The sequence below is a fragment of the Kitasatospora sp. NPDC048286 genome, assembly GCF_043201735.1.
Taxonomy (GTDB): Bacteria; Actinomycetota; Actinomycetes; order Streptomycetales; family Streptomycetaceae; genus Kitasatospora.
In genome coordinates, this window is sequence record NZ_JBICZE010000006.1 from 380,869 (window position 1) to 437,324 (window position 56,456).

At 73.6% G+C, this 56,456-nt stretch carries 54 protein-coding genes (1 of these 54 running past the window's edge); 37 read left to right on the forward strand and 17 right to left on the reverse strand.

The window, feature by feature from the left end; genetic code table 11:
• Positions 1–140 precede the first annotated feature (140 nt).
• Together ACGF13_RS17215 and ACGF13_RS17220 are read right to left on the reverse strand one after the other, a co-directional pair.
• Positions 141–1,280 (reverse strand): polysaccharide deacetylase family protein, encoded by a 1,140-nt coding sequence (locus tag ACGF13_RS17215; RefSeq protein ID WP_392875788.1) that lies wholly within the window; start codon positions 1,278–1,280, stop codon positions 141–143.
• Positions 1,281–1,511: 231 nt separating this feature from the next.
• On the reverse strand, positions 1,512–3,338 hold the full coding sequence (locus ACGF13_RS17220) for an AMP-dependent synthetase/ligase (protein WP_392875205.1): 1,827 nt from the start codon (positions 3,336–3,338) through the stop codon (positions 1,512–1,514).
• A 435-nt stretch (positions 3,339–3,773) separates the two neighbouring features.
• On the opposite strand from ACGF13_RS17220, the gene ACGF13_RS17225 reads away from it, so the two are divergent.
• The 6 genes from ACGF13_RS17225 (at position 3,774) to ACGF13_RS17250 (ending at position 10,623) form a co-directional block, all read left to right on the forward strand.
• Positions 3,774–6,857, forward strand: coding sequence for a nitrate- and nitrite sensing domain-containing protein (locus tag ACGF13_RS17225; RefSeq protein ID WP_392875208.1), 3,084 nt, complete (start codon positions 3,774–3,776; stop codon positions 6,855–6,857).
• Positions 6,854–7,273 (forward strand): roadblock/LC7 domain-containing protein, encoded by a 420-nt coding sequence (locus tag ACGF13_RS17230; protein ID WP_392875211.1) that lies wholly within the window; start codon positions 6,854–6,856, stop codon positions 7,271–7,273. Before ACGF13_RS17225 ends, ACGF13_RS17230 begins: the two co-directional genes overlap by 4 nt.
• Before the next feature lie 203 nt (positions 7,274–7,476).
• The gene (locus ACGF13_RS17235) at positions 7,477–7,926 is read left to right on the forward strand and encodes a DUF742 domain-containing protein (protein ID WP_392875214.1); all 450 of its coding nucleotides are present in this window, start codon (positions 7,477–7,479) and stop codon (positions 7,924–7,926) included.
• 103 nt (positions 7,927–8,029) lie between these two features.
• Positions 8,030–8,578 carry an ATP/GTP-binding protein gene (locus tag ACGF13_RS17240; RefSeq protein WP_392875791.1) on the forward strand — a complete coding sequence of 183 codons (549 nt, stop codon included), beginning with the start codon at positions 8,030–8,032 and terminating at the stop codon, positions 8,576–8,578.
• Between the two features lie 479 nt (positions 8,579–9,057).
• On the forward strand, positions 9,058–9,246 hold the full coding sequence (locus tag ACGF13_RS17245) for a hypothetical protein (protein WP_392875217.1): 189 nt from the start codon (positions 9,058–9,060) through the stop codon (positions 9,244–9,246).
• Positions 9,247–9,732: 486 nt separating this feature from the next.
• Complete coding sequence (locus ACGF13_RS17250) at positions 9,733–10,623, forward strand: winged helix-turn-helix domain-containing protein (RefSeq protein ID WP_392875220.1); 891 nt, start codon at positions 9,733–9,735, stop codon at positions 10,621–10,623.
• A gap of 165 nt (positions 10,624–10,788) precedes the next feature.
• On the opposite strand, the gene ACGF13_RS17255 is transcribed toward ACGF13_RS17250, so the two are convergent.
• Complete coding sequence (locus ACGF13_RS17255; protein ID WP_392875223.1) at positions 10,789–11,571, reverse strand: IclR family transcriptional regulator; 783 nt, start codon at positions 11,569–11,571, stop codon at positions 10,789–10,791.
• A gap of 426 nt (positions 11,572–11,997) precedes the next feature.
• On the opposite strand from ACGF13_RS17255, the gene ACGF13_RS17260 reads away from it, so the two are divergent.
• From ACGF13_RS17260 to ACGF13_RS17285, 6 genes are all read left to right on the forward strand, one after another.
• On the forward strand, positions 11,998–13,107 hold the full coding sequence (locus tag ACGF13_RS17260; protein ID WP_392875226.1) for an ABC transporter substrate-binding protein: 1,110 nt from the start codon (positions 11,998–12,000) through the stop codon (positions 13,105–13,107).
• A 79-nt stretch (positions 13,108–13,186) separates the two neighbouring features.
• A complete protein-coding gene (locus tag ACGF13_RS17265; protein WP_392875228.1) occupies positions 13,187–14,215 on the forward strand; it encodes an ABC transporter substrate-binding protein in 1,029 nt (342 codons plus the stop codon).
• A complete protein-coding gene (locus ACGF13_RS17270; protein ID WP_392875230.1) occupies positions 14,212–15,078 on the forward strand; it encodes an ABC transporter permease in 867 nt (288 codons plus the stop codon). Before ACGF13_RS17265 ends, ACGF13_RS17270 begins: the two co-directional genes overlap by 4 nt.
• Positions 15,075–15,845 (forward strand): ABC transporter ATP-binding protein, encoded by a 771-nt coding sequence (locus ACGF13_RS17275; RefSeq protein WP_392875233.1) that lies wholly within the window; start codon positions 15,075–15,077, stop codon positions 15,843–15,845. Before ACGF13_RS17270 ends, ACGF13_RS17275 begins: the two co-directional genes overlap by 4 nt.
• 136 nt (positions 15,846–15,981) lie before the next feature.
• A complete protein-coding gene (locus ACGF13_RS17280) occupies positions 15,982–16,887 on the forward strand; it encodes an ABC transporter substrate-binding protein (RefSeq protein ID WP_392875235.1) in 906 nt (301 codons plus the stop codon).
• Between the two features lie 3 nt (positions 16,888–16,890).
• The gene (locus ACGF13_RS17285) at positions 16,891–17,979 is read left to right on the forward strand and encodes an LLM class flavin-dependent oxidoreductase (protein ID WP_392875238.1); all 1,089 of its coding nucleotides are present in this window, start codon (positions 16,891–16,893) and stop codon (positions 17,977–17,979) included.
• Between the two features lie 134 nt (positions 17,980–18,113).
• On the opposite strand, the gene ACGF13_RS17290 is transcribed toward ACGF13_RS17285, so the two are convergent.
• Complete coding sequence (locus tag ACGF13_RS17290; RefSeq protein WP_392875240.1) at positions 18,114–19,106, reverse strand: aldo/keto reductase; 993 nt, start codon at positions 19,104–19,106, stop codon at positions 18,114–18,116.
• Positions 19,107–19,537: 431 nt separating this feature from the next.
• Between ACGF13_RS17290 and ACGF13_RS17295 the strand changes: the two genes are divergently transcribed.
• From ACGF13_RS17295 to ACGF13_RS17320, 6 genes are all read left to right on the forward strand, one after another.
• A complete protein-coding gene (locus ACGF13_RS17295; protein WP_392875243.1) occupies positions 19,538–20,557 on the forward strand; it encodes an LLM class flavin-dependent oxidoreductase in 1,020 nt (339 codons plus the stop codon).
• A 321-nt stretch (positions 20,558–20,878) separates the two neighbouring features.
• Positions 20,879–21,445: a TetR/AcrR family transcriptional regulator gene (locus ACGF13_RS17300; RefSeq protein ID WP_392875246.1), complete on the forward strand. Its 567-nt coding sequence runs from the start codon at positions 20,879–20,881 to the stop codon at positions 21,443–21,445.
• Positions 21,446–21,499: 54 nt separating this feature from the next.
• The gene (locus tag ACGF13_RS17305; RefSeq protein WP_392875249.1) at positions 21,500–22,147 is read left to right on the forward strand and encodes a DUF4865 family protein; all 648 of its coding nucleotides are present in this window, start codon (positions 21,500–21,502) and stop codon (positions 22,145–22,147) included.
• Positions 22,148–22,164: 17 nt separating this feature from the next.
• Complete coding sequence (locus ACGF13_RS17310) at positions 22,165–22,734, forward strand: carboxymuconolactone decarboxylase family protein (protein WP_392875252.1); 570 nt, start codon at positions 22,165–22,167, stop codon at positions 22,732–22,734.
• Positions 22,731–23,684, forward strand: coding sequence for a phosphotriesterase (locus tag ACGF13_RS17315; RefSeq protein WP_392875255.1), 954 nt, complete (start codon positions 22,731–22,733; stop codon positions 23,682–23,684). Before ACGF13_RS17310 ends, ACGF13_RS17315 begins: the two co-directional genes overlap by 4 nt.
• A 66-nt stretch (positions 23,685–23,750) precedes the next feature.
• The gene (locus ACGF13_RS17320; protein WP_392875258.1) at positions 23,751–24,242 is read left to right on the forward strand and encodes a GNAT family N-acetyltransferase; all 492 of its coding nucleotides are present in this window, start codon (positions 23,751–23,753) and stop codon (positions 24,240–24,242) included.
• Between the two features lie 120 nt (positions 24,243–24,362).
• On the opposite strand, the gene ACGF13_RS17325 is transcribed toward ACGF13_RS17320, so the two are convergent.
• Positions 24,363–25,127: an SDR family NAD(P)-dependent oxidoreductase gene (locus ACGF13_RS17325; RefSeq protein WP_392875260.1), complete on the reverse strand. Its 765-nt coding sequence runs from the start codon at positions 25,125–25,127 to the stop codon at positions 24,363–24,365.
• A gap of 154 nt (positions 25,128–25,281) precedes the next feature.
• Here ACGF13_RS17325 and ACGF13_RS17330 point away from each other — a divergent pair, with 154 nt between their 5' ends.
• Positions 25,282–25,917 carry a TetR family transcriptional regulator gene (locus tag ACGF13_RS17330; protein ID WP_392875263.1) on the forward strand — a complete coding sequence of 212 codons (636 nt, stop codon included), beginning with the start codon at positions 25,282–25,284 and terminating at the stop codon, positions 25,915–25,917.
• A 280-nt stretch (positions 25,918–26,197) separates the two neighbouring features.
• Entirely contained in the window at positions 26,198–27,340 is a 1,143-nt protein-coding gene (locus ACGF13_RS17335; protein WP_392875266.1) for an alpha/beta hydrolase, read from the forward strand.
• A gap of 134 nt (positions 27,341–27,474) precedes the next feature.
• Here ACGF13_RS17335 and ACGF13_RS17340 read toward each other — a convergent pair whose 3' ends face one another.
• Positions 27,475–27,804, reverse strand: a complete 330-nt coding sequence (locus ACGF13_RS17340) for a MoaF N-terminal domain-containing protein (protein ID WP_224275159.1) — start codon at positions 27,802–27,804, stop codon at positions 27,475–27,477.
• 210 nt (positions 27,805–28,014) lie between these two features.
• Between ACGF13_RS17340 and ACGF13_RS17345 the strand changes: the two genes are divergently transcribed.
• Complete coding sequence (locus tag ACGF13_RS17345) at positions 28,015–29,328, forward strand: esterase/lipase family protein (protein ID WP_392875269.1); 1,314 nt, start codon at positions 28,015–28,017, stop codon at positions 29,326–29,328.
• Between the two features lie 133 nt (positions 29,329–29,461).
• On the opposite strand, the gene ACGF13_RS17350 is transcribed toward ACGF13_RS17345, so the two are convergent.
• On the reverse strand, positions 29,462–30,442 hold the full coding sequence (locus tag ACGF13_RS17350) for a hypothetical protein (RefSeq protein WP_392875272.1): 981 nt from the start codon (positions 30,440–30,442) through the stop codon (positions 29,462–29,464).
• Positions 30,443–30,616: 174 nt separating this feature from the next.
• On the reverse strand, positions 30,617–31,414 hold the full coding sequence (locus ACGF13_RS17355; RefSeq protein WP_392875275.1) for an IclR family transcriptional regulator: 798 nt from the start codon (positions 31,412–31,414) through the stop codon (positions 30,617–30,619).
• A gap of 202 nt (positions 31,415–31,616) precedes the next feature.
• Between ACGF13_RS17355 and aceB the strand changes: the two genes are divergently transcribed.
• Both aceB and ACGF13_RS17365 read left to right on the forward strand, forming a co-directional pair.
• Positions 31,617–33,269 carry a malate synthase A gene (gene aceB / locus ACGF13_RS17360; protein ID WP_392875278.1) on the forward strand — a complete coding sequence of 551 codons (1,653 nt, stop codon included), beginning with the start codon at positions 31,617–31,619 and terminating at the stop codon, positions 33,267–33,269.
• Positions 33,270–33,348: 79 nt separating this feature from the next.
• The gene (locus tag ACGF13_RS17365; RefSeq protein WP_392875281.1) at positions 33,349–33,735 is read left to right on the forward strand and encodes a gamma-glutamylcyclotransferase; all 387 of its coding nucleotides are present in this window, start codon (positions 33,349–33,351) and stop codon (positions 33,733–33,735) included.
• Positions 33,736–33,807: 72 nt separating this feature from the next.
• Here the strand turns inward: ACGF13_RS17365 and ACGF13_RS17370 are convergent, their stop codons facing one another.
• A complete protein-coding gene (locus ACGF13_RS17370; RefSeq protein ID WP_392875284.1) occupies positions 33,808–34,596 on the reverse strand; it encodes an ArsR/SmtB family transcription factor in 789 nt (262 codons plus the stop codon).
• Between the two features lie 55 nt (positions 34,597–34,651).
• Between ACGF13_RS17370 and ACGF13_RS17375 the strand changes: the two genes are divergently transcribed.
• On the forward strand, positions 34,652–35,914 hold the full coding sequence (locus ACGF13_RS17375) for an MFS transporter (RefSeq protein WP_392875287.1): 1,263 nt from the start codon (positions 34,652–34,654) through the stop codon (positions 35,912–35,914).
• Between the two features lie 186 nt (positions 35,915–36,100).
• Here ACGF13_RS17375 and ACGF13_RS17380 read toward each other — a convergent pair whose 3' ends face one another.
• The 7 genes from ACGF13_RS17380 to ACGF13_RS17410 form a co-directional block, all read right to left on the reverse strand.
• Positions 36,101–37,486 (reverse strand): 8-oxoguanine deaminase, encoded by a 1,386-nt coding sequence (locus ACGF13_RS17380; protein WP_392875290.1) that lies wholly within the window; start codon positions 37,484–37,486, stop codon positions 36,101–36,103.
• A 66-nt stretch (positions 37,487–37,552) separates the two neighbouring features.
• Positions 37,553–39,034 (reverse strand): nucleobase:cation symporter-2 family protein, encoded by a 1,482-nt coding sequence (locus tag ACGF13_RS17385; protein ID WP_392875293.1) that lies wholly within the window; start codon positions 39,032–39,034, stop codon positions 37,553–37,555.
• 331 nt (positions 39,035–39,365) lie between these two features.
• Complete coding sequence (pucL, locus tag ACGF13_RS17390; protein WP_392875295.1) at positions 39,366–40,301, reverse strand: factor-independent urate hydroxylase; 936 nt, start codon at positions 40,299–40,301, stop codon at positions 39,366–39,368.
• A gap of 32 nt (positions 40,302–40,333) precedes the next feature.
• Complete coding sequence (uraH, locus tag ACGF13_RS17395; RefSeq protein ID WP_392875298.1) at positions 40,334–40,669, reverse strand: hydroxyisourate hydrolase; 336 nt, start codon at positions 40,667–40,669, stop codon at positions 40,334–40,336.
• Positions 40,670–40,798: 129 nt separating this feature from the next.
• Entirely contained in the window at positions 40,799–41,302 is a 504-nt protein-coding gene (gene uraD, locus ACGF13_RS17400) for a 2-oxo-4-hydroxy-4-carboxy-5-ureidoimidazoline decarboxylase (protein ID WP_392875301.1), read from the reverse strand.
• 245 nt (positions 41,303–41,547) lie between these two features.
• Positions 41,548–41,928: a helix-turn-helix domain-containing protein gene (locus tag ACGF13_RS17405; protein ID WP_392875304.1), complete on the reverse strand. Its 381-nt coding sequence runs from the start codon at positions 41,926–41,928 to the stop codon at positions 41,548–41,550.
• Positions 41,925–42,170, reverse strand: a complete 246-nt coding sequence (locus ACGF13_RS17410; RefSeq protein ID WP_392875794.1) for a thiamine-binding protein — start codon at positions 42,168–42,170, stop codon at positions 41,925–41,927. The genes ACGF13_RS17405 and ACGF13_RS17410 overlap by 4 nt, the downstream gene beginning before the upstream one ends.
• 254 nt (positions 42,171–42,424) lie before the next feature.
• On the opposite strand from ACGF13_RS17410, the gene ACGF13_RS17415 reads away from it, so the two are divergent.
• The 13 genes from ACGF13_RS17415 (at position 42,425) to ACGF13_RS17475 (ending at position 56,347) form a co-directional block, all read left to right on the forward strand.
• A complete protein-coding gene (locus ACGF13_RS17415) occupies positions 42,425–43,264 on the forward strand; it encodes a TIM barrel protein (protein ID WP_392875307.1) in 840 nt (279 codons plus the stop codon).
• A 201-nt stretch (positions 43,265–43,465) separates the two neighbouring features.
• Positions 43,466–44,353, forward strand: coding sequence for a 2-hydroxy-3-oxopropionate reductase (locus ACGF13_RS17420; protein WP_392875310.1), 888 nt, complete (start codon positions 43,466–43,468; stop codon positions 44,351–44,353).
• A 406-nt stretch (positions 44,354–44,759) separates the two neighbouring features.
• Positions 44,760–45,974 (forward strand): glycerate kinase, encoded by a 1,215-nt coding sequence (locus tag ACGF13_RS17425; protein WP_392875313.1) that lies wholly within the window; start codon positions 44,760–44,762, stop codon positions 45,972–45,974.
• Between the two features lie 146 nt (positions 45,975–46,120).
• Complete coding sequence (allB, locus tag ACGF13_RS17430; RefSeq protein ID WP_392875316.1) at positions 46,121–47,548, forward strand: allantoinase AllB; 1,428 nt, start codon at positions 46,121–46,123, stop codon at positions 47,546–47,548.
• Complete coding sequence (gene alc / locus ACGF13_RS17435) at positions 47,545–48,738, forward strand: allantoicase (RefSeq protein WP_392875319.1); 1,194 nt, start codon at positions 47,545–47,547, stop codon at positions 48,736–48,738. The genes allB and alc overlap by 4 nt, the downstream gene beginning before the upstream one ends.
• 336 nt (positions 48,739–49,074) lie before the next feature.
• Positions 49,075–49,854 (forward strand): IclR family transcriptional regulator, encoded by a 780-nt coding sequence (locus ACGF13_RS17440; protein ID WP_392875322.1) that lies wholly within the window; start codon positions 49,075–49,077, stop codon positions 49,852–49,854.
• A gap of 207 nt (positions 49,855–50,061) precedes the next feature.
• A complete protein-coding gene (locus tag ACGF13_RS17445; RefSeq protein WP_392875325.1) occupies positions 50,062–50,979 on the forward strand; it encodes a metal-dependent hydrolase in 918 nt (305 codons plus the stop codon).
• Between the two features lie 150 nt (positions 50,980–51,129).
• Complete coding sequence (locus ACGF13_RS17450) at positions 51,130–52,218, forward strand: PDR/VanB family oxidoreductase (RefSeq protein WP_392875328.1); 1,089 nt, start codon at positions 51,130–51,132, stop codon at positions 52,216–52,218.
• A gap of 15 nt (positions 52,219–52,233) precedes the next feature.
• Complete coding sequence (locus tag ACGF13_RS17455; protein WP_392875331.1) at positions 52,234–53,175, forward strand: M24 family metallopeptidase; 942 nt, start codon at positions 52,234–52,236, stop codon at positions 53,173–53,175.
• Complete coding sequence (locus tag ACGF13_RS17460) at positions 53,172–54,959, forward strand: SDR family oxidoreductase (protein WP_392875333.1); 1,788 nt, start codon at positions 53,172–53,174, stop codon at positions 54,957–54,959. Before ACGF13_RS17455 ends, ACGF13_RS17460 begins: the two co-directional genes overlap by 4 nt.
• A gap of 97 nt (positions 54,960–55,056) precedes the next feature.
• Positions 55,057–55,254, forward strand: coding sequence for a type II toxin-antitoxin system VapB family antitoxin (locus tag ACGF13_RS17465; RefSeq protein ID WP_392875336.1), 198 nt, complete (start codon positions 55,057–55,059; stop codon positions 55,252–55,254).
• Complete coding sequence (locus ACGF13_RS17470; RefSeq protein WP_392875339.1) at positions 55,247–55,663, forward strand: PIN domain nuclease; 417 nt, start codon at positions 55,247–55,249, stop codon at positions 55,661–55,663. The genes ACGF13_RS17465 and ACGF13_RS17470 overlap by 8 nt, the downstream gene beginning before the upstream one ends.
• A gap of 63 nt (positions 55,664–55,726) precedes the next feature.
• Positions 55,727–56,347 carry a LysE family translocator gene (locus ACGF13_RS17475; protein ID WP_392875341.1) on the forward strand — a complete coding sequence of 207 codons (621 nt, stop codon included), beginning with the start codon at positions 55,727–55,729 and terminating at the stop codon, positions 56,345–56,347.
• Positions 56,348–56,393: 46 nt separating this feature from the next.
• Here ACGF13_RS17475 and ACGF13_RS17480 read toward each other — a convergent pair whose 3' ends face one another.
• Positions 56,394–56,456, reverse strand: partial view of an XdhC family protein gene (locus ACGF13_RS17480; RefSeq protein WP_392875344.1) — the 3' portion only. Its footprint extends 1,179 nt past the window's final position; the window shows 63 of its 1,242 coding nt (coding positions 1,180–1,242); the start codon falls outside the window, past its right edge; its stop codon occupies positions 56,394–56,396.

Below are 56,456 nucleotides of genomic sequence, written 5' to 3' on the forward strand. Positions count from 1 at the left end.
CGCCGGGCGCCCCCCGGCCGCGCGCCCCCCCCCCCCGCCCCCCCCCCCGCCCCGGGGGGCCCCCGGGGGGGGGCCCCCCCGGCCCCCCCCCCCCCCCGGGCCCCGCCGCCGGGGGGGGCCCCCCCCCACGGCGGTGCCGGTCAGCGCAGGTAGTCGACCAGGCCGGCCGGCTTGAGCCCGGCGGCGTCGGCGGCGGCGAGGGCGCGCTGGAGGTCGACGGCGAGGGTGTCGGTCCAGTGCATCAGGACGACGTCGCCCGGCTGCAGCAGGCCAGGGTGCCAGATGTTGGACGCGCCCCAGCTGAAGTCCGCGTCGGCGGTGAGCACGGTGCGGATGCCGCAGTTGGCGGCGGCCTGGAGGGTGTCGGCGTTCCAGGCGAAGAACGGCGGGCGGAAGAACGTCGGCGCGGTGCCGAAGAGGCGGGTCATGGCGTCCCGGGCGTCGCAGATCTCGACCTGCTGCTGTTCCAGCGGGAGTTTGCCGAGGTCGGCGTGGGAGACGCTGTGGTCCTGGACCGAGGAGCCGGGCACGGCGGTGACCCGCCGGAAGAAGGCCGGGTCGGCGGCGGCCGGCATCGGTAGCGGGAAGGCGGTGATCGGCAGCCGGTGGTCGGCGATGAACCGCTCCGCCTCGGGGGTGCGCTGCCAGCCGTCGTCCACGGTGAAGAAGACGACCTTGTCGTCGGTGGGGACGGAGCCCGCGGCGACGGCCGGGGCGGGCGCGGGGCCGTCCACCCGGACGTCGTCCACCGAGAACGGGCCCTGCTGGTACCAGCCGTGCACGTACAGTCGGACGCTGTGCGCGTTCGGGCCGGTGGTGAACCGGGTGCTCAGCCGCTGCCAGCCGCCGCCGGTGCTCTCCGTCCAGGCGGGCGCGACGTCCTTGCCGGTGCCGGTGGCGCCCAGGTAGACGAAGTCGCCGCGCACCCACGCGGAGGCGGTGTAGGTGGTGCCGGGCTGGACCGCGACGGTCTGCGCGCACTCGCCGGTGGAGTCGGCGTTCGCCGGGGTGACGGTCAGCGCCGAGGCACCGGTGTGCGGGGCGGTGGCGGTGACGGCCGCCTCGGCCGGTCCGCCGGTGCAGGTCCAGCCGGGGATGCTGCCCCAGTCGGCGAGGTCGGGGGAGGGTGCCTCGAAGCCGGGGTTGGTGGCGAGGTTGACGGTCTGTGCGGCCTGGGTGGTCTGCGCGGTTGGTGCGGCCTGCGTGCTCGGCGCGGTGAGGCCGGTGAGGCCGGTGAGCAGCGCGGCCGAGGCGGCCAGCGCGGACAGGCGCATGGACATCGACACGTGGGGACTCCAGCAGGTGGGGGCACGCCCGTGGGGAGGGCGTGAGCGGAATCGGACCGTGGAACTCGGGAACGTGTCGCAACAATGGACTAGACCAATAGGGTCGTCAAGGGAACGGCGGATGAACCCGGTGGTCGTCGCTCGGCCACCGCGCCCGCGACACAAGGGGCAAGACGGTACGTCAGGGACCGCACGGACAGGTCGGGTTCGGGCGGGCAGGCCGGTTCAGGACAGGTACAGCTCCTCGATGTCCGCCGCGTAGTGCTCGGCGATCGCCGCCCGCCGCAGTTTGAGTGAAGGGGTCAGCAGCCCCTGCTCCTCACTGAACTCCCGTGGCAGCAGCCGGAACGCGCGGATCGATTCGGCCCGTGAGACCGCCGTGTTCGCGGCCGCCACCGCACGCTGCACCTCCACGTGCAGGTCCTCGTCCGCGAGCACCGTCCAGGGGTCCCGCTGCTCCCACCCGCGCGACTTCAGCCAGTGCGCCAGCGCCGCCGGGTCGAGCGTGATCAGCGCCGCCACGTACGGCCGGTCGTCGCCCACCACCAGACACTGGGAGACCAGCGGGTGCGCCTCGACCCGCTCCTCCAGGGCCGCCGGGGCCAGGTTCTTGCCACTGCTGGTGACGATGAGGTCCTTCTTGCGGCCGGTGATGCTGAGGTAGCCGTCCTCGTCCAGTCGGCCCAGGTCGCCGGTCGCGAACCAGCCGTCGACCAGGGACTCGGCCGTGCAGCGCGGATGGTTGAGGTAGCCGCCGAAGACCGAGCCGCCGCGCACCCACACCTCGCCGTCGTCGGCGATCGCCACCGAGGCGCCCGGCACCGGCTGCCCGACCGTGCCGAGCTTCTGCCGGCCGACCGGGTTGCCGGTGATCGCGGCGGTGGTCTCGGTCAGCCCGTAGCCCTCGTACAACTGGAGGCCGGCGCCGGTGAAGAACAGACCCAGTTCGCGCCGGAGCGTGGAGCCCCCGCACATCACGCTGCGCACCCGGCCGCCGAGCACCGCCCGCAGTTTTGGGTAGACCGTCCGCTCGTACGCGAGGTGACGCAGCCGCAGGGCCGCGCCCGGGCCGGGGCCGCGGCCGAACGCCTTCTGCTCCCGGGCGGAGGCCCAGTCGACGGCCACCTGTCGCGCCTGTTCGAAGAGTTCGCCGCGTCCGGCGTCCTCGGCGGCCCGCCGGGCCTGCCGGAAGATCTTCTCGAAGACGTACGGGACGGCGTGCAGGAAGGTCGGGCGGAAGGTCTCCAGCGCGGGCAGCAGCGCGTCGGTGGAGACCTCGGGGACGTGCCCGATCCGGAAGCCGCCGCGGATCGCCGCGATCTGCACGGCCCGTCCGTAGACGTGCGCGAGCGGCAGGAACAGCAGGGTGGCGGGACGGCCGCCGCCGGTGTCGCGCAGGACGTCCCCCCAGCCGGCGAGCAGGGCGTCGGCCTCGGCGGCCAGGTTGGCGTGGGTGATCAGGCAGCCCTTGGGGCGGCCGGTGGTGCCCGAGGTGTAGACGACCGTGGCGATGTTCTCGGCGGCGACGCCGAGGCGCTGGCGGTGCACCAGGGCGTCGGGCACGCCGCGGCCGTCCTCGGTGATCGCGGCGACGCAGTCGCGGTCCAGCTGCCAGATTCCGGTGAGGTCGGGCAGCGCGTCGCAGACCGCGCCGACCGTCATCGCGGCGTCCTCGTCCTCGACCAGGCAGGCCACCGCCTGGGTCTCGGCGAGGATCCAGCGCACCTGCTCGGCGGCGGCGGTGGGGTAGACGGGGACGGTGATCGCGCCGATCGACCAGAGTGCGTAGTCGAACAGTGTCCACTCGTAGCGGGTGCGGGACATCAGGGCGACCCGGTCGCCGTAGCGCACGCCATGGGTGAGCAGGCCCTTGGCCAGGGCGAGCACCTGGGCCCGGAACTCCCGGGCGGTGACGTCCCGCCACTGGCCGTCCTCGGCCCGCCGGGACAGCTGGACCAGGTCGGGGGTGCGCTCGGCGGTGTCGTAGAGGGAGTCGGCGAGTCCTCCGGTGGCCTCGGACGCGGCCGGGGCGGGAGTGGTGAACTCGCGCACGGTCCTCCCCAGTTCGGTGCCGGTGGTACGGGGTGGGCCGAAACTATCGGATCGTCCCGGCACTGCCCAGGGTTGTGACGGTGACGCGACGAGATCGGCACGGGTCGCCTCGGGTGGTGCCGCCCACGGGGAGGCGCGGGGGAGGAATCGCGGAGGACGCGGGGGAGGAACCGGGGAGGACGCGGAGGAGGAACCGGGGAGGAACCGGGGAGGACACGGGGCCCGCTGTCAACCCCGCCGTCCGGGCACCGGCGGGCGTCACCGCCTCTCGAAGGAGTGGTGACGGCGTAGTAGAGTCTCGCAGACCTGTGGCCGGGAACCCTCCTCCGACCTTTCCCTCAGCACCTCCACGCCGCCCCACGCCGCTGTCCGGCCCGGCCCCACGCCACCCCACCGCTCCCCGTCCACGCCTGGCCATCCCCGACCGAGGACTCCATGCGTCTGCGCAGCAGCTCGATCCGCGCGAAGATCATCGCGCTGCTCCTGGTGCCCATCGTCGCGCTCGCCGCCCTGTGGGCGTACGCGACGATCGCCACCACCGGGGACGTCTGGAGCCAGCTCGGCATCAGCCGTACGTACAAGGAGTTCGCGGGCCCGGTCGACCAGTACACCGGCGACCTGCAGAACGAGCGCCGCGCCGCCGTCCAGCGGCTGGCGGACCCGCGCTCGCCGGTCGCCAGGGAGGCCTACGAACAGGCCAAGGCCGCCACCGACCGCAGCCTGGAGGTGCTGCGGCAGAAGAAGGACGGCTCCGCGGGCAAGCTCTCCGCCCCCCAGCGCGGCCGCTTCGTGCAGATCATCGCGGCCGCCGACCAGCTCGGACCGCTGCGCGCCCAGGTCGGCCGCTCCGCGCTGAACTGGGAGTTCGCGCTGGGCCAGTACAGCGACCTGGTCAAGCCGGTGTTCGGCTTCCGGTCCGCCTACGTCGCCCGGCAGAGCGGCCAGCTCCCCCGCCAGGGCACCATCCTGATCGAGCTGGTGCGCGCCCGCGAGTACCTGTCGCAGGAGGACGCGGCGATGGAGGGCCTGCGCACCGGCGTCGCCAAGCCCACCGCCGAGCAGTACCAGGCCGCGCTGGACGCCCTGCACAACCAGCAGGCGCTGTTCACCGTCTACGTCGCCGAGCTGGACCCCGCCGACCAGTCCGACTACATCGCGCTGCGCGGCGGCGAGGCCTGGGGCGCGCTCGCCCGCGCCGAGGCGGACTTCGTCGGCGCCGGCGGCCCCGACCGGGTGGTGCAGGCGCTCAACAGCGACTCCTGGCGGGAGACCGCCGACCGGGCGCTCGGCGACCTCGCCTCGATCAACAGCCGGATCTCCGCCGGGCTGGACGAGCGCGCGCGGTCCACCTCGATGGGACTGCTGTGGCGCGGCGGCATCGCCGGTGCCATCGGCCTGGTCGCCGTGGTGCTGTCGATCATGATCTCGTTCCGGATCGGCCGGGGCCTGGCCCGGCAGCTGATCGGCCTGCGCAACGCGGCCGACGAGCTGGCCGGCACCCGGCTGCCGTCCGTCATGCTGCGGCTGCGCCGCGGCGAGCCGGTGGACGTGGCCACCGAGGCCCCCGAGCTGCACTTCGGGGACTCCGAGATCGGCCAGGTCGGCCAGGCCTTCAACGCGGTGCAGCGGGCCGCCGTCGAGGCCGCCGTCGAACAGGCCGAACTGCGGCGCGGGGTCTCGGCGGTCTTCGTCAACCTGGCCCGGCGCAGCCAGGTGCTGCTGCACCGCCAGCTCACCCTGCTCGACACCATGGAGCGTCGCACCGAGAACCCGGCGGAGCTGGAGGACCTCTTCAAGGTCGACCACCTCACCACCCGCATGCGCCGGCACGCCGAGGGCCTGATCATCCTGGCCGGCGGTTCGCCCGGGCGTGCCTGGCGCAAGCCGGTCCGGATGGTGGACGTGGTCCGGGCGGCGGTCGGCGAGGTCGAGGACTACGCCCGGGTGATCGTCCGGCCGTTCCCCGGCACCGGCCTGCTCGGCAGCGCCGTCGCGGACGTCACCCACCTGGTCGCCGAACTCGTCGAGAACGCCGCGGTGTTCTCCCCGCCGAGCACCCAGGTCACCGTCCAGGGCGAGGTGGTGGCGCACGGCTTCGCGCTGGAGATCGACGACCGCGGCCTCGGGCTGAGCGAGCAGCTGCTCGCCGAGATCAACGAACGCCTCGCCGTGGAGCAGGAGTTCGACCTCGCCGACACCGACCGGCTGGGCCTGTTCGTGGTCAGCCGGCTGGCCCGCCGGCACGGCATCCGGGTGCACCTGCGGCCGTCCCCGTACGGCGGGACGACGGCGGTGGTGCTGATCCCGCGCGAGCTGCTCGCGGAGGCTCCGGACGGGACGCCGGAGCCGGGCGCGGCCGGGCAGCGGCCCGCGGCGGGCGGCCGGCGCGGGCAGCGGGACCTGGTCGCGGTGCCGGGGTCGGGGGGAGCCACCCCGTCGGCGGCCACGCTCGGGTCCGGCGGTGCCGGGGCCGGTACGGCTACCCGAGGTCGCACGGGAGCCGGCGCCGACGGCGGCGCGGGTGGCCTGGCCGGCAAGCACCGCGGGACGACGGGCGGGCCGAGGCCCTCCACGCCCGACGCGGGCCGTACGCCGGGCGGGCTGCCGCGCCGGGCCTCCCGGAGCAGGGGCGGGCCGGTGCTGGTCCCCGCTCCCGCGGCGGACACCGAGGACGCGCCGGGGACGGGCCGTCACCGGCGGGAGGACGCCGTGGTGGCCGCGGCCGAGGCGGCCGTCGCGGCTGCAGGTGCGGTTGCCGGTCCGGCCGGGGCCGGTCCGGCGGTGGCGGACGGCGACGACGCCACCGGCGCCGTCGGGTGGGCCGACGCTGCTCCTGCTCCCGCTCCCGTCGTGGACGCCGCGCCGCTCCGGACGGCGGGCGGCCTGCCCCGGCGGGTCCGGCAGGCGAACCTGGCGCCGCAGCTCAGGGACCAGCTCACGGAACAGCTGAAGGAACGGTTCCGCAACGGGTCCGAAACCGACGGCGGGGAGACCCGCGAGGTCAGGGAGCGCTCGCCCGAGGAGGCCCGGGCCACCTTCGCCTCGTTCCAGCGCGGCTTCACCAAGGGGCGGGGCGCCACGGCTCCGGCGGACCGCACGGGTGCGTCCACCGGCGCGTCCACGGGTCGCACCGGTGCGCCGGCGGACCGCCCCGGTGCTCCGTTGACGGATCGTCCCGGCACGCCCGACGATCGTCCCGGACGGACGGAGGGACGGTCCACCGCCGTACCGGTCTGGCAGCCGCCGGACCGGTCCCGGCGGGCGATCGGCCCGGCGCCCGCCCCGGCGGCGCTGCCCGCGCCGCAGGACACCGGCCGGGCGCCGCTCGCGCGTCGGGTGCCGCCCGGGCAGCCGGTCCGCCGGAGCCCGGACACCGGTGCGCCCGCGCCACCCGCCGTACTCGCGCCACCTGCCGTACCTGCTCCACCCGTCGTACCCGCGCCACCTGTCGTACCTGCTCCACACGCACCACCCGCTCCACACGCACCACCCGCTCCAGCGGAAGGAACTGATTCATGACCACGTCGATGCAGTCGCCCGGGGACCTCAACTGGCTCCTGGACGACCTGGTGGGGCGCGTCGCGGCCCTGCGGCACGCGGTGATCCTCTCCAACGACGGCCTGGCCACCGGTGCCTCCCGCGACCTCGACCGCGAGGACGCCGAGCACCTGGCCGCCGTCGCCGCCGGGTTCCACAGCCTGGCGAAGGGCGCCGGGGGGCACTTCAAGGTCGGTGGCGTCCGGCAGACCATGATCGAGCTGGACGAGGCCTTCCTCTTCATCACGGCCGCCGGCGACGGCAGCTGCCTGGCCGTGCTGAGCGAGGCCGAGGCGGACATCGGCCAGATCGCGTACGAGATGGCGCTGCTGGTCAAGCGGGTCGGCGAGCACATGGCCGCCGAACCGCGCACCGAAACCGCCCCGCCGGTGAGATGAGCGGTCCGATGGCGGATCCGAAGGCGGATGTGCCGGACGGTCCCGAGACGCCGGACGGCCCCCAGGTGCCGGTGGGCACGGCCGGGCCGTCCGGCGTCGGCGGTTCTGCCGGTGCCGACGGTCCGGGGGGCCCGGGCGGCTCGGGCGGCTCGGGTGGTCCGGGGGATCCGGGGGATCCGGGCAGTCCTGGCGGTCCGGAGGCCGTGGCGGGGGACGGGAAGGCGGACCCGGACGGGCCCGACGTCGACCTGTTCCGGCCGCGCACCCCGGTCGACGACCGCTGGTTCGACGACGAGGCGGGCCCGGTGGTGCGGCTCTACTCGATGACCCGCGGCCGCACCCGGCCGGTCGAGGAGGGGCTGTTCGACCTGATCTCACTGGTCACCGCCGTCGATCCCGGGCCGGTCGCGGGGGCCGTGCCCGCGCACGTCCTCGACCCGGAGCACCAGACGCTGCTCACCCTGTGCCGCCGCGAGCCGCTCTCCGTCGCCGAGCTCGGCTCCTACACCGACCTGCCGGTCAGCGTGGTGCGGGTACTGCTCGGCGACCTCTACGACGCCGAACTGATCAGCGTCACCCGACCCGTTCCGCTCGCCGAGCTGCCGGACGAGCGCCTGCTGCGAGACGTGATCAATGGACTCCGTGCGCTCTGACCCCCACCCCCACCCGGTCGCCACCGGGCCGCACCGGGACGACACCGCGCCCCGTCCGGCGAACGTCAACGACCCGCGCTGGCGCGGCGGTCCGGCCGTCGCGGTGAAGATCCTCGTCGCGGGCGGCTTCGGCGCCGGCAAGACCACCCTGGTCGGCTCGGTCAGCGAGATCCGGCCGCTGCGCACCGAGGAGGAGCTCAGCGAGCTGGGCCGCCCGGTGGACGACACCTCGGGGGTGGAGGCGAAGCGCACCACCACCGTGGCGATGGACTTCGGCCGGATCGACCTGCGGCCGGGGCTCGCGCTCTACCTGTTCGGCACGCCCGGGCAGGACCGGTTCTGGTTCGTCTGGGACGAGTTGGCCCGCGGCGCGCTCGGTGCCCTGGTGCTCGCGGACACCCGGCGGCTGGCCGACTGTTTTCCCTCGGTGGACTTCTTCGAGCAGCGCGGCATCCCGTTCCTGGTCGCGGTGAACTGCTTCGAGGGCACCGAACGGTTCGCGCCGGACGAGGTCCGCGAGGCGCTCGACCTCGACCGGGACATTCCGGTGCTGCTCTGCGACGCGCGGGTGCGGCAGGACGGCAAGGACCTCCTCGTCGCGCTGGTCGAGCACGTCGCGTCCCTCAGACGCCGCGCCACGGTCGGCGCCTGAGGGCGGCTCGGCCCCGGTCCGGATCCTGACCCGCCCGGCCCAGCCCGGCTCCGGTATGGCCCGCCCGGCCCGGCTCGGCCCGGCTCCGGTATGGCCCGCCCGGCCCGGCTCGGCCCGGCTCCGGTATGGCCCGGCCCGGCGCGGTTCGGTACCGATCCGACGAAGGCCGTGAGCCGACCGTTGTTCCGCCGTGCGACGACTCGGCAGGTGGACGCGCCGACCTGCGCGTTCCGCCGGCCGTCTCATTCGACTGTCCACATCCCGGACGATCACTGTGCGGAAGGTTGCCTAGACCGCCCCGGCCGTGGAAGGCTCTGTGGTCGAAGGCCGCCCGGCCGTGCTGTCGGGAGCGCCGGAAACGCCACGTTCACACGGGCGTTGCGACCGGCGGACGGCCTTCGACGAACCGGCGAGGCATCATCGGCGGGCACCGGCAGCGGTGCGCCGCCGGGTGGAGAACGAAGGGGGAGGGCAGCAGAATGACCGTCGGCCGACGACGCATCATCACCGCCGCGCCCGTCTCCCCGACCTCCGGCGCCCTCATGCCCGGCTTCCTCGTGCCCGGCGCCTCCATGTCCGGCGCCGCCGTGCCCGGTCCCGCCGATCCGGCGCTCACCGTCCGCCGTTACATCGACCACGCGCTGATCTGCAGCGCGTGTTGTCGCTGACCGGCCTGACCTTCCCGGTACGTCCCCGGCGCTGACGGCCCACCCGGCCCACCGCCCGACGCGCCGCCGATACCCGTCGACCAGGCCGTAGCGGACCGCCCGTCCGGCGTGCCCGCGGCCGACCAACCGGACCCGCCCAGCGGAGAGAGCACCAGTGAACATCGTCTGCCCCAGCACCGCCCCCGGCCTCGTCGGCCGTACCCGAACGACCGGGTCGGCCCCCGCGATGCGCGCGGGTGGACGGACCGGGCGGTGGAACCGGTGCGGGAGCCGTGCCGCGGACAGCCGACGGGGTCGCCCCGACCTCGAGCCGTTCTGGCCGTCCCGGCAGCCGCACCTGTTCGATCAGACGTGTCCCGGCTCGCCCAGCGCGTCCCGGCCCGCCGCCCGCTGACCCGGTCCGACCCGGTCCAGCCCAGGCAGTACGCCCGGTCGACGCGCAGACGACTCCACCCCGTCCGTCACGCGCGAAATGAGCGGCACACCATGTCTTCTTCCTCCACGGCCACCCTGCCCCTGCCCGCCGCGACCCCGCACCTGCGCGCGGTCCGCTCCGTCCCTCCGGTCTCCTCCGTTCCCGTCACCGTTCCCGTCACCGTGCCGGTCGGTCCCGGCGTGCCCGGGGCCGCCGGGCCGTCCGTCCCCTCGGCGCCGACGTCCGCCCGCTGGCCCGGGGCGGCGGCCCGTGCGCCCCATGTCGGTCCGGCCCGTGCGCCCCACGCCGGGCCGACCCACGCCGGTCCGGTTCGTCCGGCGGCCGTCCCGGCCCCCGCCGTCGCCCAGCCGGGCGCGGTGGCCCCGCAGGTGCCCCAGGCGCTGCTCGCCGCGCTGCCGGAGGGGGCGGCCGTCGTCGCCACCCTGCCGCAGGGCGTGCTGCCGCAGGGACTGCTGGCGCAGTACGGCACGCAGACCGGCGGCGCGAACGGCGGCCCGCTGGTCGGGTACCTGGTGCTGGTGCCGGCCGAGAGCCTGGCGGCGGGGACCGCGGGCCCGGGGGCGGCCGGCCTGTCGGGCGGTCCTGCCGCTGCCGGGATCGCCGGCTCCGGGGGGCACGCCGCCTCGGGGGTCCGTCCGGTCCGCCCGGCGGGACGCGGCATCGCCGTCGACACCGAGCGGCGCAACGCCTACGTCGACGGGCGGCTGCTCGACCTCACGTACCTGGAGTTCGAGCTGTTGGCCCACCTCACCGAGCACCCGCAGCGGGTGCACACCCGGGACCACCTGGTCTCCGCGGTCTGGGGCTACGGCCACGTCGGGGACGGGCGAACGGTCGACGTGCACGTCGCCCGGCTGCGCCGCAAGCTCGGACCGGCCTACCGGGACACCATCGTGACGGTCCGCCGGGTCGGCTACAAGTACACCCCGGCCGCGGTCTGACGGCGGGCCGTCGCCGTTCGGTCCGGCAGCGGACCGCTCGTCCCGGATGTGGACGGGCGGTCCGCTGCTTCATCGCGCTTCGGTTTGTCGTGCTTCGGTTCGTCGCGCTTCGGTTTGTCGTGCTTCGGCTCGTGGTGTTCCGGCTCGTGGTGTTCCGCCGGACCGTCAGGGGCGCTGGTCCGGCGGCAGGAGGAGGACGGCGAGGGCGTCGGCGCAGCTGCGGGCGTGGCTGAGGAACCAGTCCAGCCGGTCGTCGGTGAGGTGCGCGGGCGTCGAGCGGACCGCCAGGGCGAACCGCGCCTGCCCGGCGCCGTCCAGGACGGGTACGGCCACGGTCCGCACCCCGGCCGCCGACTCGCCGTCGTTGAGCGCGTGACCGGCCGTCCGCACCTTCGCCAACTCCTGGCTCAGCGCGGCGGGTTCGGTGATCGTGCGGTCGGTGAAGGAGGGCAGCGGGCCGAGTGTCGACGGTGCCGTCTCATTCGGGCGGGGCCAGGCCAGCAGGACCTTGCCGAGCGCCGTGGAGTGCAGCGGGCGGCGCAGGCCCAGTCCGGTGTCCGGGCGGACCGAGCCGCCGACCAGGATCACCGCGTGGGCGCCGCTGCGGATGGCCAGGTCGGCCGTCGCCTTGGTGCGCCTGGACAGCAGCTCCAGCTCGGGTCCGGCGAGGTGCAGCCCGCGCTGGTGGAAGGTGAGCTGGCCGAGCTCGGCGACCGCCGGACCGAGCCGGTAGCGGACGGTCTGCTCGTCCTGCTCCAGGAACCCGGCGCTGACCAGCGTGCGGGCCAGCCGGTGCGCGGTGGAGACCGACAGGCCCATCCGGCGGGCCAGGTCCGAGGCGCTCAGGTCGGGGCCGTTGTCGTGGAAGCAGTGCAGCAGTCCGAGCGCGCGCTGGACGGCCTGCGCACCGGCCGGCGGACTCTGGACGGCGGTGGCGGCCTCGGCCATGGCACCTCGCGTTTCGGTAGGAACTCCGGACGGGCGGCCGGAGGCGGGGTCTCAGCGTAGGGCAGCCAGTGCTGCGGGAATGTGTCGATGACGTTGCAATGGAATGGCGTTGATGAACAACTGATCCCACCATGTGGCAAAAGCTTGCTTCCGGCTCGCCCGCCGTGGAACGCTCCTCGTGTCGCGCCGGACGGCCACTCGGCCCGGGCGGCGCCCGCCCCGACTCCACGGAAGGAGAAGCACCGTGACGTCCCACCGGTGTCTCCCCTTCCGCGCGTGTTGTCGCTGACCGACCCCTCCACGCCCGTCCCGTCCTGCATCGTGGCGTACAACTCCCTTGTGCACTAGGCCTCCTGGGCCATCGTGCGGTGATCGCTCCCGACCTCCTCCGGCCGTCGCCGGAGCCCCCGTAGAGGACCAACTCCGTTGTCCAGTCGCATCCAGAACCCCTCCGCGCTTCCCGACACCCTCTGGTTCACCCGCTGCCCGGTGCCCACCGCGACCGGGATCGCCGCCGACCAGGGCCGGCTCGCCCGCGAGTTCGCCGCCGACGGCATCGCCGTCCGCTCGCTGCAGGACGCTCCGCCCGAGGTGGCCGCAGACCACCACTACACCCACGCGCTGACCGGCCTGTTCCGGGAGGGCGGCAACGTCCCCGCCCTGTGGGCCCGTTCGCGCGGCGAGGCGACCAGGCTGATCGGCCTCACCTGGATCGAGGAGCGCCAGGTGGTGCTGGTCCGGGCCGGTAGCGGCGTCACCGGGCCGGAGCAGCTGCGCGGGCTGCGGCTGGCGGTCCCACATCATGACATCGGCATCGACTTCTGGCGGGCCATGGCGCTGGCCGGCTTCCGCGGCGCCCTCGGGCTCGCGGGCCTCACCCTGGCGGACGCCGAACCGGTGGACGTACCCGGGATCCCCGGCGGCGGGCAGTGGTCCGCCGAACTGGCCGCACTGCGGGACGGCACGGTGGACGCCGTGTACGTGAAGGGGGCGCTCGCCGTCGAGGCGGCCCGCCGGATCGGTGCGGAGGTGGCCGTGGAACTGGACGCGGCGCCCGACCGCCGGAGCCGGGTCAACAACGGCACACCCCGGCCGATCACCGTCCACCAGCGGCTGCTGGACGAGCATCCCGAACTGGTCGCCCGTTTCCTCGCGGTGCTGCTGGAGTCCGCCGACTGGGCGGCGGAGCACCCGGAGGAGGTGGGCCGGATCCTGCGGGTCGAGACCGGCGCGGGGGCCGAGGGCGTCGCCGGAGCCTATGCGCCGGGCAGCCACCGGACCCTGCACCTGGACCTGTCGGGGGAGCGGCTGGACCTGCTGGCGCTGCAGGAACGATTCCTCAGGGAGCAGGGCTTCCTCGCCGCGCCGGTGGACGTGCAGGCGTGGGTCGACCCGGAGCCGCTCCACGCGGCCCGCGAACTGCTGCGGGTGCGGCGTTCGGGCGGGGGCGGGGGCGGGGGCGCGGGCACGGGCGGGGGCGCCGGGGCGGGTGTCGGTGCCGGTGCCGGCGGCGTTCAGATCACAGACTTCAGCTGACGGCGTTCAGCTAACAGATTTCGAAAGTTGTCAGCTGTCATCTGTCCGCTGCCATCTGTCACCCACCTGGAGAATCCCCGTGAAGACCTCCCGTCTCGTCCTCGCCGCCACCGCGCTGCTCGCCTCCACCGCCCTGGCCGCCTGCGGCTCGTCCGCCGACGGGGCCAAGGCCTCCGCCGGGGGCGGGACCGACGGCAGGGCCGACGTCGTGCTCCGCCTGCCCGACCCCGGCAACAACGGCTTCCTCGCCCGAGGCAAGAAGGACGGCTCGCTGGACCAGGCCCTGGCCGCCGTCCACGCCAAGGTCGCCTGGACCGGCAGCGCCGGCCCCTTCGCCCCCGCCGCCCAGGCCCTCTCCGCCGACCAACTGGACGTCGCCCAGGGCTCGATCACCTCGGCCGTCGCCGCACTCGCCCAGAAGCCAGGCTTCAAGCTGTTCGCCCAGACCGCGCCCGACGGCGTCGGCGAGGGGATCCTGGTGAAGAACGACTCACCCGTCAAGACCGTCCAGGACCTGGTCGGCAGGAAGGTCGCCGTCTCCCAGGGCGGCACCAGCGAATACCTGCTCCTCAAGGCGCTCGCGAAGAACGGCGTCCCGGCTGACAAGGTGGAACGGGTCTACCTGCGCGCCGACCAGACCTCCGGCGTCTTCAACTCCGGCCAGGTGGACGCCTGGGCGACCTGGAACACCTTCTCGACACCCGCCATCGCCAACACCGGAGCGCACTTCCTGGTCAACGGCCAGGAGGTCGGCTCCGACAACTACGCCGTCTGGGCGGTGCGCAACGGCTTCGCCGACAAGCACCCCGAGGTGGTGAAGGCCTTCTACGGCTACCTGCGCGAGAACGGCGAGAAGGAGAATGCCGACCCGGCCGGCTACCTCAACGTGTTCACCGACGCCGGTCCGACCGCCGTCACCCCCGCCGAGAAGGATGTCGCCGTGAACGTCAGCCGGCAGGGCACCCCGGCCGACGCCATCTCCGACGCCGACACCGCCCGCTTCGCCACCGTCGCCCGGTTCTTCGCCGACCAGAAGGTCACCAAGCAACTGGTGGACGTCAAGCCGTACCTGATCGACGTCAACAAGCTCGGGGACGGACCCAAGTGACCACCACAACCGAGGAGTTCCCACCGGCGGAAACCCGGGTGGCACTGGCCGCCGGCCTGGTCGCCCCACAGAGCCGGCGCCCCCGCCCCCGCCCCCGCGCGCTCGCCGTGACCCTGCGCACCATCGGTCCGCTCGCCCTGCTCGGTGGCTGGGCGCTCGCCTCCGCCACCGGCGCGCTGACCCAGGACGTGCTCGCCTCACCCGCCCAGGTCGCCCAGGCCGTAGGGGAGTTGTGGGGCAACGGTCAGCTGACCGACGCCCTGTCCGTCTCCCTCACCCGCGCCGGGCTGGGCCTGTTCTTCGGTGCGACCACCGGACTGGTGCTCGGTGTGGTCACCGGATTCACCCGCCTCGGCGAGGAGTTGCTCGACTCCGCGATCCAGGTCCTGCGCACCGTCCCGTTCCTGGCCCTCGTCCCGCTGTTCATGGTGTGGTTCGGCATCACCGAGACCGCGAAGGTGGCCCTGATCGCGGTCGCCACCAGCTTCCCGATGTACGTGTCCGCCTCGGGCGGAGTCCGCAGCACCGACCGCAAGCTGGTCGAGGCGATGCGCAGCTTCGGCCTCGGCCGTTGGGCGATCGTGCGCACGGTCGTGCTGCCCGGCGCGCTGCCCTCGCTGCTGTCCGGACTGCGCCTGTCGATGACGCTCAGCGTGATCGCCCTGATCGCCGCCGAGGAGATCAACTCCACCGAAGGCATCGGATACCTGATGGCCCAGGCGCAGAACTACTCGCGCACCGACGTCCTCGCCGTCTGCATCCTGATCTACGGGCTGCTCGGCCTCGCCGCCGACGGCATCGTCCGAGTCCTGGAACGCGTGCTCATGCCGTGGCGCCAGGCCGTCCAGGGAGCGGCCCGATGACCACAGACCCGACCGGCACCGCCACGCTCGCCCCCTCCGCCACGCCCGCGCCCGCCTCCGGGCCCGAGGAGGCCGTCCCGGCCGTCCACCTGCGAGGTCTGCGCCGGGTGTTCGGCACCAGGGCGGTCCTCGACGGGATCGACCTCTCCATCGTCCGCGGCGAGTTCGTCGCCCTGCTGGGCGCCAGCGGCACCGGCAAGACCACGCTGCTGCGCATCCTCGGGGCGCTCGACCGGGCCGACGAGGGAACCGTGCTCGTCCCCCCGGTGCGCACGGTGGTGTTCCAGGAGCCTCGACTGGTGCCGTCCAAACGGGTGCTCGCCAACGTCACGGTCGGTCTGCCACGCGGCGCCGCGACCCGGGAGACCGGGCTCAAGGCGCTCGCCGAGGTCGGCCTGGAGCGGCACGCCGACGCCTGGCCCGCCACCCTCTCGGGCGGTGAGGCCCAGCGTGTCGCACTCGCCAGGGCGCTCGTCCGGGAACCGCGACTCCTGCTCCTCGACGAACCGTTCGCCGCCCTCGACGCGCTCACCCGGCTGCGCATGCAGGACCTCGTCGGCGACCTGGTGCGCCGCCACCGCCCGGCCGTGCTGCTGGTCACCCACGACGTGGACGAGGCCGTACGGCTCGCCGACCGGGTCGTGGTGCTGCGCGACGGCCTGCTCGCCCGGGACGAAGCCGTCACCGTCGAGCGCCCGCGCGACCCGGCCGACCCAGCCTTCGCGGACCTCCGGCGCCGGCTGCTCGCCGACCTCGGCGTCCACTGACGCCCACCGACATTCACCGACATCCACCGACGTTCACTGACGTTCACTGACGTCCGTGCACCACCGAACTCCCCCGCGATTCCGCCGTATTCTCCGACATCCGACAAACCGAGCCCGCACCACCGGAGTTGACCAGATGACCGTCACCCTCGGCGTCCACGCCAGCAACCCCTCGCTCTACTACCTCGCCCGACTCCCGTACCTGGACGAGGAACTGGCGCCGCTCGGCGAGACCGGCGCCTTCCACCACTACACGGACGGCACCCGCACCGGAACGCTGCTCGCCGAGGGCGTCATCGACTTCGGCGGCACCGGCTCCACCCCGCCGATCACCGCCCAGGCGGCCGGCCACGACCTGGTCTACGCGGCGGTCTCCGCACCCCGCCCGGACCACGGCGCCCTGCTGGTGCTGGACTCCGGCCCGGTGCGGACGGTCGCCGACCTCAAGGGCGCCACCGTCGTCCTCGCCGTGGGCTCCTGGCAGACCCATCTGCTCGCCAAGGCCCTGCACGCGCAGGGGCTTTCGTACGGCGACGACGTCACCCCGGTGCGCCCGGCAGCCGGCGAGGACCAGTCCCGGCGGCTGCGCGACGGCGAGATCGCCGGCTGGATCGCCCAGGGCGCCGAACTCGCCGCCGCCCGCCGCACCGGCGAGTTCCGCGAACTGGTCCGCACCGCCGACGTCATCACCGACCGCTCGGTGTTCTTCACCCGCAGGGACTTCGCGACCGGGCGCCCCGAGGTCGTCGCCGCGATCGCGACCGCACTGCGCCGGGCGGACGACTGGGCGGCCGCCCACCCGACCGAGGCCGCCGCGATCGCCGCCGAGGAGCTGGGCGGCACGGCCGCCGACTGGCAGGCCGCGCTGGTCGCACTGCCCTGGCGACTGGAGCCCGCCACCGCCGCGTTCGTCGCCGAGCAGCAGGAGGCCGCGGACATCTTCCACGGCGCGGGCTTCGTCGACCGGGCGCTGACCGTCGCCGACGCCCACCTCCCCGCGCTGGAGGCCCCGGTGGCCGCCGCGCTCACGAAGGCGGTCTGAGCCGTGGCCTCCGAAGTCCTCTGGTACATCATCCCGCGCGAGGGACACTACCCCTGGGAACCGGCCGGGCGCCGCCCGGTCGACCTCCGCTACCTCCAGCAACTGGCGGGCAGCGTCGAGCGGTTGGGCTACACCGGCGCGCTGCTCGCGACCGACCTGTACGACGTCTGGACCCTCGGCAGCGCACTCGCCGCCGCCACCACCCCGGCCTTCAAGCCGCTGCTGGCCGTCCACCCCGGTCTGGTCTCGCCCACCCTGCTGGCCAAGATGGCGCTCAGCTTCGACCACCTGCACGGCGGTCGGCTGCGCTTCAACGTGGTGAACGGTTCGACCGCGCAGCTGCGCGAGTACGGGCTGGACGTCGGGCACGACGACCGGTACCGGCTCAGCGGAGAGTACTGGTCGATCGTCAAGCGCCTCACGGCGGGTGAAGTGTTCGACCACAAGGGAGAGTTCTACGAACTGAAGGACGCGGGCGCGAGCCTGCGCGAGCTGGCCCCGGTGCAGCCCGGCGGCATCCCGCTCTGGTTCGGCGGCAGTTCGGCGGCCGGCATCGAGATGGCCGCCCGGCACGTGGATGTCTACCTGACCTGGGGCGAGCCGCCGCACCTGCTCAAGGAGAAGTTGGACCTGGTCCGCGAGCGCGCCGCCGCCCACGGCCGGAGCCTGCGGATCGGGCTGCGGCTGCACCTGATCGTCCGCGACACCGAGGACGAGGCCTGGGCGGCCGCCGACCGGCTGCTGGACGTCACCAGCGAGGCCACGTACGCGCGTCAGCTGGGCGGGGCGAAGGGGGAGGACGGGGTCGGCTGGCAGCGGCAGTTCCGCCAGCACGGCGGCAAGGTGCCGGCGCGGGCCCGGGAGCTGGAGGCCTACCCCAACCTCTGGCCGGGGATGAGCCTGTTCCGCCCGGGCCCCGGCACGGCTGTGGTCGGATCGACGGCCCAGGTGATCGAGCGCCTGCAGGAGTTCGAGGCGCTGGGCGTCGACACCTTCATCCTCTCGGGCAATCCGCTGCTGGAGGAGGCTCACCGGGTTGCAGAAACGGTTCTGCCCGCCCTGGGTATCAAGCGGCCGGCGCCAAACGGTTGATGCCCGACGGCTGACAGGTGACAAGCGACGGATAACAGATGACAGCTGACAGATCTTGAAATCTGTCAGCCGTCATCTGTCGATCGTCAGCCGTCACCTGCCAGCCCCCACCCGCCCGCAGGCGCCACGCCCTCTCAGCGGCTCAGCCGGTCGATCTCCGCCAGCTCCTCCGCCGTCAGCGGCCCGCCGGCCAGCGCGTCGAGGTTCTGGTCCAGCTGGGCCACGCTGCTCGCGCCGACGATCACCGAGACCACCCGCGGGTCCCGCAGCACCCAGCACAGCGCCAGCTGCGCCAGCGTCTGCCCGCGCCGCTCGGCGACCTTGGCCAGCGCCCGCAGCTGCTCCAGCTTCTGCCCGGTCAGCGCCTCCTCGGTGAGGAACTTCCCGACCGACATCCGCGAGCCCGCCGGCACCTCCCCGGACAGGTAGCGGTCGGTCAGCAGCCCCTGCGCCAGCGGCGAGTAGGCGATCAGGCTGGTCCCGGTGTCGCCCACCGCGTCCAGCACGCCGGCGTCCTCCACGTACCGGTTGAGGATCGAGTACGCCGACTGGTTCAGCAGTACCGGCGTCCCCAGCTCGCGCAGGATCGCCACCGCCTCCCGGTGCTGCTCCGCCGGGTAGTTGGAGATCGCGGCGTACAGCGCCTTGCCGGAGCGCACCGCGCTGTCGAGCGCCCCCATCGTCTCCTCGATCGGGGTGTCCGGGTCGTACCGGTGCGAGTAGAAGACGTCCACGTAGTCCAGCCCCATCCGGTCCAGCGACTGGTCGAGGCTGGCCAGCAGGTACTTGCGGCTGCCGCCGTTGCCGTACGGGCCGGGCCACATGTCCCAGCCGGCCTTGGTGGCGATGAACAGCTCGTCCCGGTACGGCCGGAAGTCCTGGGCGAACAGGTAGCCGAAGTTGCGCTCGGCGCTGCCGTACGGCGGGCCGTAGTTGTTCGCCAGGTCGAAGTGGGTGACACCCCGGTCGAAGGCCCGGCGCAGCACCGCCCGCTGCACCTCCAGCGGCTGGGCGTCACCGAAGTTGTGCCAGAGCCCGAGCGAGACGGCGGGCAGCTGGACACCGCTGCGGCCGGCCTTCCGGTAGGTCATCGAGTCATAGCGGTCATCGGTGGCGAGGTAGCTCATGCCGGACATCTTGCCAGCCGACCGCGGCGGAGCGGGCCCTTGCCCCCGTTCCCGGCCGATGCCTATGCTCGCCGCGGATCGTGTGCGTGCGAGGCGAGGGGGAGGCGAGATGGCAGTCCGGACCGTGACCGCCGCCGCAGCCCGCCGCTGTTGTCGCCGCCACCGCAGCACCGACCGCTGACGCCCCCCACGCGCCCTGCCGCCCCGAGCGGCCCGCCGCCCGCCCCGTCAGCCACGCCGCCGGTGCAGCCGTGAGACCGCGGCGCCGGACCACACACCGGCTTCCCGGCCTCCGCACGGTTCACCCCGGCCCCGGCTCCGCCCGGCGCGTCCCCGGGCGGACCCGTCCCCGACCTGCCCCCCGGACCGGCCCGACCCGAGTCCGACCCGAGCCCGACCGAGTCCGACCCGAGCGCCCAAGGAGACCCGCCGTGCGGTTCACCGTCTCGTCCCTCGTCGCCAACGCCCCCGACCCGGTCACCGGCGTCCGACGTACTCCACAACAGAAGCTGCGCAACGTCATCGACCAGGCGGTCCTCGCCGAGCAACTCGGCTACGACGGCTACGGCGTGGGGGAGCGCCACGGCGAGCCGTTCCTCTCCCCGGCACCGCCCCTGCTGCTCGGCGCGATCGCCGCCCGCACCTCCACCATCCGACTGTTCACCGCGGTGACGGTGCTCAGCGTCCTCGACCCGGTCCGGGTGGCCGAGGACTACGCGATGCTCGACCAACTCTCCGGAGGCCGCGTTGAGTTGATCGTCGGCAAGGGCAACGATCCGCGGCACTTCGGGCTGTTCGGGCTCCCCGAGGAGCGCCAGTGGGAGGCGCTCGCCGAGAACTACGGCCTGCTGCGCAGGCTCTGGCGTGAGGAGAGCGTGACCTGGGAGGGTTCGACCCGCCCGCCGCTCACGGACGCCACCGTCTGGCCGCGCCCGTTCCAGGACCCGATCCCGGTGTGGCACGGCAGCGCGACCAGCACGCGGTCCACCGACCTCGCGGCCCGGCACGGCGACCCGCTCTTCTCTGCCAACTCCTTCCACCCGCTGGAGAAGTACCGGGCGCTGGTCGAGCACTACCGCGAGCGCTGGGAGCACTACGGCCACGACCCGGCGCGGGCCAGGGTGGGCGCGGGCTTCGGCGGACTGTACGTCGCCAAGCGCTCGCAGGACGCCGTCGAGGGCTTCCGCCCGTACTGGAACGCGCTGTTCGACTCGGCCGCCGGCCGGCACAGCAACTCGCCGTTCACGTCGCTCGAGGACGCCCTGGAGCGCGGTTCGGCGCTCGTCGGCAGCCCACAGCAGGTGATCGAGAAGATCCACCGCTACCACGAGGCGTTCGGCAACGAGGTGGTCGGCATCGGGGTGGATGCGCTCACCGAGGAGGCGCAGCGCGAGCAACTGGAGCTGTTCGCAAGCGAGGTGGCGCCCGAGGTCCGCCGCGCGCTGTCCTAGCCGCGCGGCTCCGACGCCCGCCCGCGCAGTGCGCCGTGCACCCCCTACGCGGCGTGATGCCGACCACCGTCCGTGACGTGACGCGCGCCACCTGGCGCGCCGGAATGCCGTTCGGCGGTGCGGGGGATGACGAACGGTCGAGGGGCCGTGGCCGCCGGGGGGCGGCGCACGGCCCTCGATCGTCCCACCCGCGGCGGAGGCCCCGCGGAGGCCGTGCGGCGGGCTCGAGGATGCCCCGAGGGGGCGCCGGGGAGATCCGCCGAGAGTCCGGGCGGGGTCCGCACTGGCCGACTGTACCTACTGGTATGTACAGTGCTCCGCATGAGCACCCAGGACCGCCTCATCGAGAGCACCCAGGACCTCCTCTGGGAGCGTGGATACGTCGGCACCAGCCCCAAGGCCATCCAGCAGCGCTCCGGAGTCGGCCAGGGCAGCATGTACCACCACTTCGCCGGCAAACCCGACCTCGCCGCCGCCGCCCTGCGCCGCAGCGCCGAGCAGATGCGGGGCGTCGCCGAGGCCGACCTCGCCGCCCCCGGCACCGCCCACGACCGGATCGCCGCCTACCTGCTCCGCGACCGCGACGTCCTGCGCGGCTGCCGGATCGGCCGGATGGCCCAGGATCCGGACGTGGTCGCGGACCCGCACCTGCGCGCGCCCGTCGAGGAGACCTTCGACTGGCTGCGCGGCCGGATCGCCGGACTGATCGCCGAAGGCCAGGCGGCCGGCGAGTTCGCCCCCGCCCTCGACCCGGCCGACACCGCCGCCGCCGTGGTCGCCGTCGTTCAGGGCGGCTACGTCCTGGCCCGCGCCGCCGACAGCGCCGAGCCGTTCGACCGGGCCGTCCGCGGCGCCCTCGGCCTGCTCGCGGCACACCGCACGGCCTGACGCCCCGAGCCCGTCCGTCGGACAACCTGCCCGTCGACCCCGAGGAGCCCCGCCGTGCACGCCATGCAGTACGAGATCACCCTCCCCGCCGACTACGACATGGGCGTCATCCGCCGGCGCGTCGCCGACAAGGGCCACCTGCTCGACGCCCATCCGGGCCTCGGCCTCAAGGCCTACCTGGTCCGCGAGCGCGGCCGGCACGGCTCACCCGTCAACCAGTACGCCCCGTTCTACCTCTGGCGCACCGCCGAGGGCATGAACGGCTTCCTCTGGGGGCCGGGCTTCCGCGGTCTGAGTGCGGACTTCGGCCGCCCCGCCGTCCGGCACTGGCTCGGCGCGGGCCTGGTGCACGGCGCGTCGGCAGTGCCTGCGGCGTCGGCGGGACCGGTAGGACTGGTAGGACTGGAAGGACCGGTACGAGTGGCCGAGACGGCCGGGCCGCCGACCACCGCCACCCGGGAGACCGTACGACTGCCGGAATCCGCCGACCCGGCCGAGGCCGTCGAACGGGCCATCGCCGAGCTGCCCGCGCACCCGGCCCTGCACACCGCCGCCGTGGCCGTCGACCCGAGCCGCTGGGAACTGCTGAGCTTCGTCCTCTGGCACGGCCCGGCACCCGAGGACGTGCCCGGCGTCCGGTACCAGGTGCTGCACCTGTCCCGCCCCGAACTCGACCGGCTGCCGGCCGGCCGCCACTGGTGAAAGGACCCACCGCCCCGATGTCCCCCGCGACTGCTCCCGCCGGCCCAGGCGGCACCGATCTCTCCAACCGCACCAACCGCACCAACCGCACCGATCTCACCAATCTCACCAATCTCACTGAGGCCCCGCTCGACCGAGCGGCCGGCCGGGCCCTGCTCGCCGACCTTGCCGGCCCGGGCGCCGCTGGCACCCTCGGTAGCCTGGACGCCCTCGCCCCCGGCTTCCCCGACTGGATCGTCACCAGCCTCTTCGGCGGCATCTACCAGCGCCCCGGCCTCGCCCTGCGCGACCGCCAGATCGCCAACCTGGCCGCCCTCACCGCCCTCGGCGGAGTCGAGCCGCAGCTCGCCGACCACGTCCGCTACAGCCGGCGGATCGGCCTGACGGAAATGGAGATCACCGAGGTCATGGTGGGCCTCGCCCCGTACGTCGGTCTCCCCAAGGCGCTGGCCGGCCTGCGCGTCGCCGCCGCCACCTTCGCGGAGAGCACCGCCGAGACCGCCGCCTCCGACGACGAAACCGCCGCCCCGGAGAACGCTGCCGAGACCGCCACCACGAACGCCACCACCGCCGAGGCCGAGGCATGAGCCGTACCGTCCGTACGGTCCTCGGCGACCTGGACCCCGCCGCCCTCGGGGTCACCGACTCCCACGACCACCTCTTCATCCGCAGCCCGCTGCTCCCCGGCCAGGAGCTGGACGACCCGGACGCGGCCGAGGACGTCCTGCGCGCCTACGCCGCCGCCGGTGGCCGCGCCTTCGTCCAGTGGACCCCGCTCGGCCTGGGCCGGGGCGCGGACTCCCTCGCCGCGCTCTCCCGTGCGACCGGCGTGCACGTCGTCGCCGCCACCGGCGCGCACCAGGCGGTTCACTACGCGCAGGGCTTCTTTCCCGAGTCCGACGAGGTGGCGGCGGAGGCGGCGGAGCGCCCCGGCCCGTACGCCGACCTCGCGGAACGTTTCGTCGCCGAACTCACCATCGGTCTGCCCGGTGCGCCCGAGGGGGTCCGGGCCGGGTTGATCAAGGTCGCGGGCGACCCGGGGCCCGCCGGCCGGCACACCCGGTGGACGCTGGCCGCGGCCGCCGAAGCCCACCACGCCACCGGCGCGCCTATCGCCGTCCACCTCGAAGCCGACGGCGCGCCGCACTGGATCCTGGACCAGCTGTACGGTCGGCACGGCGTCCGGCCCGACCGGATCATCCTCGGCCACCTCACCCGGCTGCCCGACCGCGCGCTGCACCGTGCCCTGGCCGCCGAGGGCGTCCACCTCGCCCTCGACTGCCCTTCCCGGGCCGGCCATCCCGGCGACCACGACGCCTTCGAAGTGATCGCCGACCTGGTCGAGGCGGGGCACGCCCACCGGTTGCTCCTCGGCGCCGACACCACCACCCGGACCGCCCGCGCGGCCGGCGGCCCGGTCCGCCTGCTCACCGAACTCGCCCCGCGCCTCGCCCGCAGCCACGGCCCCGAACTGCTCGAACTGCTCCTCACCACCAACCCGGCCGCCGCCTTCGCCGCCGACTGGCGCACGCCGTAAGCCATCCGGGCCGCCGCGGCGGGACCGGGCCGACAGCCGTCGGGTGCGCCCTCTACGGTGCCGCACATGGTGACGCTGACGCTCAGGACCCTGACGACCGCCGACTGGCCGCTCTGGCGGGACCTCCGCCTCGCCGCCCTCACCGACGCGCCGGACGCCTTCAAGGCGGGCCTCGCCGACTGGCGCCGGGGCGGCGAGGACCGCTGGCGTGACCGGCTCCGCATCCCGGGCGCCCACCACGTCGCGGCGCTCCTGGACGGCGATCCGGTCGGTCTGGCCGGCGGCCTCCCCGGATCGCCGGACGGCGTACGGGAGTTGCGCTCGCTCCGGGTGGCCCCGCGGGCGCGCGGCCGGGGTGTCGCCGACCGGCTCGTCGAGGAGGTCGAGCGCTGGGCCCGGGACAGCGGCGGCACCACGCTGCGCCTCGCCGTCCTCCCCGGCAACGAAGCCGCGTTCGCCCTCTACCGCCGCCACGGCTTCGCCCCGCTCGCGGAGCGCGGTGACCTGCTCGCCGACGGGGTCACCCGGGAAGTGCTCCTGGCGAAGCCCCTGCGGTGACGGCGGCCGCCGCCGCGGCGGCGTGGGGGAACGCGAAGGCGGGGCCTGTGCCGTACGGGGGACGGCACAGGCCCTGCCTTCCATCGGACCGACGAGTCGACCGACGAGTCCACCGACCGGTCACATGTGGGTGCCGCCGTCGATGCGGAGCTCGGTGCCGGTGACGAAGGCGCCGTCGTCGGAGGCGAGCATAGCGATCACGCCGGCCACCGTCTCCGGGCCGGCGAAGCCCTGGCCGAGGGCGGGGGAGAGCTTGGCCAGCAGGCTGAGGTCGGCGTCGGCGGGCAGGCCCGGGTTGTGGGTCATGCCGCTGTCGATGCTGCCCGGCGCGACGCAGACCGCGCGCAGGCCCTGCTTCGAGTACTCCGAGGCGATGGCGTGGGTGAAGGACTGGATGCCGCCCTTGGTCGCGGCGTACGCGGCCATGTAGGGGTGGGCGAAGCTCGCGGAGGTGGAGCTGAAGTTGACCACCACGCCCTTGCCGCCGGCCAGCAGCGCGGGGAGCGCCTCGCGGGTCATCAGGAAGGTGCCGGTCAGGTTCACCGCGAGGAGCTTGTTCCAGAACTCCAGGCTGGTCTCGTGGGTGTGCGCGGAGCGGAGGATGCCGGCCGCGTTGACCAGCACGTCCAGACCACCCAGGCCGGAGATCGCCTCGGCGACGCCCGCGACGACGGCCGCCTCGTCCGAGATGTCCAGCACCTGGATGGTCAGGCGGTCCGCGGTGCCCTCGGTGGTGGCGCGGTCCAGGGTCTTCTCCAGGCCGTCCTCGTTGACGTCGACGGCGACGACGTTCCCGCCCTCGGCGAGGATCCGGTGCACGGTGGCCTGGCCGATGCCCGAGCCGCCGCCGGTGATCAGGACGTTCCGTCCGTTGAAGCGCTCCATGGTGGTCTCCGTTCGTTCGCGGTCTCTCGATCTCGATCGACACGGTACGCCTCAGTGACACGTTGTGCCAAAAAGTCCATTCATGCCGATACGGCGTGACGTGCCACCGAGTCGCGACGTGTCTCCTTGGCATCCGCCCGCGTAGGCTGGCCCCGTGACCGGACGCCCGACCCTGACCCAGCGCCGCCGTGAGGCCACTCGGCTGGAGATCGCCCGCACCGCCGCCGCGCTCTTCGCCGAGCGGGGAGCGGAGGCGACCACCGCGGAGGAGATCGCCGTCGCCGCGGGCATCTCGCTGCGCACCTTCTACCGGTACTTCTCCGTCAAGGAGGACGCCGTCGCCCCGCTGCTCGCGGCGGGCGGGCAGGAGTGGGTGGAGCTGTTCGTGGCGAGCCCCGCGGACCTGCCGCTGCGGGAGGCGCTGGAGCGCGCGGCGGTCGCGTCGCTGACCCCGGCCGACGAGGCGCGGGTCGAGATGATGCGGTGGGCCCGCGGCCTGCTGCGCGATCCGAAGCTGAGCGCCACCTGGCAGCGCGTCTACGCCGACTCGGAGGAGCGGCTGCGGGCCGCCCTCACCGAGCGCTGCCCGGACGGCACCGACCCGCTGGAGATCCGGCTGGCGGCCGCCGCCGCGACCGCGGCGATCCGGGTGGCCCTGGAACAGTGGGCCTCCTCCGGCGCGGCCCTCGCCGGCCCCGGCTCCCCACAGGACCTCGGTGCGCGCTGCATGCGCGAGCTCACGGCGGGGCTGCGGCTCTGGGAGCGGGTGGCGGACGGGGCGGGCGGCTGAGCCGGCGGGTGACAGGGGGCCGGTGGTCGGTGGCGGACGACAGATGACAGATGACAGGCGGCAGATGGCGGCTGACAGAGTTCAGATGACAACTTTCGAAATCTGTTATCTGAAAGTTGTCATCCGTTCGCCCCTCTCCCCGTAACCTCCCAGCCGCGATCAGCTTCCTCCCAGCCGGCGTTAGGGTTGTTCCTCGTGCCCCGGCGGGGGAACCGGGGTGACCTCCTCGGATGTCCCCAGCGGAGGGGACTGGAGTTCGAGGCGTGGGAGCAAGCAGGACATGGGTCTGACAAGCCACAAGGTGCTGGCGTTGACCGCACTGATCGCGGTCGTGATGATGGTCGGCACGGTCTGGTTGTGGCCCAGGCTCGCGAAGAGAACCTGGCAGGCGGTACTCGGCCGGATCGGCGCCCTGCTCGCCACCCAGCTCGCGGTGCTCGCCGCGCTCGGCCTGGTCGCCAACAACTACTTCGCCTTCTACAGCAGTTGGGACGACCTGCTGGGCACCGGCGAGACCGGCCCGGTGGTCATCCACAACAAGGCGGACGCCTCCGGCCGGCTGATGGTGGAGACGATGGGCCAGGCCTCGGTCAAGGGCGGCGGCGCGATGGGCCGCGAGCCCGCCCAGTCCGGCGAGATCCGCAAGATCCGGATCGACGGCGCGGTCAGCCGGCTGTCCACCGAGGGCTACGTCTACCTGCCCCCGCAGTACTTCCAGCCGCAGTACGCCCAGAAGCAGTTCCCGGCGGTGATCGTCAGCACCGGATTCCCAGGAATCGCCGAGAATCTGATCACCCGCTTCAACTACCCGGGCGCCGCGCTCAAGCTGCTGCAGGAAGGGCGGATGCAGCCGACCGTCATGGTCCTGGTGCGCCCCTCGCCCGCGATGCCGCAGGACACCGAGTGCGAGGACGTCCCGAACGGCCCGCAGTCCGACACCTACTTCACCAAGGACGTGCCCTCGGCGATCCAGGCCAGCTTCCGGGTCTCCACCGACCCGCAGGCCTGGGCGTTCATGGGCAACTCGACCGGCGGCTACTGCGCGCTCAAGCTGGCCATGCGCCACCCGGACGTCTTCCCGACCGCCGTCGCCCTCTCCGCCTACTACGACGCCGCCGACGACCCGACCACGGGTGACCTCTTCGGCGGCAGCAAGCAGCGCCGCGACGAGGCCAACCTGTTCTGGCGGCTGAAGAACCTGCCGCAGCCGAAGGTCTCCGTGCTGCTGGCCGGCACCAAGAAGGGCGACGGCAACTACCGGCAGGAGACCGAGGCCTTCGTCGACGCGGTGCAGAGCCCGATGAAGGTCTCGTACAGCATGCTGGAGAACGGCGGCCACAACTTCGAGACCTGGAGCGCCCTGCTGCCCTCCTCGCTGGAGTGGCTGTCCCAGCACCTCAAGGTGCCGAACCAGGCGGCGTGAAACCGGACGACCGAACCCCCGGAGCAACGGCCCCGGAGGTTCGGTCGTTCAGTCGGACCGGGCCGTTCGGTCGGACCGGCTCGTACGGTTCGTTCCGCGGCCGTACGGCTCCGACAGCGCGGCGGTCCCGCCGCTCAGGCCACCCGCTCCAGCGTCCCGGTGTGCAGCTCGCCGACCCGGCCGCCCTCGCCCTCGAAGGTCCAGAAGGCGCGGACCGTCAGCTTGCCGAGGTCCATCACGTGGCTGACGGTGATCCCGCTCTGCTCCGTCCAGCTGACGAAGTAGATCTCCGGCGCGACCTCGGCGACGTGCAGCCGCACGTCCTCCCACTGGCCCGCGGACTCGCCGAGGCCCTCCCAGCGCAGCCGCGTGCCGTCGGCCGAGTAGGTGTTGCGGAAGGCCGCGCCGTTGTCGGCCCGGAAGAGGTAGGTGCGGCCGGCGAAGGCGGGCAGGGGCGCGGTCATGGTGGGGCGGGTCCTCGTCTCTGTCAGGTCGTGGCGAGCACCCGGTCGGGCTCGCCGCTCTTGTGCACGGCGGATGATGTCCGACGTCCAATTTATCCGACCGGGCGCAGTCGGTCAGGCACTCGCCACGGTACGGTCCGCCACCACGCGGTCGCCCGGGTGTGCGACCGGCACATGGGCAGGGCCGCGCGCCGGTCCTACCGTCCGGCCATGAGACGTACCCCCACACGCCCCAGCCCGACCACGCGCCCCGGCAGGAGGCGCGGCCCCACCGCCCTCGCCGCCGTGCTGCTGACCCTGGCCGCCGCCCTCCTCGGCACCCCCACCACCGCCCAGGCGGGCACGGCCCAGGTCACGGCCACGGCCCCCCTCACCCTGGAAGCCACCTTCCCCACCCCCGGCAACGGCTGGGCCAAGGTCGAGCGCTACCTCGACACCACCTCCGGCTTCGGCGCCGAGCAGTTCCCCTCCGACGGCCGCGGCGACCAGGACGGAGCCCGCCGGACGTACTTCGGCACCGCCCGGCCCTCCTCCGCCCGCTTCCTGCTGTACTCCGCCGCCGGCTGGGACACCGGCAGCCAGGCCACCCCCGTCCTGCTGGTCCACGGCGCCAACGACAACGCCGACCGCGCCTGGGCGAACCCGGGGGAGAGCGGCACCTGCGGTGCCGCGAGCTGCCCGTCGACCGGGCTCGCCCAGTACCTCGCCGGCAACGGCCGCCGGGTCTTCGCGATCGGCTTCGCCCACAAGCACGGCGACAACCTGCTCCAGGCACAGGCCGTCGGCGACGCCGTCGCACTGATCCGGGCCCGGCTCGGGGTCCCCCAGGTCGACGTGGTGGCCTGGAGCAAGGGCGAGGTCGCCGCCCGGGCGTACGTGTCCTCGGTGAAGCCCTCCTGGGGGAGGGCGTACGCGGGCGACGTGCGCCGGCTGATCACGCTCGGCGGTCCGCACGGCGGGCTCGACTACGTGTACGCGCACGGCTGGGACTTCGACCTGGTCACCTGGCCGGCCTGCGGCGGCACCGCCAACGCGCCGTCCCCGCACCTCTACATGACCTGCTACGGCACGTACACCTCGCAGCCCTGCCTCGGGGTGCTGCCGAGCGGCGGCTACGACTGCTACCCGGGCCAGCGCCAGCTGCTCGCCCGCTGGGACGGCACCTACGGGGTGGACACCACCGCGCAGGACTGGTGGACCACCTACTATGGCGGCCAGGGCTTCTACACCTCCGGCCAGGGCATCCAGGCGGCGATCGACGCGGGCTCGCTGATCGCCCCGCTCCGGCAGGCCGGCATTCCGGCCTCGGTGCGCACCTACCTGCTGGCGGGCGGGTCCGCCGACATCCCGGGCGTGCTCAACGAGGGCCGCGGGCCGAGCGACGGCCTGGTCTTCACCGCGAGCGCGCTGGACACCACCGGCATCGCGACGGTCGGCGGAACCCGGCTGCTCACCGGCCTCAACCACCTGGAACTCGCCTGGGCACCGGACGCGGCGAGCCAGGTCAACGCCTGGCTCGACTGAGTCGGGAAAGCCGATCAACTCGACTGCCGCGCAGCGTCGTTGATCGCAACCGGTCCACCCCGCGCCGCAGCGGAACTCCCCGATCACCGTCGCCCGGTCGGCAAGGCCACCCCTGCCGACCGGGCCACGTGACTCAGGAACCGGCAGCCGTCTCGACCACCGTGATGTCGAACGGCTGCCGGTTGTTGCCCTCGTTCCGGTCGTCCGCACTGCGCACCGTGACCGAGCCGCCGCTCAGCCTGCCCGCCGGCAACTCCGGGTCGAGCCGGACCGGGATGAGGGCGGTCGCGCTGCGCCCCTCCCGCAGCCCGGGCCCGAACACGCAGCGCACCACGCGGCCGCGGCCCGTCACCTGGCAGTCGGACGGGAAGAACGGACCCTCGGGGCTGACCCCCTCCGGCAGGCTGACCAGGACCGTGAACGGGGAGGCGGTGGTCTCCGGGCCCCCGTTGCCGACGAAGGCGCGGACGGTCGTGGTGCCGCCGGGTGTCGCCGTGTCCGGGTCCGACCGGACCACCTCCAGGTCGGAGGCGGACGGCCGCCGCGCGACGGCGGGCGCGGGCAGCGTGGAGGCCTCGGACGTTCCGGATCCGGCATCGGACCCGGCGTCGGACCCGGAACCCGCTCCTGGCTTCGCCCCGGGAATTACTAGTGCGGGAAGGGTGGAGGCCCCCGGCGTCGCCGGTGCCGGCAAGGTGGAGGCCCCCGGCGTCACCGGCGCGGGCAGGGTGGAGGCCCCGGGAATCACCAGTGCGGGAAGGGTGGAGGCTCCGGGAGTCGCCGGTGCCGGCAGGGTGGAGGCCCCCGGCGTCACCGGCGCGGGCAGGGTGGACGGTGTACCCGTCGTGAGGACCTCCACCGCGGGCCGGGGCTCGGGCCGGCGCAGCGCCCAGGACGGGTCGCTGGCCAGCACCGTCACCGCGCACCCCGCCGCCACGGCCGCGACCAGCCCGGCCCCGCCGAACCCGCGGCCGCCCGCGGCGCGCCGTACGCTGCCATCCCGTACGCCGTCACCCCGTGTGCCGTCACCCCGTACGTCCTCGCCTCGTACGTCGGCATCGCGTACCCCGCCGCCCGGTGCGGCCTCCCACACGTCCCGGTGCTGCTGCTCCATCCCCGCTCACCCTGCCCTCGTGTCCCGGCCGCCCGCGCCGTCGCGGGCCGCGTCGGCACCAGGGTGGCGGAGCCGTCGCCGGAGCCCGGTGGCAACCCGCCCGCCGTCCGCTCGAACGGATGACGCGGCGCGCCGACCCGACCGGGTCGGCCGGCAAGGGTGGTTGACGGGATGTCAGGGGGCGAGGACCTGCCCCAGCCGGGTCGCGATCTGGTGCATCACCGGTACCAGGGAGGCGGCCCCGTCCTGCTCCTCCAGGGCGCGGATCCGGGCCTCCGGTCCGGAGACCGAGAGCGCGGTGGGCGTCGGCGCGCCCGGGACGGCGAGCGCGATGCAGCGGACGCCGATCTCCTGCTCCTGGTCGTCGACCACGTAGCCGCGTTCGCGGGCCTCGGCGAGCTGGCGCATCAGCTCCTGCGGGTCGGTGACCGTGTACTCGGTGTGCGCGGGCAGCGGGTTGGGGCCGAGGACGGCGCGGGCCTCGTCCTCGGGCAGCTGGGCGAGCAGCGCCTTGCCGACGCCGGTGCAGTGCGGCTGCACCCGTCGGCCGACCTCGGTGAACATCCGCATCGAGCGGCGCGACTGCACCTGCCCGACGTACACCACCTCACCGCCCTCCAGTACCGCCAGGTTGGCGGTCTCGCCGGTGGCCTCCATGAGTTCGGCCAGGTAGGGGCGGGCCCAGCTGCCGAGCAGGCGGCCGGCCGTCTCGCCGAGCCGGATCAGCCGGGGGCCGAGGGTGTAGCGGCGTGTGGTGTCCTGACGGACATAGCCCTGCTGGACGAGGGTACGAACCAGCCGGTGGATGGTCGGCATCGGGAGGCCGGAACTGGTGGAGAGCTCGCTGAGGGTGGCCACGCCGCCGGAGTCGGCCAGCGCCTCCAGGAGCTGGAAGGCGCGTTCGACGGACTGCACGCCGCCGCTCGCGCGGTCCGTGCCTGTCGTCGATGCTGGGTCGGGGGTCGCGACCACCGGTGTTTCCTTCGCTGTCGGGGAGGAGTGGATTCCCGGCGATCCCTTCAACAAATCGTTGAAATTCTGTATCGCGGAAACTAGTCTCCACCTTACAGAATCGAACCCGCCGACCGGCGGGTGCCGATCGCGGAAGTTCCCCGAGGAAGTTCCTGCCGGAGCTCCCCTCGCCAGGCTCAACCGTCTTAGGAGTGTCCTGCTCATGGCTGCAGATCAGGGGTCCGTCGGTTCCTCCCCCGCCGCTCCGGTCGTCACCGTCGCCGGTCCTCGCGTCCACCGGTCGGAGGAGGTGCTCACCGCGGAGGCGACCGCCTTCGTCACCGGGCTCCACCGCGCCTTCGAGGGGCGCCGACAGGAGCTGCTGGCCAGGCGGAAGGCCCGCCGCGCCGAGATCGCCGCCGCCGGGACCCTGGACTTCCTCCCCGAGACCGCCGCGGTCCGGGCCGCGGACTGGAAGGTCGCCGAGGCACCCCGCGCGCTCCAGGACCGCCGGGTCGAGATCACCGGCCCGACCGACCGCAAGATGGTCGTCAACGCGCTCAACTCCGGGGCGCGGATCTGGCTCGCGGACTTCGAGGACGCCACCTCGCCGACCTGGGAGAACGTGATCGGCGGCCAGGTCAACCTGATCGACGCCTTCGAGGGCCGGATCGACTTCACCAGCGCCGCGGGCAAGGCCTACACCCTCAAGCCCGCCGCCGAACTCGCCACCGTCGTGGTCCGCCCGCGCGGCTGGCACCTGGACGAGAACCACCTGCTGGTCGACGGCACTCCGGTGGCCGGCGCGTTCGTCGACTTCGGCCTCTACTTCTTCCACAACGCCGCCCGGCTGCTGGCCAAGGGCGCCGAGGACCCCAACTCCGGCCCGTACTTCTACCTGCCGAAGACCGAGAGCCACCTCGAGGCCCGGCTGTGGAACGACGTGTTCACCCACGCCCAGGCCGAACTCGGCATCCCGCACGGCACGATCCGGGCGACCGTCCTGATCGAGACCATCACCGCCGCGTTCGAGATGGACGAGATCCTCCACGAGCTGCGCGACCACGCGGCCGGCCTCAACGCCGGACGCTGGGACTACCTGTTCTCGATCGTCAAGAACTTCCGCGACGCCGGCGAGCACTACATCCTGCCCGACCGCAACAGCGTCACCATGGCCTCGCCGTTCATGGCCGCCTACACCCGGCTGCTGGTGCAGACCTGCCACCGGCGCGGCGCCCACGCGATCGGCGGCATGGCCGCGTTCATCCCGAGCCGCCGCGACCCGGAGGTCAACGCGGCCGCGCTGGAGAAGGTCAAGGCGGACAAGGACCGCGAGGCCGGCAACGGCTTCGACGGCTCCTGGGTCGCCCACCCCGACCTGGTGCCCGTCGCCCGGGCCTGCTTCGACGCGGTGCTCGGCGAGCGGCCCCACCAGAAGGACAACCCCGGCCCGGCCGAACCGGTCACCGCCGCCCAACTGCTCGACATCGCCGGCGCCGGCGGCAACTGCACCCACGCCGGGCTGCACAACGCCGTCCAGGTCGGCATCCGCTACATCGAGGCCTGGCTGCGCGGACTCGGGGCCGTCGGCATCTTCAACATGATGGAGGACGCCGCCACCGCCGAGATCTCCCGCTCGCAGATCTGGCAGTGGATCCACAACGGGGTCGTGCTGTCCGACACCGGCGAGAAGACCACCGTCGAACTGGTCCGCGCCCTGGTCGCCACCGAGCTCGCCGAACTCCGCGCCGAACTGGGGGAGGAGGCCTACCGCGCCGGCCGCTGGCGCGAGGCCGCCCGGCTCTTCGAACAGGTCGCCCTGGCCGAGGAGTTCGTGGACTTCCTGACCCTCCCCGCGCTCCCCCTGCTGGGCTGAGCCCCCGGCCGGCCCGGCCCCGTTCTGTTTCGCCCGTACGGAACGGCCTCCCTCGTCTTCCCGCCCAGGAGTCGAACCCATGGCACGCATCTTCTTCAACGGCCAGGCGATGGTCGGCGGCCCCTTCCACGCGAAGGTCGCCGACGCGCTGGTCGGGCCGGCCCGGACCGCGCCCGGCTACCGCTTCTTCTCCATCGACGACGTGTGCCCCGGCCTCCTGCGCGACCCCGCCGTCGACACCGCGATCGACGGCGAGCTGTACGACATCAGCCTGGAACACTTGCGGGACGTCATCCTCCCCGGCGAGCCGCGCGAACTGGAGCTGGGAGTGATCGAGCTGGAGGACGGCTCCGCGTGCCTGTCCATGCTGCTCGCCCGGGGCGAGCTGGAGCGCGGCGTCCACCGCGAGATCACCCATCACGGTGGCTGGCGCGCCTATCTGGCCACGCTGGGGCGAACGGCCTGACGGCTGACAGTCGACGGCCGACGGATGACAGCTGACAACTTTCGTCATCTGTCATCCGTCATCGGTCGGCCGTCAGCTGTTCGCCGTCATCCGTCGACCGCCCGTCGCCAGGTCGTCCCCCAGCCCGCTGCGCCGGTAGAGGACGCTGCGCCCGTGCCGGGCGCGCTCCAGCAGGCCGGCGGCGGTCAGAGCGCCGAGGTGGCGGCTGACCGCCGCCGGGGTGACGCCGAGCCGGTGGGCCAGTTCGGTGGTGCTCGCCGGGGTCTCCAGCAGGATGAGCAGCCTCGCCCGGGGCGCGCCGATCAGTCCCGCGAGCGCCGAGCCCTGCTCCGGCGGGCGCCGCCCCGTCCCCGCGTCCTCGCCCATCGTGGCCTTGCCCCGCGCCGGGTACGTGATGAGCGGCGGCCCGCCCTGGGTGATGTCGGTGACCGCCCCGAGCGCGAACAGCGTCGGCATCAGTACGAGCCCCCGCTCGGCGACGTCCACCGTGGTCCCCAGTGCCTTGGTGGCGGGGTGCGGGTCGACGAGCCGCAGGACGCCGGCCTGCCAGGACAGCCGGCCGTCGAGGTCGGCGAACAGCCCCTCGGCGCCGTGCTCGGAGAGCCGTCGCCCCCGGTACGCGATGTCCGCCTCCAGCACCGAGCGCGCCCGCGGCCACCACGCGGGGGCGAGGCACTGCGTCCAGTAGGCCTCCAGCGCCCCGGCCACCCGGGCGGTGAGCGCCGACGGATCGTCGACCAGCTCGGCCAGCACCGGCGGTAGCGCGTTCCCGGCGCTGCGGTTCGCGGTCAGCACGTCCGTCCGTACGACCTCGGGCGGGGTGGCGATCAGATCGTCAACGCCCAATCGGAACTCGAACATTGACCGTAACGGTAAAAGAATTCCACCGCGCCCGGAACCCCGCTGTCCTGCTGCCATGACTTCCGCCGCGGCGCGTCCGCCCTCCGCCTCCCGCCCTGGCCTCCTCGGCCGACTGCTCCCGGACGATCCGCTGCTGCGCGGGCTGGCCCTGATGAGCCTGGTGAACACCGTCGGCAACGGCCTGTTCGTGACGGTGAGCGTGCTGTTCCTCACCCGGTCGGTGGGGCTGACGCCCGGCCGGGTCGCGCTCGGGCTCACCGCCGCCGGGGCGTGCGGGGTGTTCGCCGGCGTGCCGATGGGGCGGCTCGCGGACAAGGTCGGCAGCAAGCGGCTGCTGCTCGTGATCGGGCCGCTGGAGGCGGCGGCCGTGCTCGGGTACGCGTTCGTGCGTTCCTTCGTCGCGTACGTGGTGCTGGCGTGTGTGGCGACGGTGCTGGAGCGCGGAGCGGCGGCGGTGCGCAGCGTGCTGATCGCGCGGGCGCTTCCCGCCGAACGGCAGGTTCGGGCCCGGGCGTTGCTGCGGTCGGTGATGAACGCGGGGCTCGTCGTCGGATCCACCGGCGCGGCGGTCGCCCTCCAGGCGAACACCTATGCGGGGTACGTGACGATGATGGCCCTGGACGCGGCGAGCTTCCTGGGCGCGGCGGCCCTGCTGGCCGGCCTGACCCTCCCGTCGGAGGAGCGGAGGCGGACACCCGGGGCGGCAACGGAGAAACACCGAACGGCACTTCGGGACCGGCGCTACCTGGTGGTCACCGCCCTGCACGCGGTGCTGGAGCTCCAACTGGCCGTCCTCACGGTCGGGATGCCGCTCTGGATCGTGCTGGCGACGGACGCGCCGGCCGCCGTGGTCGCCGCCGTCAACGTGGTCAACTGCCTCCTGGTGGTGGTGTTCCAGGTCCGCGCGAGCCGCGGTGTCGACAGCGTTCCGACGGCCGCGCGGGCCTGCTCCCGGGGAGGCGCGGTGCTGGCCGCCGCCTGTCTCGTCTACGCGGCGGCCCAGTACAGCCCGGCGGCCGCGGCGGCGGCGACGGCCCTGGCCGGCGCCCTGGTCCACAGCCTCGGCGAACTCCTCACCTCAGCCGGTGGCTGGACCCTCAGCCTGGACCTGGCCGATCCGCGGTCGCACGGCGAGTACCAGGGCGTCTTCATGAGCGGCCAGGCCGCCGCGCACGTCCTCGGCCCGCTGGTGATCAGCCTGACCGTCGTCGCGCACGGCGCCGTCGGCTGGCTCGTGCTCGCCGGTCTCTTCGCCCTCGCCGGAGTCACGCTGGTACCGGCCTCGCGGGTACCGGCCTCCCCGCATCCGGCAGCGTGAGGAGCGCCTCCCCGAGTGGGCCGCGGGTCCGGACCCTCGCCGCGGGTCCGGGCCTGCGGTCCGCGCATCGACGACGGCGAACAGATGACAGCGGAGAGATGACGGCGAACAGATAACAGATGACGAAAGTTGTCAGCCGTCATCTGTCCGCTCCCTCCCCGGATGCCCCGGAGCCCGATGCGGGCGTCAGACCGGACGAGCCGCCAGCTCGCGGGCGGCCCGCGCACAGTCGCGTGCGATCCGGTCCTCGTCGACGGTGGTCAGCTGCCCCTTCTCGACCACCGCGTTGCCGTTGACGAACAGCACCGACAGCGGCGGCAGCGCGCCGAAGGTGAGCGCGGCGACCGGGTCGGCGATCGACGAGTGCATGATCCCGTCGATCTTCCACAGCGCAAGGTCGGCCAGCTTGCCGGCCTCGACCGAGCCGATCTCGTCCTGCCGCCCGAGCACCCGGGCGCCGCCCATGGTGCCCAGGCGCAGCGCCTGCCGCCCGGTGAGCGCGGTGGGGGAGCCGTGCAGCCGGTTGATCAGCAGCGCGTTGCGCAGCTCGGTGCCCAGTTCGCCGGACTCGTTGGAGGCAGTGCCGTCCACCCCGAGCCCGACCGGGACGCCGGCCCGGAGCATGTCGGGCACCCGGGCGATGCCTGCCGCCAGGCGGGCGTTGGAGGACGGGCAGTGGGCGACACCGGTGCCGGTCTGGGCGAACTTGGCGATGTCGGAGTCGTTCATGTGCACGCAGTGCGCCATCCAGACGTCCTCGCCGAGCCAGCCCACCGACTCGAAGTAGTCGGTCGGCCCCATGCCGAACAGCTCCCTGCAGAACTGTTCCTCCTCGGCCGTCTCCGAGCCGTGGGTGTGCAGCCGGACGCCCTTGCGGCGGGCGAGTTCGGCGGACCGGCGGAGCAGCTCGGTGGAGACGGAGAAGGGCGAGCACGGCGCAATCGCGATGTGCAGCATCGAGCCGAAGGAGGAGTCGTGGTACCGGTCCACGGCGGCCTCGGACGCGGCCAGGATGTCGTCCGGTTCCTCGACCGCGTGGTCCGGCGGCAGCCCGCCGTCCTTCCGGGAGCGGTCCATCGAGCCGCGCAGGGCGGTGAAGCGCAGGCCGAGTTCCCGGACGGCCTCGATGGAGGCGCCGAGGACGTCGCCGCCGTCCTTCGGGAAGACGTAGTGGTGGTCGGCGGCGGTGGTGCAGCCGGACTTGAGCAGCGCGGCGGCGGAGCCCTGGCTGGCCGGGTGCACGAGCTTCTCGTCGACCCTCGCCCAGGTCGGGTAGAGGGCGACCAGCCAGTCGAACAGGATGTGGTCCTGGGCCAGGCCGCGGGTGATCCACTGGTAGAAGTGGTGGTGGGTGTTGACCAGGCCGGGGGTGACGAGGTGGCCCTCGCCGTCGATTCGGCGCACCACGTCGTCCAGCCACGCGGGGGCGGGGCCGTCGCCCACCGCCTCGATGGTGTTGCCGAGAATGACGACGTGGCCGCGGGCGTACTCGGTGTCGTTCGCGTCCACGGTGGCGATCGCGACGTTCTCGATCACGATCCGCTGGTCGCCGGGTGGGGGCTGGACTGCCATGTGTGACTCCTAGGGGAGGGCCGGAGGGAGCGCGCGCCGCACGGTGCACGCCCCTCCCCGGGCCGGTCAGGACGGTCTCGCCGTCGGAACCGTCGGAACCGCCGGACCCGGCGCGTCGGAGGCCGGTCCGGACCCGGGCCGGCGGGCGGCGCCGACGTGGTGGAAGAGCAGGTTGAGCAGGACGGCCATCACGCAGCCGGCCGAGATCCCCGAGTGCAGCAGGGTCCGGGCGGCCTCCGGGAAGGAGTCGTAGAACGTCGGCGCGGCGATCGGGATGATGCCGACACCGAGCGAGACCGACACCAGGACGGTGTGCGAGTTGGACTCCATGCCCGCCTCCGCGAGTGTGCGGATGCCGCTGGCCGCGACCGTGCCGAAGAGCACGATCCCGGCGCCGCCGAGGACGGGCTGCGGAACCAGCGAGACGACCGAGCCCAGCACGGGGAACAGCCCCAACACGACCAGGATGCCTCCGCCGGCCGCGACCACGAAGCGGCTGCGGATCCTCGTCAGCGCCACCAGCCCGATGTTCTGGGCGAAGGCGCTGGCAGCGAAGCCGTTGAAGACGGGACTGAGCGCGGTGGCCAGACCGTCCGCCCGCAGGCCGGCGGCGAGGGTGGGTTCGTCCGCCTCGCGGTCGACGATCCGGCCGAGGGCGAGCATGTCGGCGGTGGACTCGGTCATCGAGACCACCATGACGATGCACATCGAGACGATCGCGGCGGCGTCGAACAGGGGCGCGCCGAAGTGGAACGGGGAGGGGAGCGCGAAGATCTTCGCGTTCTGGACCGAGCCGAAGTGGGCCAGCCCCAGCGGGAGGGCGATCAGGGTGCCGAGCGCCAGGCCGACGAGCAGTGACAGCTGCTGCCAGAAACCGCGCAGCAGCCGGTTGCAGAGCACCACCGCGACGAGGGTGATCGCGGCGAGTCCGACGGCCCGCATGGAGCCGTACCCGGGGGCGCCCGGTGAACCGCCGCGCGCCCAGTTGACCGCCACCGGGAGCAGGGACACCCCGATGAGGGTGATCACGGTGCCCTGGACGACCGGGGGGAAGAACCGGATGAGCCTGCAGAAGTACGGCGCCGCGAGGAAGCACAGGAGCCCCGCGACGATCACCGCTCCGAAGATCACCGGGAGGGCGTGCTTCGGTCCGTGCTCCTTCGCTATGGCGATCATGGGCGCGACCCCCGCGAAGGAGACACCGTTCACGAACGGCAGTCGCGCACCGACCCTCCAGACGCCGAGCGTCTGGAGGAGCGTGGCCAGTCCGGCGGTGAACAGGCTGGCCGAGATGAGCAGGGCGAGCTCGGCGGGGGAGAGCCCGACGCCGGCGCCGACGATGAGCGGGGGTGCGACGACCCCGGCGTACATCGCGGCGACGTGCTGGAGTCCGGTGGAGAACAGCTTCACCGGCGGCAGCAACTCGTCCACGGGGTGGGTCCCGGCCCGGGGCGGCTTGCCGGGCAGGTGTGCCGCCGCGCCGTCCGGGCCGCGCGTTCTCGGTGGGGTGGAACCGCCGTCTGTACTGCTGGTGTTGCTGGGTGCCATGTCGAGCCCCTCTTGTGCCCGTGGCTCCCGGCGCGCCCGTGGCGCTGGAGTGCGGCCGGTACTGCTGTGACCGAGGGTGGGACGGCGGTGCGGGGTTCCCTCGGCCGGCCCCTCCAGTGCCCCGGGCCGGCCGCCGCGAGGCAGACACGAACTCCGGTGGGTGGGGGTGGGGGTGGGGGTGGAGAAACAGCTGGTACGGGTGGAGCGTGCGGTGTTGCCCGAGCCGGAACGCGGGGTGGAACGACCGGTGCTGTTCGGAGCGGAACGACAAGTGGAACGCGAGGGCCGGCTGGCGCGGCGCTTCCGGGCGGCGTCCACCTGGTGGGGGAGGTCAGGCGACCGGGATGACCGGGACGACGCCCTCGCGGTGCACGGTGCCCTCGATCAGGCCGTACATGCGGTCCGCGGCGTAGTAGACCTCGTTCTCGTTCCTGAGGCCGAACGGCTCCAGGTCGACCAGGAAGTGGTGCTTGTTCGGCAGTTCGAGGCGGACCTCGTCCACCTCGGCGCGGTTGTCGAGGACCCGGGTGCCCATCGCGTGCAGGGTCTGCTGCAGCGAGTAGGAGTAGGTCTCGGCGAAGGCCTCCAGCAGGTGCCGCTTCACCTGGGTGTAGGAGCGGTTCCAGTCGGGCTGGGTCTCGCCGCCCCGCCCGCTGTGGCCGAACTTCCACCGGGCGGTGACCTGGGTGGCGAGGATGCGGTCGTACGCCTCCTCGAGGGTGGTGTAGCCGTCCTTGATGTAGCCCCAGAACTCCGAGTTGGTGGAGTTCATGACGACCAGATCCTTCAGGCCCGAGATGACCCGGACGGACTCCCCGTCGTAGACGATCTCGCTGGTACGGACCTCCTGGCCGCTGCGGACGAAGGAGTGTCCCATCTCCATCTCCTCCTCCTCCTTCGAGCCGATGAAGCCGGCCGAGCCGTCCGGCGTCCGGATCCGCTCCCAGGCGTACTCCTCGATCCGGATCCGGGCGCCGTGCACGACGCCGCGCTCGGTGTCGTCGACGAAGTGGCGGGCCAGGAGGATGCCGAACGCCTCGGCCGACTCGATGCCGTACTCCTTGGCGAAGGCGTAGACGGTGTTCTTGATGGTGTCGGTGGGCAGGCAGTTGGCGTTGGACCCGGTGAGGTGGACGTCGTCGAACTCGCCGCGCAGCGAGACCGAGACGTTCAGGTCCTTGATCTCGTGCCGGGCGGAGTCGCGGTGGACCCGGACGATGCGGTTCTCCGCCTTGCCGTACTGGTTCTGACCGAGCACGTGGGCCATGACGTGGCTCCTAGGCTTTCCAGGTCGGTCCACTAGCTTCCGCGGTAGACCGAGTATCCGAACGGACTGAGCAGCAGCGGCACGTGGTAGTGGTGCTGTTCGGGCGCGACCGTGAAGACGATCGAGACCTCGGGGAAGAACGGAGGCTCGGAGGACTCGGGCGCGTGGTACGCGCCGGTGTCGAAGAGCAGTCGGACGACCGAGCCCGCCTCCACGGCCGGCAGGTCCCTGGCCCGGCCGTCGGAGTCCGTGGCGCAGGTGCCGAGCACCTGCCAGCCACCCTCGGTGTGCAGTGCGAGCTCGACCGGAACGCCTTCGGCCGGCCGGCCGAGGCTGGTGTCGAGCACGTGGGTGGAGATGCCAGTCATGGGTGAAGTGGCCTTACCTATGGCGTAGATGACGAAGCGTCAGTTGTATAAGGGGGGCGGGTGGATGTGAATCTGGACGCCCGGCCAGGGCGATATCGCCACGGATATGACGAATCGTCAGGACGGGTGTCAGGGTGTGTCGAGCAGGCGGTCGAGCCGGATGTCGTTGATCTTGCGAAGCTCCTCGCGGACGATCTCCGCCTCGGTGGCCGCGTCGTTGGGGTGGCGCTCGCGCAGGGCGGCGAGCAGGCCGACCGCGGAGCGGCCGGTCGCGCAGATCAGGAACACGTGGCCGAACTTGACCTCGTAGGCGGCGTTGGCCTCGTCCAGCTCGTCGAGGACCGCCCGGTCCAGGCCCCGGATTCCGGCCTGTTCGCGCTCGGAGGTGGCGTCGCCCGCCAGGGGCTCGCCGATCCGGGCATGGCCGGCCATCGCGTCGCGCAGGTCCTCGGCCGTCAGTGATGCCACGGCGGCCGCGTTGGCGGCGAGCAGGGCCTCGCGGTCGGACCAGGGCTTGTCCGCCGCGACCGCGGCGGCCCAGCGGGGGCTGGAGCAGACCTCCAGCAGGATCCCTTCCAGCTCCGCGGCATCGGCCGCGGCCAGAGCGTCAAGGGTGTGGGGGTGGTTGGTCACGAGTGGACCTCCTGGAGAGTGGTGCCACCCGGAAAAGCTAGATCGGGCCCACCCGGTCGTCAACACTTTGTTGAACGATTGGTGGCTGCGTTTCGAACGGGGCCGCGATGCCGGGCCCTTTCGTGTGCGATTCGCCAAGTGTGCCCCGCCGCAAGCCGATCCAGTCCTGTCGGGTCGGCGGGGTCACCCGTTCGGAAGCCCCGCAGCGGGGTCCGGGTGCGCCCCGGAGGGCGCCGAACCGGGCGTCAGGACGACTTCGCGCTGTCCTGGCGGTTCAGGTAGTTGTACACGGTGAAGCGGCTGACACCCAGGGCCGAGGCGACGGTCTCCACGCCGTGGCGGACGGTGAACGCGCCGCGTTCCTCCAGCAGGGCGACGACCCGCTGCTTCTCCACCCGGTCGAGCTCGGCCAGCGGGCGGCCGTCGAACTGGCGGGTCATCTCGGTGAGCATCCGGTCCAGCGCGCTGCCCAGGTGCGGCAGCCGGACGGCCAGGGCGGGGGCGCCCTCCCACTCCAGGACCACGTCGTCGGGCTTCGCCTCGTCCAGGGGGACGGGCGTCGCGCCGACCGCGGCCAGCAGCGGCTTCACCGCCGCGGCGAGCGGGTGTTCCACGTTCTCGGTCACGGCGTACCGTCCTCCTTGCCCAGCACGCTGACCTGGACCGAGATCCGGGTCGCCCCGGCGTCCAGGGTCTCCTTGAGCAGCTTGGTCACCGCGGCCAGGACCTGCTCGGCCTCGCCCTCCGCGCCGGTGCCGAAGGGGCCGACGGACACGGCCAGGCCGGCCGCGTCGACGACCTCGCGAGCCGCCGCGGCGTGCTCCGGGAACGTGTCCAGTTCGAACGGTTCTGTCGTGAACTCCACCATCAATCGCACGGGGTCACTGTAGCGAGCGGGGGTCCGCACGGGGCAGGGGCTTGGGTGATCGAACGGTCCGGCCCCCGCGAGCGGCGACAGTCCGGGCCCGCGAGCCGCGAGGTGGCTTCAACAAAGTGTTGCAACTCCCTTGACAGTCGCTCGGTGGGCCGGAGATGCTTCCACCATCTTCCATCACACAGAATCCCTCTTCCGTATCGTGGAAATTGAGGCGGAGGGAAGAGGGCTGAGAGGGGAGTAGTGACGTGACGGCGGCTGCCAAGCACGGCTTCACGGTCAACCTGTCGATCCTGTTCGGCGAACTGCCGCTCCTGGAGCGGCCCGCCGCGGCCGCCGCGGCCGGATTCACCGCCGCCGAACTGTGGTGGCCCTTCGGGGCGGAGCACAACCCCTCGCGGGCCGAACTGGACGCGCTGCGCAGGGCGTTCACCCAGGCCGGCGTGCAGCTCACCGGCCTCAACCTGCTGGACGACCTGAGCGAGGGCGCCCGCGGGACCGTCTCGCTACCGTCCGAGCGGGACCGCTACCGCGCCAACGTCCCGGTGGCCGCGGAACTCGCCGCCTCGCTCGGCGCCACCGCGCTCAACGCGCTGTACGGCAACCGGGTCGAGGGCGTCGACCCGGCCGAGCAGGACGCGCTCGCGCTGGAGCACCTGGTGCTCGCCGCGCGGGCCGCGTACGGGGTCGGCGCCGTCCTGCTGATCGAGGCCCTGAACGAGGCCGAGTCGCCGGACTACCCGCTGGTCTCGGCCGCCGCCGCGGTCGAGGTGGTCGACGGGGTCAACGCCGCCACCGGCCTGGGGAACGCCAGGTTCCTCTGCGACCTGTACCACCTGGCCAGGAACGGCGAGGACCCGGCGGCGGTCATCGACACGTACGCCGACCGCATCGGCCACGTCCAGATCGCCGACACCCCGGGCCGCAACGAGCCCGGCACCGGCGAGCTGGACTTCGAGGACCTGTTCGCCCGGCTCACCGCCGCGGGCTACACCGGCGTGATCGGCCTGGAGTACCGCCCCTCCACCGGGATCAGCGCTGACAGCTTCGGGTGGCTGCCGCGCGAACTGCGCACCGCCGCCAGGTAGTGGAGCCGATGAGCGTCACCCCGCCGCGTGCCGCCGAGCCGCGAGCCACCCGGGGAAGCGTCGCGGAGCCGCGTGCCGCCGAGCCGCGAGCGACCCGGGGAAGCGTCGCCGAGCCGCGAGCCGTCCGAGCCGCGATCCCCCGGCGGAAGCGCCGCCGACCCACCCGATCCCCCCGCCCGCACACACAAGGAGCTCGACGCGATGAGCCGCAGGATCGCCTTCATCGGCCTCGGCATCATGGGCGGCCCGATGGCCGCCAACCTGGTCAGGGCCGGCCACCACGTCACCGGCTTCAACCTCACCCGGCCCCCGATCGACGCCCTGGTCGCGGTCGGCGGCCACAGGGCCACTGGCATCGCGGACGCGGTGCGGGGCGCCGAGGTCGTCATCACCATGGTCCCGGCCGACCCGCAGGTCGAGCAGGTTGTCCTGGGCGAGGGCGGCGTGCTGGAGAACGCCGGGCCCGGCACCCTGCTGATCGACATGTCCTCGATCACCCCGCAGACCTCGATCAAGGTCGAGGCCGTCGCCAGGGAGAAGGGCGTCCGCACCCTGGACGCTCCGGTCTCCGGCGGCGAGGCGGGCGCCGTCGAGGCCGTCCTGTCGATCATGGTCGGCGGGGCCGCCGAGGACTTCGCCGAGGCCGAGCCGCTGTTCGGCGCGCTGGGCACCACGGTCGTCCACGTCGGCCCGTCCGGCGCCGGCCAGACCGTCAAGGCCGCCAACCAGCTGATCGTCGCGGCCAACCTCCAGGTGCTCGCCGAGGCCGTGGTGTTCCTGGAGAACGCCGGCGTCGACCTCGCGTCCGCGCTGGACGTGCTCGGCGGCGGCCTGGCCGGCTCCACCGTGCTCGACCGCAAGAAGGCGAACATGCTGAACCGCGAGTTCGCGCCCGGTTTCCGGATCGACCTGCACCACAAGGACATGGGCATCGTCACCGACGCCGCCCGCGCCGTGGGCGCCGTGCTGCCGGTCGGCGCCGTGGTGGCCCAGCTGGTCGCCTCCGCCCGCGCCAACGGCGACGGCTCGCTCGACCACTCGGCGCTGCTGCGCGGCGTCGAGCGGCTCTCCGGCCGCGAGGTCGGCTGACACCCCGGGGGCTCCCGAGCGGAGCTCCCGTCCCCGAACTCCTCCTGGCGGCCGTGTACCCGTTCCGGTCGTGCCCGCGCCGCCAGGAGGCCGCACTCGACCGGCGAGCGGGCCGGGGCTCATCCGCCCGCCCGCCGGTCGAACCAGGCCGGCGACGCGTACGTCCCACTGTGGGGGCACCTCGATCGAGCCCGGTACGCGTCGCCCGGCTCCGTCCCCGCCGAGGGCCGCCTCCGTACGCCCGGCCACGCCGACCGAGGGGGCTCGCACCCCGGGCCACCCGGGCCCATGCTGGACGCACGCCCGTCGGGCGCACATCTGCCGGGCGCACGCCTGTCGGACGCGCGCCCGACGGACGCACGCCGCAGGACCACCGCCAGACCCGTACGGAAACGAGGACCGCTCCATGCCACCCACCCCCCACCAGGGCCATGTGGTCGTCGCCCCCGACAAGTTCAAGGGCAGCCTGGAGGGCGCCGAGGCGGCGGCCCGGATCGCCGCCGGCATCCGGCGCGCCGCGCCCGGCACCGAGGTGCGCGAACTGCCCGTCGCCGACGGCGGCGAGGGCACCCTGGCCGCCGCGCTCGCGGCCGGCTTCAGCAGGGTCCCGGCCGAGGTGGCCGGCCCGACCGGACTGCCGGTGGACGCCGCGCTGGCCGTCCGGGACGACACCGCCGTGGTCGAGCTGGCGCAGGCCTCGGGCCTGGCCCGGCTGCCCGGCGGCCGGGCCGCCCCGCTCACGGCCGGGTCCTACGGGGTCGGCCAGCTGATCGCCAAGGCGGTCTCGCTCGGTGTCAAGCGGATCGTCCTGGGACTCGGCGGCAGCGCCTGTACGGACGGCGGTGCCGGCATGGTGCAGGCCCTCGGGGCGCGACTGCGCGACGCAGACGGAGCCGAACTCCCGGCCGGTGGCGCCGCGTTGCGCCGGCTCGCGGAGATCGACCCCGGCCCGCTGGCCGACGCCCTGGGCGGGGTCGAGGTCGTGGTGGCCTGCGACGTGGACAACCCGCTGCTCGGGCCGCGCGGCGCCGCCGCCGTCTACGGCCCGCAGAAGGGCGCCGACGGCGCGGACCTGGTGGCGCTGGAAGCGGGGCTGACCCGGTTCGCCGACCTGGTCGCCGAGGCCACCGGGCGGGACGTCCGGGAGGCGCCCGGCGCCGGCGCCGCCGGAGGGGTGGGCTTCGCCGCCCTGGCCCTGCTCGGCGCGACCGTACGACCCGGCATCGAGCTGCTGCTCGACCTGTTGGACTTCGACGCGGCCGTGCGCGGGGCACGCCTCGTCGTGACCGGTGAGGGCTGCCTGGACGCGCAGACGCTGCACGGCAAGGCCCCCGCCGGGGTCGCCGCGGCCGCGGCCCGGGCCGGGGTCCGGGTGGCCGCCGTGGCGGGTCGGCTGGAACTCACCGAACCCGAGTGGCGCGCCGCCGGCTTCACCGCCGTGATCGCCCTGACCGACCTGATCGACTCGACCGACCCGACCGACCCGACCGACCCGACCGGCCAGACCGACCTGACCGACCCGACCGACCTGGCCGAGCGGCCGGGGGAGAGCATGGCCAGGGCCGCCGAGCTGGCCGAACTCGCGGGGGAGCGGCTGGCCCAGCGCCTGCTGTCGGGCTGACCCCGTGCGCGCGGAGCCGCCGGACGCCCCCGACCCTCCAACACCCATCCATTGACGTTTTGTTGAAGGCAGGCCTAGGCTCCCGGCAATCCTTCGCCTCCACCCGTGTTCGCGCACTCCCGACTCCCAGGTTCCGGAGGTCTCCCATGCCCTTCAGCCAGCCGGCGGTGATCCGCTCCCGACGGGCGGTCCTGCCCGACGGCGAGCACCCCGCGGACGTGCTGATCCAGGACGGGAGGATCGTCCGGACGGCCCCGCACGGCTCGCTCACGGCCGGCGACGGCGAACTCGTCGACCTCGGCGACACCGCGCTGCTGCCGGGCCTGGTCGACACCCACGTGCACGTCAACGAGCCCGGCCGCACCGAGTGGGAGGGCTTCGCCACCGCCACCCGGGCCGCCGCGGCCGGCGGCGTCACCACGATCGTCGACATGCCGCTCAACTCGATCCCGCCCACCACCACGGTGGCCGGGCTGGCGGCCAAGCGGAAGGCCGCCGAGGGCCAGGCCTGGGTCGACCTCGGGTTCTGGGGCGGCGCCGTCCCCGGCAACCTCGCGGACCTCGAACCCCTGTACCGGGAGGGCGTGTTCGGCTTCAAGAGCTTCCTCGCCCCCTCCGGGGTGGAGGAGTTCCCGCACCTCGAGGCCGCCGATCTGGCGGCGGCACTGGCCGAGCAGGCCCGGATCGGGGCGCTGGCGATCATCCACGCCGAGGACCCGGCCGTGCTCGCCGCCGCCCCGCAGCAACCCGGCGTCCACTACCGGGACTTCCTGGCCTCGCGGCCCGCCGACGCGGAGACCGCCGCCGTCGCCCACCTGCTCGCGGCGCTGTACCGGACCGGCGCCCACCGCACCGGCGCCCGGGTGCACGTCCTGCACGTCTCCTCCGCCGCCGTGCTGCCGCTGCTGCGGCGGGCCCGCGAGGACGGCGTACGGGTGACCGCCGAGACCTGTCCGCACTACCTGACCCTTGCCGCCGAGCAGGTGCCGGACGGCGACACCGCCTTCAAGTGCTGTCCGCCGATCCGCGACGAGGTCAACCGGGACGCGCTCTGGCAGGCCCTGGCGAACGGCGAGTTCATCGCCGTCGTCTCCGACCACTCACCGTCCACCCCCGACCTCAAACTGCTGCCCGAGTACGGCGGCAGCGGCGACTTCGCGGCCGCCTGGGGCGGCATCGCCTCGCTCCAGCTCGGCCTGCCGGCCGTCTGGACCGAGGCCCGCCGACGCGGCCACACCCTGGCCGACGTGGTGCGCTGGATGTCCGCCGGACCGGCCTCCCTGGTCGGCCTCACCGGCACCAAGGGCGCCATCGCCGCCGGCCACGACGCGGACCTGGTCGCCTTCGATCCCGACGGCGAGTTCGCCGTCCGGGCGAGCGGGCTGCACCACCGCAACCCGGTCACCCCGTACGCGGGCCGGACCCTCACCGGCGCGGTGCGCACCACCTGGCTGCGCGGCCGCGCGGTGGACCCCGCCGCCCGCCCCTTCGGCCGACAGCTCGTCCGGCCGCACTCCCACCCCGATCCCACCTCACCACCACCCCGTCCGAACGCGCCCAAGGAGAGTCAGTGACCACTGCCGGCACCCCGAGTGCTCCCTTCACCGAGCTGGTCGACCTGGCCTCCCGACCGCTCGGCGCGGGCGTCGTCGCCACCAACGAGGACACCTTCGCGGACGCCGAGAACCTGCTGGTCGCCGCGCCGGCCGAGTTCCGCCCGCACACCTTCGGCCACAAGGGCCAGATCATGGACGGCTGGGAGTCCAGGCGTCGTCGCGGAGTCTCCGCCGAGCAACCGCACCCCACCGACGCGGACCACGACTGGGCGATCGTCCGGCTCGGCGCCGCCGGGGTGATCCGCGGCGTGGTCGTGGACACCGCCCACTTCACCGGCAACCACCCGGAGTCCGCCTCGGTCGAGGCCGCGTCCGTCCCCGGCCACCCCTCGCCCGAGGAACTCCGGGCCGCCGAGTGGACCACGATCGTGCCGCGCACCGGGCTCAGGGGCGACACCGCCCACGAGTTCGCCGTCGCGGACGGCACCCGCTACACCCACGTGCGGCTGAACATCTTCCCGGACGGCGGTGTCGCCCGGCTGCGGGTGCACGGCGAGGTGCTCCCGGACCCGCGCGAACTCGAAGGTCTCACCTTCGACTTGGCCGCCCAGGAGTACGGCGGCGTGGCCGAGGCGGCGTCCGACCGCTACTACTCCTCCCCGCACAACCTGAACGCTCCCGGCCGCGCCTCCGTCATGGGCGACGGTTGGGAGACCCGGCGTCGGCGCGACAAGGCCAACGACTGGGTGCGGATCGCCCTGGCCGGGGGCGGTGAGGTCCTGGCCGTCGAAGTGGACACCTCCTGCTTCGTCGCCAACGCCCCCGGCTGGGCCGACCTGATCGGCTTCGACGCCTCGACCGGGGCCGACCCGGCCGACGGCGAATGGTTCGAACTCCTGCCCCGCACCCGGCTCCAGCCCGACACCCGGCACCGCTTCCGGCTCGACGCCGGCCGCCCGGTGACCCACGTGCGCATCAACGTCCACCCGGACGGCGGCCTGGCCCGCCTCCGGCTCACCGGCCGCCTCACCGAGGCCGGTCGCACGGCCCTCGCGCTGCGCTGGTTCGACGCCCTCCCGGCCGCCGAGGCCCGTGCCGCCCTCGCCGCGGCCGGTGCCGCCGCCGGCGAGGCCGCCGCGCTGACCGCCGCCCGCCCGGTCGTCGACCCGACCGGGGCCGCGACCGTCGTCCGGATCCTGCTCGGCTAGTCGACGGCCCGTCGGTTCATCTCCGGCACCACGAGCCCAACTCGTACGGCGGCCCGGCCCGGACCCGGTGACGCGCCGTCCGCGCCGCCGGCCCCGCCACCGCTGGCCCCACCGCCGCCGGCCCCGCCACCGCCCGCACTCCTGCCCGGCGGTCGCGGAACGCGCCCCTCCCTCCTGGGTCGTGGGGGAGGGGCCGTCGCGTCCGCCCAGGTCGGCGGACGGGGCTACACGGATTGTTCACGGATATGTACGGACGGCAGCCGTCGGAGCCGCCGGGTCGATAGGCTGGTGCGTGCCCGCGGTCGCTCCGTGGGGGGGACATCGGAAGGGGACGACATGTCGACACCAGCCCCGGGTCGTCACGCCGCGCTTGACCAGGGTCCGACGGGCCCGTTCACCTCCCTCCAGCACGCCCTCAGACTGCTGGAGGCGGTCGACCGCCACCCCGACGGCGCCACCCTGGTGGCCCTCGCCCGGGAGACCTCGCTCGGGCTGCCCACCGTGCGGCGGCTCGCCGAGATCCTGGAGGTCGAGGGCTATCTCCAGTGCCAGGACGGGGGTTGGCTGCTGGGCGGCACCTTCGCGCTGCTCGGTCAGCACAACCGGGAGCAGCTGGTGAAGGCCAGGCTCAACCGCAAACTGGCGGAACTCCGGGACGAGTTGGGCGCCGCGGTGTACTTCAGCCGGTACCACGACGGCGAGTTGTCGGTGGAGGCGGTCTCGGCCGCCGACTACGCCCCGGCCGTGCAGGAGTGGGTGGACTTCAAGGCGACCGCGCACGCGAGCGCGATCGGCAAGTGCCTGCTCAGCCAGCTGGACGTGGACGCCCGGCGCGACCACCTCTCCCGGCACCCGGTCGCCCGGCTCACCTCCCGTACCGTCACCGACGCCGACCAGCTGTTGCACCGGCTGGAGCGACAGCCGGCCACGGTGCCGGTGCTCGACATCCAGGAGTACGCGCTGGGCACGGTGTGCGCGGCGGTGCCGATCACGGCGGGCAGCACGGTCGGCTGTCTGGCCACCTCGATGCCGGCGGACAACATCCACAAGCTGAAGGCCGCCGCCGAGCTGCTGGCGGCCCGGGCGGCGCCGCTGATGCTGGCGATGGCGGTCTGACGGCGGGTCGGCGGCCGCGCACGCGGGTCAGGGGAAGCCCTGCCGGGAAACCGGTGGGGCTTCCCGCGTTTCCCGTGGCGTCGGACGGTGCACATCACTTATTAGACTCGATGTCGATAAGGGTGGGCGAAACCCTTGTCCCCACGGCTACCCGCGAGTACGTTTCCCTGGAGCCGAGCCGCCGCCCCCAGGTCAGGAGGGCCTGCCATGCCCCGTTCCACCCCCGTCCCCGCCCTCGCCGCCCCCGCCGCGCGCGTGCACGACAGCCTCGTCCTGGAGCCCCGGGACGTCCGCTTCGACTGGGCCCGGCTGCCGCTGCACTGGATCCCGGACGAGCCGATGGCCACCCACGTCATCAACGTGCTGCACCTGCTGCTGCCCGAGGGGGAGCGCTGGTTCGTCAAGGTGTTCAAGGAGGCGCTGCCGCTCATCCGGGACGAGCAACTGCGCGAGGAGGTCCTCGGATTCATCGGGCAGGAGGCCATCCACGCCGAGGCGCACCAGGAGGTCCTGGACCACCTGCTCGGCCAGGGGCTCGACCCGAGGCCGTACGTCCGGCAGATCTCCTGGCTGTTCCAGCGCGTCCTCGGCGACAAGCCGGGGCTGACGGCGGCCCAGCAGCGGGAGAACGTCATCGAGCGGGTCGCCTTCATCGCGGCGATCGAGCACTTCACCGCCTTCCTCGGCAACTGGGCCCTCAACTCCCCGGGTCTGGACCGGGCCAAGGCCGACCCGACGATGCTGGACCTGCTGCGCTGGCACGGCGCGGAGGAGGTCGAGCACCGCAGCGTCGCCTACGACCTGATGGTCCACCTGGACCCGGGCTACCTGCGCCGGGTGCGCGGGATGGTGATCTCGGGGCCGCTGCTGGTCCACCTCTGGGTGCGCGGCGCCCGCTTCCTGCTCGCCGCCGACCCCACCCTGGAGGGGCGGCTCAAGCCCACCTGGCGGGAAGCGAGCCGGATCGCCAGACGCGGACTGCTGCCGGACCCGTTCAGGTCGATCCGCTCCGGGCTGCGCTACCTGCGGCCGGGCTACCACCCGACCCAGGAGGGCTCGTCCAGCCAGGCGCTGGGCTACCTCGCCACCTCCCCGGCCGCCCGTGCGGCCGCCGGGCGCGGCTGACGGCCGACAGGTTTCAGCGAACAGATGACGTCATCTGTTCGCTGAACTCTGTTCGCCGAAACCTGAACGCTGAACGCTGACATCCGAAACCTGTCAGCTGTCGCCCGCCGCCCGCCCGCCGCCCCGCTCCCACCCCAAGGACCCCGCCGGATGGACCAGCCCACCCCGCCCCCCGACCTCTACGGCCGCCCCCGCGCCGACGGCTTCATGCGCCGGCTCACCGCCTTCGGCGACCGCTACCCCCCGGCCCTCGGCGGCCCGTTGCTGCGCCGCAACCCCCGCCGCCCGTACAGCCGCCCCACCCCCGCGCTCCGCCTGGTCGTCGCCGAGCGCCGCCAACTGGCCGCCGACGTCGTCGAGTTGACTCTCGCCGACCCCTCCGGCAGTCCGCTGCCCGGCTGGCAGCCCGGCGCCCACCTGCGCCTCGTCCTGCCCTCCGGTCGCGAGCGCCACTACTCCCTCAGCGGCGACCCGGCCGACCGCACCGCCTACCGCATCGCCGTTCGACGGCTGCCGGAGGGCGGCGGCGGGTCCGTCGAGGTCCACGACGCCCTGCACCCCGGCACCCGGCTCACCGCCCGTCGCCCGCGCAACGGCTTCGCCTTCTGCGCCGAGCCCGCCGTCCTCCTGCTGGCCGGCGGCATCGGCATCACCCCGCTGCTTCCGATGGCCCGCGAGGCGCAGCGCCACGGCCTGGACTGGCGCCTGGTGCACGTCGGCCGCAGCGCCGACACCCTCCCGTACACGGACGAGCTGCGCGCCCTCGATCCGCGCCGGGTGGTGCTGCGCACCGACGACGAGCACGGCGGCGTCCCCACCGGCTCCGAACTGCTCGCCCACGCCCCACGCGGCGCCGCCGTCTACTGCTGCGGCCCGGCCCCGATGCTCACCGCCGTGCAGCGCGCCCTGGACGGCTCCCCGGTCGCCTCGCTGCACTTCGAGCGCTTCGGCGCCGCCCCGATCACCGACGGCGAGCCCTTCACCGTCCGCCTCGGCACCGACGGCCCCGCCCTCGACGTCCCCGCCGACCGCTCCGCCCTGGACGTGCTGCGCGAGGCCCGCCCGGACCTCCCGTACTCCTGCCACCAGGGCTTCTGCGGCACCTGCGAGGTCCGTGTGCTGGCCGGCTCGCCCGACCACCGGGACCGCCGCCTCACCCCCGAGCAGCGTGCCGACGGCGCCCTGCTGCCCTGCGTCTCCCGGGCCGCCGAGGGCGAGACCCTCGTGCTGGACCTCTAGAAGGAGCCCCTCACCATGGCGAAAGCGACCCCCGCCTTCCGCTACACCGAGCGCGACCTCACCCGCTTCCGCGAGACCCAGCAACTCGCCTACCACTGCGCCGAACAGGTCGCCGCCTGGATCGAACCCGGCGTCACCGAGCGGCAGGCCACCGCCGAGCTGCGCCGCCGCCTGGTCGCCGCCGGGGTGCAGGACTTCTTCCACGTCCCCTTCGCCTGGTTCGGCGACCGGACGGCGTTCCGGCACTTCCACACCCCGCTGCAGTTCTTCGCCGGCAACCGCCGGCTGGAGGAGGGCATGCCGTACGTGCTGGACTGCGCGCCCGTGGTGGACGGCTACACCGCCGACATCGGCTACGGCGGCAAGGTCGGCGAGAACCGGGTCTGGGACCGCCTGGCCGCCGACCTCGAGGTCTACCGCGAGCTGATCCTCCAGGAGGTGCGGGCCCGCAAGCCGCTCTCCGACGTGTACGCCGCGGTCGACGCCCAGATCGCCGCGCACGGTTACGACAACCGCCACCAGGTGTACCCGGGCCGGGTGATCGGCCACCAGGTCACCCGCAACACCGCGCGCGGCCCCGCCGGGGTGAACGTCTTCGGCTTCGGCGTGCGCACCCTCCAGACCCTCGGTCGTGAGCTGATCTCCGAGCGGCTGCACGGCCGTTCACCGCTCTGGGCGGACGGGCGCTCGTCCCGGCACGCGCCCACCCCGGGCCTGTGGGCGGTCGAACCGCACATCGGCTTCCGGGGCGTGGGCATCAAGTTCGAGGAACTGCTGGTGGTCACCGAGGACGACGCCTACTGGCTCGACGACGACCTGCCGCACGTCCGCCGCTGGAGCGCGACCACCGAGCAGACTGTCACCGAGAGCACCGCCACCGAGAGCACCGCCGCCCAGAGCACCGCCGCCCAGAACACCGCCGCCACCGAGCCGACCACCCTGGAGGCCACCCGATGACGAGCCCGTCGCAGCGCGGCCCGGCGCAGACCCCGGTGCAGCGCCCGTCGCAGACCCCGGCGGCGCCCCCGGTGCGCCGCCGGACCGTCCACTCCGGCGGCCTCCCGCTCGCCGTCTTCGAGCAGGGCGACCCGGACGCCCCCACCGTCCTCCTCGTACACGGCTACCCCGACACCCACGCCGTCTGGGACGACATCGCCGCCGACCTCGCCCGTGACCACCACGTGGTCCGCTACGACGTGCGCGGCGCCGGCGAGTCCGCCGCCCCCGCCGACCGGTCCGGCTACCGCCTGGAGTACCTCGCCGAGGACCTGTTCGCCGTCGCCGACGCCGTCAGCCCGGACCGTCCGGTCCACCTGGTCGCCCACGACTGGGGCTCGATCCAGTCCTGGGAGGCCGTCACCGCACCCGGCGCCGAGCGCCGGATCGCCTCGTACACGACCCTGTCCGGCCCCAGCCTGGACCACATGGGCTACTGGCTGCGCCACCGGCTGCGCCGCCCCACCCCGCGCCACCTCAAGCAGCTGCTGCACCAGGGCCTGCACTCCTGGTACATCACCGCCTTCCACCTGCCCTACCTCGCCCCCGGCGTCTGGCGCCTCGGCCTGGCCCGGGCCTGGCCGCGGGTGCTGCGCGACCTGGAGCACGTCACCCCGCGCGCCGACCACCCGCAGCCCAGCCTGCGCCGCGACGCGGTCCGCGGCATCGAGCTGTACCGGGCCAACTTCCGCCCCACCCTGGGCAGTCCGCGCGAGCGGCCGACCGAGGTGCCGGTCCAGCTGATCACCCTCACCCGGGACCGGTACGTCGGCACTTACCTCTCCGAGGGGCTGGAGCGCTGGGCACCCGAACTGACCCGCAGGACGCTGCACGCCGGCCACTGGTCGGCGCTGCTGGAGAAGGGAGCCACCGTGGCCGGGATGGTCCGCGAGTTCACCACCCGCATCGACGCGGGGCAGGTCCGAGGCGCCGAGGGCGATGGCCGGCTGGTCGTGGTCACCGGCGGCGGCAGCGGCATCGGCCGGGCCACCGCGCTCGCCTTCGCCGAGGACGGCGCCCGGGTGGTGGTCTGCGACCTCGACCTCGCGGCCGCCGAGCGCACCGCCGAACTCGCCTCGCTGATCGGTGCGAAGGCGCACGCCTACCGGGTGGACGTCTCCGACGGCGCCGCGATGGACGCCTTCGCGCAGACCGTCGCCGCCGAGCACGGCGTGCCCGACGTCATGGTCAACAACGCGGGCATCGGGCACTCCGGGACGTTCCTGCAGACCACCGAGAAGGAGTGGCAGCGGGTCCTGGACGTCAACCTCTGGGGCGTGATCCACGGCTGCCGCGCCTTCGGCACCCTGATGGCCGACCGCGGCCAGGGCGGCCACATCGTCAACGTCTCCTCCGCCGCCGCCTACCTGCCCTCCAAGGCGCTCACCGCCTACGCCACCAGCAAGGCCGCGGTGTTCATGCTCTCCGACTGCCTGCGCGCCGAGTTCGTCGCCCACGGCATCGGCGTTTCCACCATCTGCCCGGGCATCGTCAACACCAACATCACCCGCACCTCCACCTTCTCCGCCACCACCTCCACCGAGCAGGCCGCCAAGCAGGCCCGCGCTGCCAGGCTCTACGCCCGCCGCGGCTTCCCCCCGGAGAAGGTCGCCACCGCCATCCTCACCGCCGTCCGCACCGGCCGCCCCGTCGTCCCCGTCACCCCCGAGGCCAAGGCCGCCCGCTTCCTCTCCCGCCTCAGCCCCGGCCTCCTGCGCCTCGCCGCCCGCCTCAACGTCACCTGACCGGGTGAACGGCGTCCGATCCGGCCATATGGGCCTGTGATATCAGCTAGGCTCGACTTAGATATCGCAGGCCCCACTCCGCCTTGGGAGGCCGACCATGGCCCGTACGGTGATAGACGTCAATGACGAACTGCTGGCCGAGGCTGCCGAGATCCTCGGTACGACGACCAAGGTCGCCACTGTCAATGCCGCGCTTGAGGACCTCGTGAAGCGCCGCAAGCGTCAGGCTTTCATGGCCTGGCTCGCCGAGGGTGGGCTGCCCGATCTCACCGGACCGGTGGAAAAGGGTGAATGAGCGACTCCTGATCGACAAGTCGGCCTTTGCTCGCTACTCCAAGCCGGCCGTCAGATCCGTGCTCGACCCGCTGATCAGCAGGGGGCTTGTCGCGATCTGTGGTGCTGTCGAACTGGAGATCATGCACAGCGCCCGCTCCAAGGCCGACGCCCTGGAGATCCGCGAGGGACTGAGCGGCTTCGACTGGCTGCCCACGCCCGACGAGGTGTGGGACCGCGCCATCGAGGTGCAGGCCCTCCTGACCAGCTCCGGCAACTGGCGGGCACTGTCGGTGCCGGACCTCGTCATCGCGGCCACCGCCGAGCGCCACGGCGCCACCGTGCTCCACTACGACGGCGACTTCGACATGATCGCCGCCGTCACCGGCCAGCCGACCGAGTGGGTCGTCCCCCCGGGGTCGGCGGACTGAGGGCCAGCCGACCGGTGAGGGCCCTCCGGGGCCGCGAGAGCGGCTGTGAGAGCATCGAGGCCCATGGAGATGACAACGGCCCTGTGGTCCTTCGCCCTCGTCGTGGGGCTGCTGACACTCACCCCCGGTCTCGACACCGCGCTGATCCTGCGGACCTCGGCGCTGGGGCGGCGCCGGCAGGCGTGGGGGGTCGTGCTGGGGATCCAGACCGGGACGCTGCTCTGGGGGACGCTGACCTCGGCCGGGGTGACGGCGCTGCTGACCGCCTCGCAGGTGGGGTACGAGATCCTGCGCTGGGCGGGCGCGGCGTACCTGGTGTGGATGGGCATCGGGATGCTGCGCAACCGGGGCGGTGAGGCGGCGGCCGAGGAGGAGCCGGAGGACGGCGGGTTCGCGCACGGCTGGCGGCGGGGCACGCTGACCAACCTGCTGAACCCCAAGGTCGGGGTCTTCTACGTGGCCGTGCTGCCGCAGTTCATCCCGGCCGGGGCCCCGCACTTCGCCGCCGGCGTGGCGCTGACCTGCGTGCACGTCGTGGAGGGCCTGCTCTGGTCGACCGTCCTGGTGGGCTTCGCCCAGGTGTTGCGCGGCTGGCTGCGCCGGCCGGCCGCCCGACGGCTGATGGACCGGGTGACCGGCGCGGTCGTGGTGGGTTTCGGCGTGAAGCTGGCACTGGCCGACTGACCCCGCTCGTTCCTGTTCATCCCCGTTCGTCCCTGTTCGTCCCCGCTCAGGCCGCGTGAGTATGGGGTTCCGGCCCGCCCGCGGTGGCGCCCCCGACGCCCCCGACGCC

Bases quoted from the DNA above. Each gene is read 5' to 3' on its own strand.
- ACGF13_RS17215 (WP_392875788.1), bottom strand. From the start codon at position 1,280: ATGTCCATGCGCCTGTCCGCGCTGGCCGCCTCGGCCGCGCTGCTCACC.
- ACGF13_RS17225 (WP_392875208.1), top strand. From the start codon at position 3,774: ATGCGTCTGCGCAGCAGCTCGATCCGCGCGAAGATCATCGCGCTGCTC.
- ACGF13_RS17230 (WP_392875211.1), top strand. From the start codon at position 6,854: ATGACCACGTCGATGCAGTCGCCCGGGGACCTCAACTGGCTCCTGGAC.
- ACGF13_RS17245 (WP_392875217.1), top strand. From the start codon at position 9,058: ATGACCGTCGGCCGACGACGCATCATCACCGCCGCGCCCGTCTCCCCG.
- ACGF13_RS17250 (WP_392875220.1), top strand. From the start codon at position 9,733: ATGTCTTCTTCCTCCACGGCCACCCTGCCCCTGCCCGCCGCGACCCCG.
- ACGF13_RS17255 (WP_392875223.1), bottom strand. From the start codon at position 11,571: ATGGCCGAGGCCGCCACCGCCGTCCAGAGTCCGCCGGCCGGTGCGCAG.
- ACGF13_RS17275 (WP_392875233.1), top strand. From the start codon at position 15,075: ATGACCACAGACCCGACCGGCACCGCCACGCTCGCCCCCTCCGCCACG.
- ACGF13_RS17280 (WP_392875235.1), top strand. From the start codon at position 15,982: ATGACCGTCACCCTCGGCGTCCACGCCAGCAACCCCTCGCTCTACTAC.
- ACGF13_RS17290 (WP_392875240.1), bottom strand. From the start codon at position 19,106: ATGAGCTACCTCGCCACCGATGACCGCTATGACTCGATGACCTACCGG.
- ACGF13_RS17300 (WP_392875246.1), top strand. From the start codon at position 20,879: ATGAGCACCCAGGACCGCCTCATCGAGAGCACCCAGGACCTCCTCTGG.
- ACGF13_RS17310 (WP_392875252.1), top strand. From the start codon at position 22,165: ATGTCCCCCGCGACTGCTCCCGCCGGCCCAGGCGGCACCGATCTCTCC.
- ACGF13_RS17315 (WP_392875255.1), top strand. From the start codon at position 22,731: ATGAGCCGTACCGTCCGTACGGTCCTCGGCGACCTGGACCCCGCCGCC.
- ACGF13_RS17320 (WP_392875258.1), top strand. From the start codon at position 23,751: ATGGTGACGCTGACGCTCAGGACCCTGACGACCGCCGACTGGCCGCTC.
- ACGF13_RS17325 (WP_392875260.1), bottom strand. From the start codon at position 25,127: ATGGAGCGCTTCAACGGACGGAACGTCCTGATCACCGGCGGCGGCTCG.
- ACGF13_RS17335 (WP_392875266.1), top strand. From the start codon at position 26,198: ATGGGTCTGACAAGCCACAAGGTGCTGGCGTTGACCGCACTGATCGCG.
- ACGF13_RS17340 (WP_224275159.1), bottom strand. From the start codon at position 27,804: ATGACCGCGCCCCTGCCCGCCTTCGCCGGCCGCACCTACCTCTTCCGG.
- ACGF13_RS17345 (WP_392875269.1), top strand. From the start codon at position 28,015: ATGAGACGTACCCCCACACGCCCCAGCCCGACCACGCGCCCCGGCAGG.
- ACGF13_RS17350 (WP_392875272.1), bottom strand. From the start codon at position 30,442: ATGGAGCAGCAGCACCGGGACGTGTGGGAGGCCGCACCGGGCGGCGGG.
- aceB (WP_392875278.1), top strand. From the start codon at position 31,617: ATGGCTGCAGATCAGGGGTCCGTCGGTTCCTCCCCCGCCGCTCCGGTC.
- ACGF13_RS17365 (WP_392875281.1), top strand. From the start codon at position 33,349: ATGGCACGCATCTTCTTCAACGGCCAGGCGATGGTCGGCGGCCCCTTC.
- ACGF13_RS17370 (WP_392875284.1), bottom strand. From the start codon at position 34,596: ATGTTCGAGTTCCGATTGGGCGTTGACGATCTGATCGCCACCCCGCCC.
- ACGF13_RS17375 (WP_392875287.1), top strand. From the start codon at position 34,652: ATGACTTCCGCCGCGGCGCGTCCGCCCTCCGCCTCCCGCCCTGGCCTC.
- ACGF13_RS17380 (WP_392875290.1), bottom strand. From the start codon at position 37,486: ATGGCAGTCCAGCCCCCACCCGGCGACCAGCGGATCGTGATCGAGAAC.
- ACGF13_RS17385 (WP_392875293.1), bottom strand. From the start codon at position 39,034: ATGGCACCCAGCAACACCAGCAGTACAGACGGCGGTTCCACCCCACCG.
- pucL (WP_392875295.1), bottom strand. From the start codon at position 40,301: ATGGCCCACGTGCTCGGTCAGAACCAGTACGGCAAGGCGGAGAACCGC.
- uraH (WP_392875298.1), bottom strand. From the start codon at position 40,669: ATGACTGGCATCTCCACCCACGTGCTCGACACCAGCCTCGGCCGGCCG.
- ACGF13_RS17410 (WP_392875794.1), bottom strand. From the start codon at position 42,170: ATGGTGGAGTTCACGACAGAACCGTTCGAACTGGACACGTTCCCGGAG.
- ACGF13_RS17420 (WP_392875310.1), top strand. From the start codon at position 43,466: ATGAGCCGCAGGATCGCCTTCATCGGCCTCGGCATCATGGGCGGCCCG.
- ACGF13_RS17425 (WP_392875313.1), top strand. From the start codon at position 44,760: ATGCCACCCACCCCCCACCAGGGCCATGTGGTCGTCGCCCCCGACAAG.
- allB (WP_392875316.1), top strand. From the start codon at position 46,121: ATGCCCTTCAGCCAGCCGGCGGTGATCCGCTCCCGACGGGCGGTCCTG.
- ACGF13_RS17440 (WP_392875322.1), top strand. From the start codon at position 49,075: ATGTCGACACCAGCCCCGGGTCGTCACGCCGCGCTTGACCAGGGTCCG.
- ACGF13_RS17445 (WP_392875325.1), top strand. From the start codon at position 50,062: ATGCCCCGTTCCACCCCCGTCCCCGCCCTCGCCGCCCCCGCCGCGCGC.
- ACGF13_RS17450 (WP_392875328.1), top strand. From the start codon at position 51,130: ATGGACCAGCCCACCCCGCCCCCCGACCTCTACGGCCGCCCCCGCGCC.
- ACGF13_RS17455 (WP_392875331.1), top strand. From the start codon at position 52,234: ATGGCGAAAGCGACCCCCGCCTTCCGCTACACCGAGCGCGACCTCACC.
- ACGF13_RS17460 (WP_392875333.1), top strand. From the start codon at position 53,172: ATGACGAGCCCGTCGCAGCGCGGCCCGGCGCAGACCCCGGTGCAGCGC.
- ACGF13_RS17465 (WP_392875336.1), top strand. From the start codon at position 55,057: ATGGCCCGTACGGTGATAGACGTCAATGACGAACTGCTGGCCGAGGCT.
- ACGF13_RS17475 (WP_392875341.1), top strand. From the start codon at position 55,727: ATGGAGATGACAACGGCCCTGTGGTCCTTCGCCCTCGTCGTGGGGCTG.